This window comes from Bacteroides sp. NSJ-48 (assembly GCF_014287405.1).
GTDB lineage: Bacteria > Bacteroidota > Bacteroidia > Bacteroidales > Bacteroidaceae > Bacteroides > Bacteroides stercoris.
Window position 1 is genome coordinate 114,780 of the sequence record NZ_JACOOD010000006.1, and the last position, 45,712, is coordinate 160,491.

The 45,712-nt window shown below is 49.1% G+C and carries 33 protein-coding genes and 1 tRNA gene (1 of these 34 running past the window's edge); 13 read left to right on the forward strand and 21 right to left on the reverse strand.

The features are described 5' to 3' along the window. The 10 genes from murG to H8S52_RS04740 all read right to left on the reverse strand — a co-directional run. Positions 1-713, reverse strand: partial view of an undecaprenyldiphospho-muramoylpentapeptide beta-N-acetylglucosaminyltransferase gene (gene murG, locus H8S52_RS04695; protein WP_186909383.1) — the 5' portion only. It extends 436 nt beyond the left edge of the window; only the first 713 of its 1,149 coding nucleotides appear in the window; it begins with the start codon at positions 711-713; its stop codon lies off the left edge, out of view. A 38-nt stretch (positions 714-751) separates the two neighbouring features. Continuing rightward, positions 752-2,035 (reverse strand): FtsW/RodA/SpoVE family cell cycle protein, encoded by a 1,284-nt coding sequence (locus tag H8S52_RS04700; RefSeq protein ID WP_117940906.1) that lies wholly within the window; start codon positions 2,033-2,035, stop codon positions 752-754. Further along, complete coding sequence (murD, locus tag H8S52_RS04705; protein ID WP_005656096.1) at positions 2,036-3,370, reverse strand: UDP-N-acetylmuramoyl-L-alanine--D-glutamate ligase; 1,335 nt, start codon at positions 3,368-3,370, stop codon at positions 2,036-2,038. Between the two features lie 110 nt (positions 3,371-3,480). Further along, on the reverse strand, positions 3,481-4,749 hold the full coding sequence (gene mraY, locus H8S52_RS04710) for a phospho-N-acetylmuramoyl-pentapeptide-transferase (protein ID WP_016661086.1): 1,269 nt from the start codon (positions 4,747-4,749) through the stop codon (positions 3,481-3,483). Between the two features lie 19 nt (positions 4,750-4,768). Then, positions 4,769-6,217, reverse strand: a complete 1,449-nt coding sequence (locus H8S52_RS04715) for a UDP-N-acetylmuramoyl-L-alanyl-D-glutamate--2,6-diaminopimelate ligase (protein WP_186909384.1) — start codon at positions 6,215-6,217, stop codon at positions 4,769-4,771. Between the two features lie 31 nt (positions 6,218-6,248). Next, a complete protein-coding gene (locus H8S52_RS04720; protein WP_186909396.1) occupies positions 6,249-8,348 on the reverse strand; it encodes a penicillin-binding protein in 2,100 nt (699 codons plus the stop codon). Positions 8,349-8,443: 95 nt separating this feature from the next. After that, positions 8,444-8,803: an FtsL-like putative cell division protein gene (locus H8S52_RS04725; protein WP_117906482.1), complete on the reverse strand. Its 360-nt coding sequence runs from the start codon at positions 8,801-8,803 to the stop codon at positions 8,444-8,446. Between the two features lie 38 nt (positions 8,804-8,841). Beyond that, positions 8,842-9,753 (reverse strand): 16S rRNA (cytosine(1402)-N(4))-methyltransferase RsmH, encoded by a 912-nt coding sequence (rsmH, locus tag H8S52_RS04730; protein WP_016661088.1) that lies wholly within the window; start codon positions 9,751-9,753, stop codon positions 8,842-8,844. 24 nt (positions 9,754-9,777) lie between these two features. Then, on the reverse strand, positions 9,778-10,272 hold the full coding sequence (gene mraZ / locus H8S52_RS04735; RefSeq protein WP_022103981.1) for a division/cell wall cluster transcriptional repressor MraZ: 495 nt from the start codon (positions 10,270-10,272) through the stop codon (positions 9,778-9,780). 480 nt (positions 10,273-10,752) lie between these two features. After that, positions 10,753-11,256, reverse strand: a complete 504-nt coding sequence (locus H8S52_RS04740; RefSeq protein ID WP_005656120.1) for an RNA polymerase sigma factor — start codon at positions 11,254-11,256, stop codon at positions 10,753-10,755. A gap of 229 nt (positions 11,257-11,485) precedes the next feature. Here H8S52_RS04740 and H8S52_RS04745 point away from each other — a divergent pair, with 229 nt between their 5' ends. Both H8S52_RS04745 and H8S52_RS04750 read left to right on the forward strand, forming a co-directional pair. Beyond that, positions 11,486-12,304: a 1-acyl-sn-glycerol-3-phosphate acyltransferase gene (locus H8S52_RS04745; RefSeq protein ID WP_005656121.1), complete on the forward strand. Its 819-nt coding sequence runs from the start codon at positions 11,486-11,488 to the stop codon at positions 12,302-12,304. Between the two features lie 37 nt (positions 12,305-12,341). Next, positions 12,342-13,328 carry a GNAT family N-acetyltransferase gene (locus tag H8S52_RS04750; protein ID WP_016661098.1) on the forward strand — a complete coding sequence of 329 codons (987 nt, stop codon included), beginning with the start codon at positions 12,342-12,344 and terminating at the stop codon, positions 13,326-13,328. A gap of 1 nt (position 13,329) precedes the next feature. Here H8S52_RS04750 and H8S52_RS04755 read toward each other — a convergent pair whose 3' ends face one another. Then, complete coding sequence (locus H8S52_RS04755) at positions 13,330-14,676, reverse strand: deoxyguanosinetriphosphate triphosphohydrolase (RefSeq protein ID WP_117984541.1); 1,347 nt, start codon at positions 14,674-14,676, stop codon at positions 13,330-13,332. Between the two features lie 126 nt (positions 14,677-14,802). On the opposite strand from H8S52_RS04755, the gene dut reads away from it, so the two are divergent. From dut to H8S52_RS04775, 4 genes are all read left to right on the forward strand, one after another. Then, positions 14,803-15,234, forward strand: coding sequence for a dUTP diphosphatase (dut, locus tag H8S52_RS04760; protein WP_016661100.1), 432 nt, complete (start codon positions 14,803-14,805; stop codon positions 15,232-15,234). 89 nt (positions 15,235-15,323) lie between these two features. After that, positions 15,324-17,087, forward strand: a complete 1,764-nt coding sequence (locus H8S52_RS04765; RefSeq protein WP_117984539.1) for a tetratricopeptide repeat protein — start codon at positions 15,324-15,326, stop codon at positions 17,085-17,087. Positions 17,088-17,131: 44 nt separating this feature from the next. Further along, a complete protein-coding gene (locus H8S52_RS04770; RefSeq protein ID WP_005656127.1) occupies positions 17,132-17,710 on the forward strand; it encodes a DUF4292 domain-containing protein in 579 nt (192 codons plus the stop codon). Continuing rightward, positions 17,707-19,005 carry a murein hydrolase activator EnvC gene (locus tag H8S52_RS04775; RefSeq protein WP_117665776.1) on the forward strand — a complete coding sequence of 433 codons (1,299 nt, stop codon included), beginning with the start codon at positions 17,707-17,709 and terminating at the stop codon, positions 19,003-19,005. Before H8S52_RS04770 ends, H8S52_RS04775 begins: the two co-directional genes overlap by 4 nt. A gap of 3 nt (positions 19,006-19,008) precedes the next feature. Here H8S52_RS04775 and H8S52_RS04780 read toward each other — a convergent pair whose 3' ends face one another. Next, positions 19,009-20,076: a M20 family metallo-hydrolase gene (locus tag H8S52_RS04780; RefSeq protein WP_186909385.1), complete on the reverse strand. Its 1,068-nt coding sequence runs from the start codon at positions 20,074-20,076 to the stop codon at positions 19,009-19,011. 121 nt (positions 20,077-20,197) lie between these two features. On the opposite strand from H8S52_RS04780, the gene H8S52_RS04785 reads away from it, so the two are divergent. The 7 genes from H8S52_RS04785 (at position 20,198) to H8S52_RS04810 (ending at position 29,790) form a co-directional block, all read left to right on the forward strand. Beyond that, positions 20,198-22,003 (forward strand): long-chain fatty acid--CoA ligase, encoded by a 1,806-nt coding sequence (locus H8S52_RS04785; RefSeq protein ID WP_186909386.1) that lies wholly within the window; start codon positions 20,198-20,200, stop codon positions 22,001-22,003. Positions 22,004-22,347: 344 nt separating this feature from the next. Next, the gene (locus H8S52_RS04790; protein ID WP_186909387.1) at positions 22,348-23,724 is read left to right on the forward strand and encodes a hypothetical protein; all 1,377 of its coding nucleotides are present in this window, start codon (positions 22,348-22,350) and stop codon (positions 23,722-23,724) included. Positions 23,725-23,827: 103 nt separating this feature from the next. Next, complete coding sequence (gene prfB / locus H8S52_RS04795; RefSeq protein ID WP_016661105.1) at positions 23,828-24,946, forward strand: peptide chain release factor 2; 1,119 nt, start codon at positions 23,828-23,830, stop codon at positions 24,944-24,946. A gap of 225 nt (positions 24,947-25,171) precedes the next feature. Then, a complete protein-coding gene (locus H8S52_RS19905; RefSeq protein WP_016661106.1) occupies positions 25,172-25,306 on the forward strand; it encodes a hypothetical protein in 135 nt (44 codons plus the stop codon). Between the two features lie 14 nt (positions 25,307-25,320). After that, a complete protein-coding gene (locus H8S52_RS04800; protein WP_186909388.1) occupies positions 25,321-25,791 on the forward strand; it encodes a CYTH domain-containing protein in 471 nt (156 codons plus the stop codon). A gap of 32 nt (positions 25,792-25,823) precedes the next feature. Beyond that, a complete protein-coding gene (locus H8S52_RS04805) occupies positions 25,824-27,119 on the forward strand; it encodes a DUF4010 domain-containing protein (protein WP_117984525.1) in 1,296 nt (431 codons plus the stop codon). Positions 27,120-27,261: 142 nt separating this feature from the next. Continuing rightward, on the forward strand, positions 27,262-29,790 hold the full coding sequence (locus tag H8S52_RS04810) for a TonB-dependent receptor domain-containing protein (protein WP_186909389.1): 2,529 nt from the start codon (positions 27,262-27,264) through the stop codon (positions 29,788-29,790). Between the two features lie 14 nt (positions 29,791-29,804). Here H8S52_RS04810 and H8S52_RS04815 read toward each other — a convergent pair whose 3' ends face one another. From H8S52_RS04815 to H8S52_RS04855, 9 genes are all read right to left on the reverse strand, one after another. Next, positions 29,805-31,166, reverse strand: coding sequence for a glucoamylase family protein (locus tag H8S52_RS04815; RefSeq protein WP_186909390.1), 1,362 nt, complete (start codon positions 31,164-31,166; stop codon positions 29,805-29,807). Positions 31,167-31,343: 177 nt separating this feature from the next. Then, positions 31,344-33,677, reverse strand: a complete 2,334-nt coding sequence (gene bglX, locus H8S52_RS04820) for a beta-glucosidase BglX (RefSeq protein WP_186909391.1) — start codon at positions 33,675-33,677, stop codon at positions 31,344-31,346. A 438-nt stretch (positions 33,678-34,115) separates the two neighbouring features. Beyond that, on the reverse strand, positions 34,116-35,639 hold the full coding sequence (locus H8S52_RS04825) for a RagB/SusD family nutrient uptake outer membrane protein (protein ID WP_186909392.1): 1,524 nt from the start codon (positions 35,637-35,639) through the stop codon (positions 34,116-34,118). A 62-nt stretch (positions 35,640-35,701) separates the two neighbouring features. Beyond that, positions 35,702-38,740 carry a TonB-dependent receptor gene (locus tag H8S52_RS04830; RefSeq protein WP_186909393.1) on the reverse strand — a complete coding sequence of 1,013 codons (3,039 nt, stop codon included), beginning with the start codon at positions 38,738-38,740 and terminating at the stop codon, positions 35,702-35,704. A 379-nt stretch (positions 38,741-39,119) separates the two neighbouring features. Beyond that, positions 39,120-39,201 (reverse strand) — tRNA-Leu (locus H8S52_RS04835). 72 nt (positions 39,202-39,273) lie between these two features. Next, the gene (locus tag H8S52_RS04840; RefSeq protein ID WP_186909394.1) at positions 39,274-40,329 is read right to left on the reverse strand and encodes a S41 family peptidase; all 1,056 of its coding nucleotides are present in this window, start codon (positions 40,327-40,329) and stop codon (positions 39,274-39,276) included. A 16-nt stretch (positions 40,330-40,345) separates the two neighbouring features. Then, positions 40,346-41,191, reverse strand: coding sequence for a DUF3316 domain-containing protein (locus H8S52_RS04845; RefSeq protein WP_022103997.1), 846 nt, complete (start codon positions 41,189-41,191; stop codon positions 40,346-40,348). Beyond that, positions 41,178-43,892 (reverse strand): DNA gyrase/topoisomerase IV subunit A, encoded by a 2,715-nt coding sequence (locus tag H8S52_RS04850; RefSeq protein ID WP_005656178.1) that lies wholly within the window; start codon positions 43,890-43,892, stop codon positions 41,178-41,180. Before H8S52_RS04850 ends, H8S52_RS04845 begins: the two co-directional genes overlap by 14 nt. 246 nt (positions 43,893-44,138) lie before the next feature. After that, positions 44,139-45,590 carry a family 43 glycosylhydrolase gene (locus tag H8S52_RS04855; protein ID WP_186909395.1) on the reverse strand — a complete coding sequence of 484 codons (1,452 nt, stop codon included), beginning with the start codon at positions 45,588-45,590 and terminating at the stop codon, positions 44,139-44,141. Positions 45,591-45,712 lie beyond the last annotated feature (122 nt).

Below are 45,712 nucleotides of genomic sequence, written 5' to 3' on the forward strand. Positions count from 1 at the left end.
ATGTATATTTTGCCGGTCTGCCAGATGAACTGTATGTCGGAGTTCTGCCGGATGACGTCAAGGCCGGCGGTCAGGGTGCGGTTAATGGTGCGTGCCCCGAGGCTGCCGCCCAGTATCAGGATAGTCTTTTTGGACGGGTTCAGGCTGAAGTAGCTTACGGCTTCTTCGTGCGCAACGGCATGTCCGAGCAAGTTCTGGCGGACGGGGTTGCCGGTCATGATAATCTTCTCTGCAGGGAAGAACTTTTCCATGCCTTCGTAGGCAACGCATATCTTGCAGGCTTTCTTGGCAAGCAGCTTGTTGGTGACACCTGCATAGGAGTTCTGCTCTTGTATCAGGGTAGGCACTCCCATCATTCCCGCCGTTTTCAGGGTAGGGCCGCTGGCATAGCCGCCTACGCCTACTGCCACCTGCGGATGGAATTGCTTGATGATGCTGCGCGCTTTCCATTGGCTGCGTGCCAGTTTCACCAATACGGCAAAGTTCTTCCACAAGTGCTTGCGGTCGAAGCCCGCCACGGGCAGGCCGATAATCTTGTAGCCGGCATCGGGTACACGCTGCATTTCCATGCGGCCTTCTGCACCTACGAACAGGATTTCTGCATCAGGACGCAATTCCTTAATCGCGTTGGCAATGGATACGGCCGGGAAAATGTGTCCGCCCGTACCGCCACCGCTGATGATAATGCGCGGCTTGTTGTTCTTTGTTTCCATATCTGAGTTTATCTACTTGCTACTACTGATAATTAATCTTATTCAAATTCGGCATCGCTGTTCAGCATCTTGGCTGTCGGCTCGGCAGCGCTTTGCGCTTCGCTGTAGGTGCTTTCGTTCCCGTTGCCGGTTTCCACCTGCATGGTGATTTGGGCATCGTGCGCTCTCTGTTCTTCCAGCTTGGCGGTATATCGGCTCACACTCAGTATCATGCCGATATAGGCGCAGTTTATCAACGTCGAAGTACCTCCTTTGCTGATAAGCGGCAGCGGTTGCCCGGTTACGGGAGCCAGTCCCACGGCCACCATCATGTTGAAGATGGCTTGCGACACCAGCAGCAGGGCTATGCCGATGATGAGGAAGGCGGGGAAGGTGCGGTCGCATTTCTTTGCGATACGTCCTACACGTATCAACAGACAGATGTAGAGGAATACGACTATGACGCCTCCTACCAGTCCGAGTTCCTCGATGATAATGGCAAAGATGAAGTCGGAGAATGCCTGGCTCAGGAAGTCACGCTGTACGGAGTTGCCCGGTCCCTTGCCGATGACATTGCTGGTGGCGACGGCGATACGTGCGTGGGCTATCTGGGCGTCTTTGTCTATATCGAATTTTGCGGCAGGCACTACCTCGTCACTCGTAAACTTCTCGATACGGGCACGCCACGTGTCGAACCGGTGCAGGAAAGGTATGTCGCTGTTCTTTGTCATCAGCAGGAAAGTTACGGCAACAATACCTACCGATGCCAGGCTGCCAATCAGCATCAACAGGCGTTTTGCAGAGACACGCCCTATGAACATCATCAGAAAGACTACCCCGAACAGCAATGCCGCCGTGGACAAGTTCTCCGGAGCAATGAGCAGGCAGATAACTCCGGTTATTATCATAATCCGCTTGAAAGCCTTCGGATTGGCGCCGTCCTCATCCTGCCCTTTGGACAGGATGAAAGCCGTGACTATGATAACCGCCATTTTGGCTATCTCCGAGGGCTGGAACTGTATGCCCATGAACGTCATCCAGCGCGCCGCCCCGTTGATACGTTCCATCATCATGACCAGTATCAGCAGTATTGCGGAAGCCGGCAACAGGAAGACAGGGAATACCTGAAACCATTTATAGGGGATGTTGTGCATAAGGACCACAATCACAGCACCTACCATCAGGATAATGCTGTGTTGGGTGATGGGCCCCCAATGGTCGCCGCTCTTATAGGTAAGCGTACTGGCAGCACTGAACACCTCTGTAATGGAGATGAGGCAGAGGAAGAGGAAAATAATCCAGATTACTTTGTCTCCTTTGAATATGCTTTTTAATAAATCCATTTATAACTCTCTTACGTATTTCTTGAATTGGTCGCCCCGGTCTTCATAGCTCTTGAAGAGGTCGAAGGAAGCGCAACAGGGACTCAATAATACTGTTTCGCCTTTCCGGGCTAATTTGAAAGCGGCGTCTACCGCGTCTTTCATGCCGGTCTGCACATCGGCCACCGGCAGACCGAGGCGGTCGAAAAAGCCGTGCAGCTTTTCATTGTGCAGTCCCAGGTAGACCAGCGCGGAGCATTTGCTACGTACCAAATCCTCTATTTCGGTATAGTCATTCCCCTTGTCTTTGCCGCCGAGGATAAGCACGGTTTTGGTTGTCATGCTTTGCAGGGCGTACCAGCAGGAATTGACATTGGTTGCTTTGGAATCGTTTATGAATTGGACGCCACGTACGGTCGCTACCTTTTCCAGACGGTGTTCTACACCTTTGAAGTCGGACAAGGCTTTGCGGATATCTTCTTTGCGGATACCTGCAAGGTTGGCGGAAATGCCGGCAGCCAATGAGTTATACAGGTTGTGGGTTCCTCGCAGGGCAAGTTCTTCCTGCTCCATATTGAAAGCAATCGGTTCGTTGATTTCCACTTCACCGTCTTCCACATAAGCGATGGCGCCGTCTTCCTTTACGGCGGCGAAAGGATAGGGATGGGCTTTTAAGCCGTGCTTTTCCAGCTCTCTGCGGATGATGGGGTCGTCGTTCCAGTAGATGAAAGCATCTTCCGGAGTCTGGTTTTGCGTGATGCGGAATTTGGCATCCACATATTTCTGCATGCAGTGATCGTATCTGTCCAGATGGTCAGGGGTAATGTTCATCAGAACGGCGATATTGGCGCGGAACTTATACATATTGTCCAATTGGAAGGAGCTGAGTTCGATAACATAATAGTCGTGCTTCTCCATGGCCACCTGCAAGGCAAGGCTGTTGCCGATGTTGCCTGCCAGCCCTACATTCAGTCCCGCACTCTTGAAGATGTGGTAAATGAGCGAGGTGGTGGTAGTCTTGCCGTTAGAACCGGTGATGCAAATCATTTTGGCGTTTGTATAACGTCCGGCGAACTCTATCTCGGAGATGATGGAGATGCCTTTTTCTTTCAATTTCAGAATCAGCGGAGCGTCGTTGGGGATGCCGGGACTTTTTACCACTTCATCGGCATTCAGTATCAGCTCTTCCGTGTGCTGTCCTTCCTCCCAGGCAATGCCATGTTTGTTCAGCAGTTCCTTGTATTTGTCTTTAATGGCAGACATGTCGGATACGAACGTGTCGAAACCTTTCACCTTGGCAAGTACGGCAGCTCCCGCGCCGCTTTCGCCTGCTCCTAAAACTACAATTCTACTCATATACTATTATAATTAAGAATGGAGAATGATGAATGAAGAATCCGGCTGCATATTGTGATGTGCTGTATCGGTAACTCTTCATTTTTCATTCATGATTCTTCATTGGGTTGTTATCTTATCTTTAACGTTATAATTGTTATTGCTGCCAGTACTATGGTTACGATCCAGAAGCGGACGGTAATCTTTGATTCATGGAACAATTGTGCCGGTTGGGTAAATACCACTTTGCAACCGGGCTCTATCAGGTTCATGCCGGTGCGGAAGTGGTCGTGTATCGGCGTCCGTTTGAAGAGACGCTGTTTTACCCCTTTCCGTTTGCCGGCTTTGTAGTATACCCGTTGCAGAATTACCGACAGGTTCTCTACAAGGAATATGCCGCATAGGATAGGTATCAGCAGCTCTTTATGGATGATAATGGCGTATACGGCAATGATGCCGCCGATGGTCAGACTGCCTGTATCGCCCATGAATACCTGTGCCGGGTAGGCGTTGTACCAGAGGAAGCCGATAAGTGCACCGATGAAAGCGCAGATAAAGATTACCAGCTCTTCCGAACCCGGTATGTACATGATGTTCAGATAACCGGCATATTCGATATGGCTGGATACGTATGCCAGTATGCCCAGTGTCAGACCGATAATGGCGGAGTTGCCCGCTGCCATGCCGTCCATGCCGTCATTCAGGTTGGCGCCGTTGGAAACGGCGGTTACTACGAATATGGTGACGAGTACGAACAGTATCCAGCCCGCCGTTTGTGCGTGTTCTCCCATGAAAGACACGAGGTCGGCATAGTCAAGGTTGTTGCTCTTGAAGAAAGGGATGGTAGTCTGTGTAGCCTTGATTTCTTTGGCGGCATGTACTACCTCGATGCCTTGTCCCGGTTTCTCTACCTCGATGTTTTCACGGATAACGACCTGCGGACTGAGATACAGGGTAAGCCCTACAATGAGTCCCAAGCCTACCTGGCCGATAATCTTGAACTTACCGTGCAGGCCTTCCTTGTCTTTCTTGAATATCTTGATGTAATCGTCGGCAAACCCTAATGAACCTAACCACACAGTGGTGATAAGCATCAGAATCATATAGATATTATTCAGTTTGCCCAGCAACAGGCAGGGAATCAGAATGGCAAAGATAATGATTACTCCGCCCATGCTCGGTACGCCCACCTTGTTTACGCCGAACGGGTCGATGTTGGCATCCCGTTGCGTCTCGGTAATCTGTTTGCGTTTCAGCAGGTCGATGAACTTGTCACCCCAGATGCTCGAAATGAGCAATGCCAGGATGATAGCCATCAATGCCCTGAAAGATGTATAGCCGAACATACCCGCACCGGGGAAGTCGTATTTATCTAACCATTGGAATAAGTAGTATAACATAATTTCTTACTTTATCACTTTAAAACATTATCGCCTTTAGTTCCTCTTTGTCATCGAAATGATGCTTCACTCCTTTTATCTCCTGATAATTTTCATGTCCTTTACCGGCTACGAGAATGACATCTCCCGGTTGCGCCAGCATGCAGGCGGTCTTTATGGCTTCTTTTCTATCGGTGATACTGATTGTCTTCTGCAAATCGTCCTTATCCAACCCTGCCAGCATATCGTTGATGATATCTTGCGGCTCTTCAAAGCGGGGATTGTCGGAAGTGATGATAACACGGTCGCTCAAACGGGCGGACTCTTTAGCCATGATAGGACGTTTCCCTTTATCACGGTTGCCGCCTGCGCCGACTACGGTAATCACTTTGCCTTTGCCTTCCAGTACGCCGTGGATGGCATTCAGCACATTCACCAACGCATCCGGAGTATGGGCATAATCCACAATGGCGGTAATGCCCTTCGGAGAGCGGATAGAGTCGAATCTGCCTGCTACAGGGTGCAAAGTGCTGAGGGCAACGAGCACATCTTCTTCTTTCTTTCCCAACAGTACGGCTGCGCCGAATACGGCAAGAAGGTTGGAAGCATTGAACTTGCCGATAAAGCGTACGGCCAGCTCATGGTTGTTGAAGTCGAGCAGCATGCCTTCAAAATGAGACTCCAATACTTTTCCCTTGAAATCGCTGAGGCTTCTCAATGAATACGTATATACGCTCGAACGTGTGTTCTGGGTCATGACCAGCCCGTTCTTGTCGTCCAGATTGGTCAGGCTGAACGCGTTCTTAGGCATGTCGTCGAAGAACTTCTTTTTTGCTTTGAGGTAGTTTTCGACAGTCTTGTGATAATCCAGGTGGTCGCGCGTAAGATTGGTGAAGATGCCGCCGGCAAACTTCAAACCGCTGATACGCTGTTGTGCGATAGAGTGGGAGCTGACTTCCATGAATGCGTATTTGCATCCGGAGTCTGCCATCTCACCCAGCAGGCGGTTAAGGGTAATCGGGTCGGGGGTGGTATGCTCGGTCGGCACGGGGCGGTCGTCAATGTAGTTGCATACCGTGGAAATCAGTCCGACTTTATATCCGAAATAACGGAATGTATTATATAATAAGGTGGCAATGGTTGTTTTGCCATTAGTGCCGGTTACGCCCACCAGCTCCATTTTGGAAGTGGGATCACCGTAGAAAGTGGTGGCAACCTTACCCACCGCATTCTCGCTGTCTTTTACTTGGATATATGTAACATCAGGATTTGTTTCCTCCGGCATGTCTTCGCACAGTACGGCTATAGCGCCTTTTTCAATGGCGGTAGGGATATATGCGTGACCGTCGGTCTGCGTACCGCGCATTGCCATAAACAAATGTCCGGCCGCAACTAAACGGGAGTCGATATTCACTCCTGTTATATCTTTCTCCGTACTGCCGATAATTTGTACCGGTTGTATCGCTTTTAATAGTTCGCTTAATTTCATTCCTTATTATATAATAATGTATATTCTTATATTAACGTAATGTCAAGGCTATTGTCTGTCCTTTTATCAATCGGCTTCCGCCTGCGATGGACTGGTTTCTTACCTTGCCGATGCCGTTGAGGCGTACTCTAAGTCCTTTGCTTTCCAGCAGATAAACAGCATCCTTGGCCCCCATGCCCACTACGCTGGGAACTATGCCGTCAGAAACTTTCTGATTTTGCAGGATAACGGCGGACGGGGCAGCCTGGCTGTGTCCCCACAACTCTCTCTTGTTTTCTACCTCAAACTGTTTCTGCACCGGAACATCCAATGTGTTGAGCACGCATAATGCCTCGTTCATCTCCCCGGCTTTTACCGCAGGAATTACATTGGTGGTGCTGTCTATCGCACTGCGTATATCGAACCGCAGATTCTTGGCATATACCCTTTCTGCAATCTTGCTGAATACGCTACCCGCCATCAAACCGCCCGATGCCGGAAGTCCAGGCTTCTGTATGGAAACGATGCAACTGTATTTGGGAGCCTCTGCCGGGAAGTATCCGCAGAAACTGACGAGATAATTTACCCGTCCCGCCTTATAACCGGCGGCACCTTGCGAAATCTGCGCCGTACCCGTCTTGCCGGCTACGGCAAACTGTTTGCTTCCGGCGGGTTTGGCCAAACCTTCGGCAACTACTTTGCGCAGAATCTCCCGTATCTGTGTCAGCGTATTGTCCGAGCAAATCTTCGGATTGATAACTTCCGTAGGAAAGTCACGGACAACCTCACCGTCTTTCACTGCCGCTTTTACGAATTTAGGGCGCACCATTGTACCGTTGTTGGCAATGGCATTATAGAAAGTCAGTATGTTCAGTGGCGGTACCTGCGTTTCATATCCTATACTCATCCAGGGTAACGTGGTCTTGGCAAAATACCGTTCTTTCGGACCGCGGATGTTAGGTTTGCCCTCTCCGGCTATTTGCAGGTGGAGCGGGCGGTCTATACCGATACGCTTCAATCCGTCTACGAACTTCTGCGGATTGTCGCTGTAGTGCTTGTCGATAAGATATGAAACGCCGATATTGGATGATACTTCCAGAATACGTGTCACATCAATCTTGCCATATCCGCCCCGATGCCAGTTATGGTCTTTCATCGGGCGGCCGTGCATCATCATGACGCCGTTGCCTGTGTCGACTTCCGTATGAGGAGTAATCTTTCCGTCTTCAAGGGCTACCATGATAGAGGCTGTCTTGAATGTGGAACCCGGTTCCAGCATATCGCTGATGGCGTTATTACGCATTTCGTAATAGTTGCCGTCGCCCGCTTTCATCATGTTGACAATGGCTTTTACTTCTCCGGTCTGCACTTCCATCAATACGGCAACGCCCACACTGGCGTTTATCTCTTTCAGCTTGTCTATCAGTGCTTTCTCGCAAATATCCTGCATACCTACGTCGATGGTGGAAATGATGTCGCAGCCGTCTACGGGAGCAATGTCCACGATATTCAGGTATTTGTTCATCACCTTCTGGCGATGAGTGATACCGTCGCGTCCTTTCAGCAGCGTATCAAAGGCAAGCTCGATACCGTTTTTGGCTCCTTGCGCTGTATCGGCATAGAGGTCGCCGAGTGTACGTGCCGCCAGAGAACCGAAAGGTTTCTTACGTTGGTTGAAAGGCTGTTCATGGAAGCCTCCTTTATATTTGTTTAGTTTGAATACCGGCAGTCTTTTAACTTCTTTGTACTGGATATAGGAGATACGTTTCGGGTAAATCAGGTAATTGCGGCTACCCTTTTTGCGTCCTCTTAACAGATGTCTTTTAAATTCGGCGGCACTTTTATCGGGGAATATCCGGTGCAATCCTTCGCAGATTTCTCTCAGATGATTCATAAGCATGGTGTCTTTCTTCTCTCCACCCGCTTTGAAGTCCATGTAAATACGGTACTCCGGTAGGGAGCTCGCCATTAATTTACCATCCGATGAAAGGATATTGCCGCGGTTGGGCTTCACCCTAACATTCTCCTTTACAAAGCGGTCGGCAACATCTTGCCAGTACTGACGTTCGGCAAACATGATGACAGTACCTTTTACGATAATAGCTACTCCTATCAGTCCCATGACGAGGACTACGAAGAAGTAGCGGGTCATTATATTTTTCTTGTTTACTGCCAAGGTTGTTTCGATTTACTATTATACTATATTACAGTTTACTTGTTTATCGGTTTGCTTACCATTATCCGTACTTATTTGATTAAGTACGGCGGATTGGTCGAAGTCTGCAAATCGCTCTCTTTCGTTGCGATGTATTCCTCGATACGCGATTGACGGCTCCGTTCCATCAGTTCGGAACTGCGTGTCAGGGCATCGTATTTTATATCTATCAGTTCTTTCTTGAGCTTGTCTATCTCTATCATCTGCTGCTGGCAGGCGTAACGGTTATGGATATAGAACAGAATAAGAACCATGATGAGGACAAGCAGCCTCGTCTGACGGCGGAAAAAGTCCGTAGCCAGAATATCACCGCCTATAATGTTCTTTAGCGAAGTCCGTCTTTTCACCTTTTCGCCTTTTTGCTCCTCTTGTTTATTATTTGTTTCATTCATCGTTCTATCTCTTTACAGCCTTATCGCTTCCCTCATTCTTACAGTTTTTCCGCAATCCTCAGCTTGGCGCTTCGCGAGCGCGGGTTGCGTTCTATTTCATCGTTATCCGGAACAATCACTTTATTGTTTACCAGACGGAAAGGCGTCTGTACGTTTCCGAAGAAGTCTTTTTCCGCCTTGCCCTCTATGTTGCCGGTCTTCATGATGTTTTTCACCATGCGGTCTTCCAGCGAATGATAGGTGATTACCACTAGCCTTCCACCCGGCTTTAATGCTTCCGTGGCTGCATATAACATCTCTTTCAACGCTTCCATTTCCCGGTTGACTTCGATGCGCAACGCCTGAAACACTTTGGCAAGCTCTTTCTTTTCTCTTTCACGTCCGAAGAGGGGCTTGATAATTTCCAGAAATTCCCCGATGGTGCCAATCTTTTGAGCGGCACGTGCCTTGACAATAACGGATGCCAGCTTGCGACTGTTCTTCAATTCTCCATACAGATAGAAAATGTCGGCAAGGCGTTCTTCATCGTATGTATTTACGATGTCGGCGGCTGTGAGTCCGGCACGCTTGTTCATCCGCATATCGAGGGCGCCGTCAAAACGGAACGAGAACCCCCGTTCGCTATCGTCGAAATGATGTGACGACACACCGAGGTCGGCGAGTACGGCATCTACCTGCTCGATGCCATGATAACGCAGGAAGTTATGCAGATACCGGAAGTTGCTGCGTACAAAAGTGAAGTGCGGATCGTTTACGATGTTCCGTTCGGCATCTTCATCCTGGTCGAAACCAAGCAGTCTTCCACCGTCTCCCAGGCGGGAGAGTATCTCGCGGGAATGGCCGCCTCCTCCGAATGTCACGTCTACATACGTTCCGTCCGGACGGATATTCATTCCGTCAACGCTTGGCATCAACAGTACCGGAATATGATATGTCGTTTCTTCTTTCATTTTTCTTTCATTACAATCGTTCTATTACTCTACGCTCTTATCGCTTGTCTCTGCTTCTTCCTCTCCCAGGTTTTCCTCTCCTAAAATATCTTGCAGCGCTTCGCTGAATTCTTCCGGGTTCATAAAGGGCTGTTCAGCCTTTTCTTTCGCCCATATTTCGATGGTGTTGTCCACGCCGATAAAGCGTACCTCGCTTTGTATGCCTGCCATTTGCAAGTAGCGTTTAGGTAGCAGGATGCGTCCGTTCCCGTCGGGAATCATGATTTCCGCATCGCTTACAAACTGTCGGAAAATTTGTTGGTGTTTCGCATTCCATTTGTTCAGCCGCTGCCGGAGTTGGTTTTGCGTTTTGAACCAGACGCTTTCGGGGTAGAGTATCAGGCAGTCCTGAAATACATCTTTACGCAATACGAGTCTCTCCTCGGAAGCAGCCTGCAACTGTTTCCGAAAGCCGGCAGGGATAAATACACGTCCCTTTGTATCCGTCTTTGCTTCAATATTGCCTAAAAAGCGTATCATTTTCACCTTATTATAATAAGCGACGGTAAAAGTACACATTTCCCCACAATTCCCCACAATGTTTTAACTAAAATCTTATTTAGAAGTTTTCAACAGCTTGTTGATTACTTATTCTATTGAAAATGAACAATGTGTTATGTTGCTTGTTTGGTGGAGGTATTGTGTGCTTCCCGAGTAAACACATGGTCTGTTGGCAGGAAATGCATCATCTGTTTAATGGGAATATATGGTGTGTTTGCCCCGAACAGATAGTGCGTTTTTGAATAAAACGATGTTTGTCCGTATCCCCTTCACCTTTCATTATGCCCTGTTGACGGCGTTTGGCGGGTGAACCCTGTAATTTGCGGTTGGCTTATGATTTGTCTCCCTATGCAAATGATTTTGTCCCGTAAGGCACATGAAACATCTTACGGGACAAAAAGAATCATCCCATGAGGCAGATATATTTACCCCATGGGATGATTTTATATAGAATGTTGACTAAACAAAATCTTTCAGTTCTTGTTGTAATTTTTGGCGGGTAAAGAAGATACGGCTCTTTACAGTTCCCAGTGGGAGTCCCAGCTTCTCGGCTATTTCGCGGTATTTAAAACCGGAAACATGCATGGAGAACGGTACTTTGTATTCGCGTGGCAGTGAATTGACGATACGGTGCATCTCTTTCAGGTCATATGCGCTTTCTGTGTTCTCGAATGCTGTGTCGCGCGGCAGGTTCAGGTGGTAAAGATTGTCCGTCTGGTCCACAAATGTCTGGTCGCGCACTACTTTACGATAATTGTTAATAAAGATGTTGCGCATGATCGTATATATCCAACCTTTGAAATTAGTATCGGGCATGTATTTATCTTCATTATCCAAAGCCTTGAGTGATGTTTCTTGAAGAAGGTCGTTGGCTTCTTCGCGGTCGGAGGTGAGCTTGTACGCAAAGCGTAATAAATCGTTTTGAACTCCGATCAGATCTTTTTTAAATGTCATACTATTCATAAATGTGCTTTGTTAAATGGTTACTTGTTCGTTTTGCCTTTTAGCATTGCAAGTTTACGAAAGTTCCGGCTTTTCGACAGGCTGTTTTTAAGCAATCTTTGGGGTGAAAACTATCAATTGATAGATTTTGGGTGCTATTTGATAGATTTTAGGTGCAGTTTTCTATCGAATATTTGCATTTAATTAAAAAGATGCGTTAATTTTGCGCAATCATTTCATCACAAAAAGAATGGCTGACGACTCTTTATTTTTGATTGACATTGATAAGATTCTTCGGGAGAAAGCTCCGAAGCATGTGAAGTATATCCCTAAGTTTGTCGTATCTTATTTGAAGCGCATTGTTCATCAGGATGAATTGAATGTTTTTCTGAGAGAGTCGAAAGATAAAGTGGGGGTGGAATTCCTGCAGGCTTGTTTGGACTTTCTGGATGCCAAATTGATAGTGAAGGGCAAGGAGAATCTGCGAAAAGACGGTCTTTATACATTCGTTTCCAATCATCCCTTAGGCGGACAGGATGGAGTGGCGTTGGGCTATGTACTCGGGAGTTTTTACGATGGAAAGGTGAAATATATGGTAAATGACCTGCTTATGAACCTGCATGGACTGGCTCCTCTTTGTATTCCTATCAATAAGACCGGCAAGCAGGCCAAGGACTTTCCGAAAATGGTAGAGGCCGGGTTTGCATCGGACGATCAGCTCATTATGTTTCCTGCCGGGCTTTGCTCGCGTCGCCGGAATGGGGTTATCCGCGATTTGGACTGGAAAAAGACGTTTATAGTAAAGAGCGTTGAAGCGCACCGCGATGTAGTACCCATTCATTTTGACGGCCGTAACTCCGATTTTTTCTATAACCTGGCGAATCTTTGCAAAACGTTGGGTATCAAGTTTAATATAGCCATGTTGTATCTGGCAGATGAAATGTTGAAAAACCGTCATAAAACATTTACCATTACTATAGGTAAGCCTATTCCCTGGCAAACATTCGATAAGACGAAAACACCTGCCCAATGGGCGCAGTATGTGAAAGATATTGTGTATAAATTGTAAGTTGAACATTGAATATAAAAAAATAGAAGCTCGGAAGATGGAAGATATTATTGCACCGATAAGCAAAGAACTGCTGAAAGCGGAGTTGACCGAAGACAAACGCTTGCGCATGACGAATAAGAGTAATAATCAGATATATATTATTACTGCTCAGGATTCACCCAATACGATGAAGGAAATTGGACGTCTGCGTGAGATTGCATTTCGTGCTGCCGGTGGCGGAACAGGAATGTCCATGGATATTGATGAGTACGATATTATGGATAATCCTTATAAGCAGTTGATAGTCTGGAATCCGGAAGAGGAAGAGATATTGGGCGGTTACCGCTATATTCTCGGTACGGATGTACGCTTCGACGAGCACGGTGCGCCGATTTTGGCTACTGCGCACATGTTTAATTTTTCCGAGAAATTCTTGAATGAATATCTTCCTACTACCATTGAGCTTGGACGTTCATTCGTGACGCTCGAATACCAGTCTACCCGTCGCGACAGCAAAGGTTTGTTCGCATTGGATAATTTGTGGGACGGCTTGGGTGCGCTGACAGTGGTTATGCCCAACGTGAAGTATTTCTTCGGAAAGGTTACCATGTATCCCAGCTATATCCGTAAAGGACGCGACATGATTCTTTATTTCCTGAGAAAGCATTTTGCCGATAAAGACAGTCTGATTACTCCGATGAAACCGCTGCAATTGGAGTCGGACGAGGAAGAACTGGCTGCATTGTTCTGTAAGGATACATTTAAGGAAGACTATAAAATATTGAATGGCGAAATCCGTAAGTTGGGATACAATATTCCGCCGTTGGTAAATGCCTACATGAGTCTTAGTCCGACAATGCGTATGTTCGGTACGGCCATTAATTACGGTTTCGGTGATGTGGAAGAAACAGGTATCCTGATTGCCGTCGATGAAATCCTGGCGGAAAAGCGCATCCGCCATATCCAGTCATTCATCGAAAGCGAGCCGGAAGCATGCAAACTGACTTCCGGGGCGAATAAGATATTCTATCCGAGCAGATAAATCATACAGCCGGCAGGCTGTTTCCGTTGATTTTCCGGTAGAGGTCGAGGGCGAATACATCCGTCATGCCGGATATGTAGTCCAATACGGCCTGTATCCTTTCATACAGTGCAGTTGCTTTCATATTATATTGTCCGGATACCCGGTTAATGAGCAACTGCGAATATGCTTTTTCCGGTGAACGTACCGCATCGATCATCAGTTCGAGCAAGGTGCTGATGATACGGAAGCCGGCAAGTTCTATGTCCAATACATCGCGCGAACGGTATATCTTCTTGAAAGATACCTCTGCGCAATGTTGGTAGGCCGCGGCAGGCCGTTCGGTGATATGCTTGATGAGACTTCCCTCAAATTCCCCTTCCAGTATCTGTACTTCGTTATCGAGGAATGCCCGGGTGCATTCGCCGATAAGCAGCCCGATGACGGAAGAACGCAGATAGGCTATCTGCTCATTGGTGTCGCTCACAATCTTGAGCGTATCGAGGATGTGCGCCTTACGTTCGTCGGGAAAGTAGGCCAGCAGCAGGTCCTGCGTTTCCTGCGTAGTGAGAATCTTCAGTTTGTGGGCATCTTCGATATCCATCATCTGGTAGCAGATGTCATCTGCCGCTTCTACCAGGTAGACAAGCGGGTGACGTGCGTATTTCAAAGGTGAACCGTTAAGTTGTTTCATCCCCAGTTCTTCGGCTATTCGCCGGAAACTTTCTTCTTCGGTAGTAAAGAAGCCGAACTTGGATTTCTGTCCTGCCAGACTCGATGAAAAGGGGTATTTTACGATGCTGGCAAGTGTGGAATAGGTCAGGACGAAACCGCCTTTGCGGCGTCCTTCAAACTGATGGGTAAGCAGACGGAAAGCATTTGCATTTCCTTCAAAATGAGTCAGGTCTTCCCATTGTGCCGGGGTGAGTTGTTCTCCGTCTGGTTGTTTTTCTTTTAATGCCAGCCCTTTTCCTTCCGAAAAGAAAGTAGAGATGGCGCGTTCGCCGGAATGTCCGAATGGCGGATTACCCAAATCGTGCGCCAGGCATGCTGCGGAAACAATGGCACCGATTTCGGGCAGATAAGAGTCTTGCAGTTCGGGGCGGCGGGCAAGGATGGCTTTGGCTACGTCATTGCCCAGCGAACGGCCTACGCAGGAAACTTCCAGACTATGTGTCAGCCGGTTGTGTACGAATATGCTGCCGGGCAGAGGGAACACTTGTGTCTTGTTCTGCAATCTCCGGAAAGGTGCGGAGAAGATGAGGCGGTCGTAATCCCGCTGAAATTCAGAACGGTTCTCGTGACGCTCTTTATGAAACTCTTCCAAGCCGAATCGTTTGGCGGATATGAGGGTATTCCAGTCCATCATGTTCTTACTTTCTTATTATTTAACTGCAAATGTATGACTATTTGCTTCAAAATCCGTAATTTTGTCCGTTAAATAGTGAATTAAAGTAATCTCAATCGTAACTTCATTGAAATGGCAAATAATAGTATGACCGTCCGAATTATAAATAAGTCGAAACATCCGTTGCCTGCATACGCCACCGAATTGTCTGCCGGAATGGACATCCGTGCCAATCTTTCCGAGCCGATAGCTTTGGAACCGTTGCAGCGTTGCCTGGTTCCTACAGGTTTGTACATCGCTTTGCCGGCTGGGTTTGAGGCACAGATTCGTCCCCGTAGCGGTTTGGCTATCAAGAAAGGTATCTCGGTATTGAATTCTCCGGGTACTATCGATGCAGACTACCGCGGTGAAATCTGTATTATCCTCGTAAATCTTTCTTCGGAAACATTTATGATTGAGGACGGAGAACGAATCGCCCAAATGGTAATTGCCCGCCATGAGCAGGCCGTATGGCAGGAGGTGGATGTGTTGGATGAAACGGAACGCGGTGCCGGTGGCTTCGGACATACGGGCGTGTAGTTGGGATGGGGTATGAGTGATTAGCGATGAGTGATGAGTGATGAGTGATTGACGGAGGGTTGCTTATACCATTTGATTTTATATAGATAATGAGCATATTCAATAATAAGAAAATAGGGCTGTTTTTGTTGGTGGCGGGCTTCTTGCTTGTCTCCTGCGGGACGTCCCGTAAGCAGGCAAAGGCATTATCGGCGAAGCCTGTGGCGGAACTTACTCCGGAACAGCAGCGTAAGTACGATTACTTCTTTTTGGAAGCAGCCCGTCTGAAGATTCAGAAAGACTATGATGCGGCTTTTGATTTGCTGCAACATTGCCTGACTATCAATCCGAATGCTTCGTCGGCCTTATACGAACTGGCGCAATATTATTTGTTCCTGAAGCAAGTGCCTCAGGGGCAGGCTGCATTGGAGAAGGCCGTGGAAAACGATCCGGATAATTATTGGTACAGTCAGGGACTGGCAAATCTTTATCAGCAACAGGACGAAAAGGAGAAAGCGATGAAGCTGCTGGAAGATATGTCCATACGTTTCACCGACAAGCTGGATCCGCTTTATGCCTTGTTGGACATTTATAATCGGCAGGAGCAGTATGATAAGGTGATTGCCACTTTGAACCGGATTGAGGAGAAGATGGGCAAAAGCGAGCAGTTGAGTATGGAGAAGTTCCGTATTTATCTGCAAATGAAAGACAATAAGAATGCTTTCCATGAGATAGAGAGCCTGGTTGCGGAGTATCCGATGGATTCCCGTTATCAGGTTGTGCTGGGGGATGTATATATGCAGAACGGAAAGAAAGAGGAAGCATATAACATGTACCGCAAGGTGTTGGATGCCGAGCCGGATAATGCCATGGCGATGTATTCGCTGGCGTCCTATTATGAGGAGACCGGTCAGAAGGACCTTTATCAGCAGCAGTTGGACACTTTATTGCTCAACAAGAAAGTTCCTTCGGAAACGAAACTGAATGTAATGCGCCAGTTTGTCGTGCAGAATGAGCAGGACGGTAAGGACAGTACGCGGGTTATCAGCCTTTTCGACCGTATTCTGGAACAAGAGCCGGATGATGCCGGGATACCGATGCTTTACGCTCAGTATCTTTTATCTAAAGGAATGAACAAGGAAGCCTTTCCGGTACTGCGTCAGGTGTTGGCAATCGATCCTACCAATACGGCTGCGCGTATGATGTTGCTGGGTGAAGCGGTACGCAAGGAGGATTACAACGATGTGATTGATTTATGCGAAGCCGGCGTTGAAACCAATCCGGAGATGCTGGAGTTCTATTTCTATCTGGCTATCGCTTATAACCAGGCGGAACGGACGGATGATGTGATTTCCATTTGTCAGAAAGCATTGACGCAAATTACGGCGGATAGTAAGAAAGAGGTCGTTTCGGATTTCTATTCCATTTTGGGAGACGCCTATCATACGAAAGATTTGAATACGGAAGCCTATGCTGCCTATGATTCGGCGCTGGTGTACAATCCTTCCAATATCGGAGCTTTGAACAATTATGCTTATTACCTGTCTGTCGAGCGCCGTAATCTGGATAAAGCCGAGGAGATGAGTTATAAGACGGTGAAGGCGGAACCTGATAATGCCACCTATTTGGATACTTATGCCTGGATTCTATTTGAGAAAGGCAATTATGCCGAGGCCCGTTTGTATATAGACGATGCCATGAAAAGTGACGGAGGCAAAAGCGACGTCATCGTAGAGCATTGCGGCGACATCTACTATATGACGGGTGATGTGGACAAGGCTCTGGAGTATTGGAACCAGGCATTGAAGATAGGCAGTAAGTCCAAGACCCTACAGGAGAAGATTCGGAAGAAGAAGTATATCAGTGATAAGTAAGTCGGTAAAACGGTGAAGTGATACATAATAAAAGTAACAAGGTAATGGAACAAACAAAATTCAATGGCAGGACTCTGGTCTTTATGCTCTTTATCCTCTGCTGTCTGGCAGGCTGTAAAACCACCCGGAAGGCGGAGACGTCCAAATTTCCCGAAAGTACCCGCTACCTGTCTTCCAAGGTGCGGCTGACCGTTCCTACCAAAGACGCCGTTTTCACTGTAAACGGTACGATGAAGCTGATAAGCGGCGAACGGATGCAGCTTTCTTTCCTCATGCCTATCATACGTACAGAGGTGGCGCGCATGGAGGTGACACCCGAAGAAATATTGCTGGTAGACCGCATGGGCAAGCGTTACGTCCGTGCTACCCGTAAGGAATTGAAAGATGTGCTACCGAAGAAAGCCGACTTTGCTCATTTGGAAAAGATTCTATTCAATGCTTCCAAACCCAACGGAAAGAAAGAGTTGTCGGGAAAGGAATTGGGCATTCCTTCGCTGGAGAAAGGCAGAATCGAGTTATCCGGCTTTTCCAATAATTCGTTTTCGCTGACGCCTACCGAGCTGTCTTCAAAGTACACGCAAGTTGAGTTGAATGAAATATTAGAAATGCTGATGAGCTTATGAGACGTTTGCTTTGTATTTTTATAGGTTGTTTCTGTCTGGCTTTTCCGCTTCTTGCCCAGTCCAACAAACTGATAAAGGAATTGGAAAGCAAGCGCGGTGCTTTGCAAAAGCAGATTACCGAATCGGAAACACTTCTGAAAACTACAAAGAAAACCGTAAGCAGCCAGTTGAACGGACTTGCCGCTTTGACGGGGCAGATAGAGGAACGCAAACGCTATATTCTTACCATAAATAACGATGTAGAGTCGATAGACCGTGAGCTATCGTCATTGGAACGCCAGTTAGGAAAATTGCAACGCGACTTAAAGGACAAGAAGAAGAAATACGAGTCGTCTGTCCAGTACCTTTATAAGAACCGTTCCATTGAGGAGAAGCTGATGTTTATTTTCTCTGCACGGAGTCTAGCGCAGACCTATCGTCGTTTGCGTTATGTGCGTGAGTATGCCACTTACCAACGCCTGCAGGGCGAGGAAGTGCTGAAAAAGCAGGAACAGGTCAATAAGAAGAAAGCGGAACTCAGGCAGGTGCGGGCTGCCAAAGCCAATCTGCTGAAAGAGCGCGAGGCCGAGAAAGTAAAACTGGAAGCGCAGGAGAAAGAAAAGCGTATCCTTGTGGCCGATTTACGGAAGAAGCAACGCGGATTACAGAACGAGATTGCCAAGAAGCGGCGCGAGGCCAGCCAACTTAATGCGCGTATCGACCGCTTGATTGCCGAAGAAATAGAGAAAGCCCGCAAACGTGCCGCAGAGGAAGCACGCCGTGAAGCGGCTGCCCGCAAGAAAGAAGCGGCTAAAGCGGATAAGTCGGGAACGTCCGCTTCCGGAAAAAAGGTTGCTCCTCTGGAAACTTATACCATGAGTAAGGCCGACCGCGAGCTGTCCGGTGACTTTGCCAATAACCGCGGCAAGCTGCCTATGCCTATCAGCGGAGCCTATATCATAACCAGCCATTACGGGCAATATGCCGTGGAGGGATTGCGCAATGTCAAGTTGGACAATAAAGGTATCGACATCCAGGGAAAACCGGGGGCGCAGGCGCGTGCCATCTTCAACGGCAAGGTGGCAGCCGTATTCAAACTGAACGGGCTGTTTAATATCCTTATCCGTCATGGAGCCTATATTTCCGTATATTGCAACCTGGCTTCCGCTTCGGTGAAACAAGGTGATACGGTCACTACCAAGCAAGCTATCGGCCAGGTATTCTCGGATGGGGCGGACGGCGGACGTACGGTACTTCATTTCCAGCTACGCCGTGAAAAGGAGAAGCTGAATCCCGAACCCTGGCTGAACAGATAAGTTTTATATCATTGCTCCGTCCAGCAGGTCCAGATAAAGTGCAATAGCCTCTTCAATCTCTTTGACGAAGATAAACTCATCCGCAGTATGGGAGCGGCTGCTCTTGCCCGGTCCTATTTTCATGGACGGGAAAGACATCAGTGCCTGGTCTGAAAGGGTAGGCGAACCGAAAGGAGTCCGGCCCATCGCAACGGCCTTTTTTACCAGCGGGTGTTCGGGAGAAACATGCGAAGAACCCAAGCGGAAAGAACGCGCTTTGGCTTCACAGGCGATGTGTTTCCGTATCTCGTCGAAAAGTTCCTGGTTGGTGTAACATTCGTTACTGCGGATGTCGACTACGAATGTGCAGCGGTCGGGTATTACATTGTGCTGTGTCCCTGCATTCGCCATGGTTACACTCATTTTTACCGGTCCCAATAAAGCCGATTCTTTCGGGAAACGGTAATCGCGGAACCAGGCAATGTCGTTCAGCACCTTGTATATGGCGTTGTCGCCTTCGTTCCGGGCAGCATGTCCCGACCTGCCGTAGGCGGTGACATCCAGTACCATCAGCCCTTTTTCGGCAATGGCGGGTTGCATCTCCGTGGGTTCGCCCACAATGGCGAATTGTATGGGCGGCAGCTCCGGCAGTACGGACTCTACTCCTTCCTTGCCCGACACCTCTTCCTCGCAGGAAGCCAGGTAAATCAGGTTGTAAGCCTGTGTAGTTCGGCACAATTGCAGGAATACCTGCAGCAGGCTGACTACGCTTGCTCCGGCGTCATTGCTTCCCAAACCGTAAATCTTGCCGTTCTCTTCCGTTGGGGTGAACGGGGCTTTCCGCCATCCGTTTACGGGCTTCACCGTGTCGATGTGCGAGTTCAGCAGCAGCGTAGGCTTGTTCAGGTCGAACATCGGGCTGAGACACCATATATTGTTGCCTTTCCGTCCGGTTGCCATTCCCTGCATTTCGATGTAATTCTGAAGAAAGTCCGCGGCCTGCTCCTCTTCGCGGCTCAATGATGGTATGGCTATCAATGATTTAAGCAGTCCGATTGCCTCGGAAACCAGTGTTTCTATATCCGTTGTCATCGTTGGGTTCTGTTATATATTCGTTATTACTTTGCAAACTTACGGATAAATCCCGAAAAAGGGAGATAGTTTCAAATAAAACTAATACCTTTGTACCCATATTTACCAATTCATTAAAAATATGACTTATCATCATTTGTCTGTTCTGATACATCGTCAGGCAGAGAAGTATGGAGACAAAGTAGCCCTTAAATACAGGGACTATGAAACATCACAATGGATACCTATCACTTGGAATAAATTCTCTCGGACAGTACGTCAGGCAGCCAATGCGTTGGTGGCTTTAGGTGCAGAGGAACAGAGGAACATCGGTATCTTCTCACAAAACAAGCCGGAATGTTTATTTACCGATTTTGCAGCCTTTGCCAACCGTCTGGTTACCATACCGCTGTATGCTACCAGCTCTTCGGCTCAGGCCCAGTATATTATCAACGATGCTCAGATACGTTTCCTCTTTGTGGGCGAGCAATTCCAGTATGATGCCGTTTTCAGCGCATTCGGTTTTTGCCACTCTCTGGAGAAACTGATTATTTTCGACCGCAGCGTCGTGCGCGATCCCCGCGACAAGACCTCTATCTACTACGACGAGTTTCTGGCATTGGGCGAGGGACTACCTCACAATGCCGTTGTGGAAGAGCGTACCGCCCGTGCATCGGACAGCGACCTTGCCAATATTCTTTATACATCCGGCACCACCGGCGAGCCGAAAGGAGTGATGCTGCACCACTTCAACTACAGAGAGGCTATCCGCATCCACGATATCCGCCTGACTGCCATGACGGATAAGGATGTGTCCATGAACTTCCTTCCGTTGACGCATGTGTTTGAAAAAGCATGGACTTATTTCTGTCTTCACAGAGGTGTGCAGGTTTGCGTCAATCTTCGTCCGGCAGATATTCAGACCACTATCAAGGAGATACGTCCTACATTGATGTGCAGCGTTCCCCGCTTTTGGGAGAAGGTATATGCCGGTGTACAGGAGAAGATTGCCCAGGAGAGCGGCCTGCGGAAAGCAATGATGCTGGATGCTCTTAAAGTCGGGAAGATGCACAACATTGATTATCTGCGTGCAGGCAAAACGCCTCCCCTGATGCTTCATCTGAAGTATAAATTCTATGAAAAGACTATCTACGCCCTGCTGAAAAAGACAATCGGTATTGAGAACGGTAATTTCTTCCCGACTGCCGGCGCTGCCGTATCCGATGAAATTTGCGAATTCGTGCACTCGGTGGGTATCAATATGGTGGTGGGTTATGGATTGACGGAATCTACGGCTACCGTGTCCTGCTTCCTCGACAAGGGGTATGAGATAGGTTCGGTAGGTACTGTCATGCCCGACCTTGAAGTGAAGATTGGAGAAAACAATGAAATCCTGCTTCGCGGTAAGACTATTACTACCGGCTATTATAAGAAACCGGAAGCCACCGCTGCGGCTATCGACAAAGACGGCTGGTTCCATACGGGTGATGCCGGCTATCTGAAAGGAAATCATTTGTATCTGACCGAACGTATCAAGGATTTGTTCAAGACCTCGAACGGAAAGTATATCTCTCCGCAGGCTCTGGAAACCAAACTGTCGATAGACCGTTACATTGACCAGATTGCTGTCATTGCCGACCAGCGCAAGTTTGTGTCTGCCCTGATTGTTCCGGTTTATGGCTTGGTGAAGAACTACGCTAAGGAGAAAGGCCTTGAGTACAAGGATATGGCCGATTTATTGCAGCATCCTAAAGTGCAGGCTTTGTTCCGTGCCCGCATTGATACATTGCAACAGCAGTTTGCGCATTATGAGCAGGTGAAACGTTTCACTTTATTGTCCGAACCGTTCAGCATGGAACGGGGAGAGCTGACAAATACATTGAAGCTGAAACGCTCTGTGGTGGCAAAGAATTATAAGGAGCTGATTGATAAGATGTACGAAGAATAAAAGTCCGGATGACTTTAGAGTTTGCTTAAAATAGGAAAAAAGGAGGCGGTATGCCTCCTTTTTTATTGTCGGATATGCTGTCAACGGTTTAGGCTTAATGGAACGGTGTGATTCTTTCTTCGTTTCCGCTCCGTTGAATGAGCTCCATTGAGTCAGGGACTGAATGCCTTTCATTCAGGGACTCATTGTCCCCCTGTTCAGAAGTCTTTGTGAGCGGGTAGGGAGAGAAGGGGAAAAAGTTGGAAGTCGGGATAAAAAATGTGTATTTCTTCTTAGGGTTGCGCCAATGTGGTCTGTTTATATTCTACGGAATAGATATTTTTAATCTTAAAACTTAGTATGCTATGAGAAAGCTTTTATCGGCGCTGATATTGTCGTTTTCAATATGGAGCGTTTTTTCATGCCGACAGGAAAATAATGTAACCGTTAAGCAGTACCCCATGTTCTGGACATGGCTGGATTATCGTCCCGGCATGAATTTCGATTCGGTATGCCAGGTGATGAACGACATCGGCATGGATGGAATAATGCTGAATGCACCCACCCCCGACGACTATCGCATTGCCATTCCCATAGCCCGTAAACACGGCATTGAAGTATACGCATGGTTGTGGACCATGAATCTGGAGCACGACCGTGATAAGATTTTGGCAGAACATCCCGACTGGTTCAGCGTAAACCGCAACGGAAAGAGCCTCGCAGATACTACAGCATATGTGGATTATTATAAATTCCTCTGTCCCGCACTGCCTGAGGTGCGCGAATTCATCAGAGAGAAAATTAAGTCGTATTGCGAAGTCGAGGGATTGAACGGAATTGCCATCGACTACAACCGTTTGGTGGATGTAGTGCTTCCTACCACATTATGGCCGCATTACGGTATTGTGCAAGACCGGGAATATGCCGCATGGGATTACGGTTATCATCCCGCCATGCTCGAAAAGTTCAAGAGCAGGTATGGCTATGATCCGCGTGAGCAGCAGGACCCTTCGGCAGACATAAAGTGGCGGCAGTTCCGTTGCGACCAGATAACGGAAGTTGCGAATATGATTGCCGGAGTGGTGCATTCGTATGGCAAGACAATGGCGGCATCTCCGTTTCCTACGCCGAAGATGGCTTCACGAATGGTGCGGCAGGACTGGGGCAAATGGAACCTGGATATCGTTTTCCCGATGGTGTACCATACTTTCTATACGGAAGATGTCAGTTTTATTTCCGATTGTACCGTTGAGAATGTGCGCGACAAGAATGATAAAACCGTATTGTATTGCGGCATGACTGCTACCGATGGTCCGGAAATGTTCGAATGTATGGATGCCGCGCTGAATAGCGGCGCTCAGGGCATTGCCGTATTTACGGTGGCAGGCTTGCGCTCGTCCGAGGTAAAGAAGCGGTTCAAAGCTTATACGGACAGTGTACGGGCGGTGCGCGCGGCTAATGGCGGTATCATTGAAGCGGTACATCCTCACGTGGCGGATACCAATCCTTTTACTCATAAAGGCATCATGGCGTTGGTGGAAAAGCGTATGCGACGGATTGTGGCCGAAGCATCCGGTAAAGAGGAGTTATCCCCGTTGGCTTTGGGTGAGTATAAGCAAACGGAATCTTACGATGCCACCCGTTGCTATCGGGTGGCGGATGAGAACAGCAGGACGGTCTTTAAGGTTACTTTCTACTTCTACGGTGATGTACTTTCGGGTTGGGACGTAGTGGCGGAATAGCCCGCCCTCTTTCTTATTCCGTTGATTGCAGCGGATTTATGCGATTTTTTCAGACTTTTGCACTATCTTTGCGGTTCGAAAAGATAGAATTTGAAGAAAGTATATGATTACCATTGAACAACTGAAAGATATCAAGGAACGTACCGAAGCGTTGAACCGCTATCTGGACATCGAAGGAAAAAAAATACAAGTGGAAGAGGAGCAATTGCGCACGCAGGCTCCGGGGTTCTGGGATGACCAGAAAGCCGCCGAAGCTCAGATGAAGAAAGTGAAAGGCTTGCAGCAATGGATTTCCGGCTACAATGAAGTCAAGGTTATGGCGGATGAGCTGCAGCTTGCATTCGATTTCTACAAGGATGAACTGGTAACGGAAGAGGAAGTGGATGAGGCCTATGCAAAGGCATCCGCTGCCGTAGAGGCCCTTGAGCTCAAGAATATGCTTCGTGAGGAAGCCGACCAGATGGATTGTGTACTGAAAATAAATTCGGGAGCCGGCGGCACGGAGAGCCAGGACTGGGCGAGCATGCTGATGCGTATGTATCTGCGATATGCCGAAACACACGGATATAAGGCAACTATTTCCAACTTGCAGGAAGGTGATGAGGCCGGAATCAAGACCTGTACCATTGAAATATCGGGCGATTATGCCTACGGCTATCTGAAAGGCGAGAACGGTGTCCACCGTTTGGTGCGCGTATCTCCCTATAATGCTCAGGGCAAGCGTATGACTTCTTTCGCATCCGTTTTCGTCACTCCGCTGGTGGACGATACGATTGAGGTGAACATCGAACAGGCGCGTATCTCGTGGGATACTTTCCGTTCCAGCGGCGCGGGCGGACAGAACGTAAATAAGGTGGAGTCCGGCGTGCGTTTGCGCTATCAGTTCAAAGACCCTTACACTGGCGAGGAAGAGGAAATCCTGATTGAGAATACCGAAACGCGCGACCAGCCCAAGAACCGGGAGAATGCAATGCGTCAGTTGCGTTCCATTCTGTACGACAAGGAACTCCAACATCGTATGGCGGAACAGGCAAAGGTGGAAGCCGGCAAGAAGAAGATTGAGTGGGGTTCGCAAATCCGCAGTTACGTGTTCGACGACCGCCGCGTGAAAGACCACCGTACCAATTTCCAGACTTCGGATGTAAACGGGGTAATGGACGGTAAGATAGACGGTTTCGTCAAGGCCTACCTGATGGAATTTGCAGGCGGAGATAACATTTAGTCCTTTCTGTTTTCCTTTCTATAGGCACGGGATTGCACGGATTTCGCAGATTTGCTTTATTCTTTTTCGGTGAACTCCGTGTAATCCCGTGTCTGATAAAGAAACAAATAACAAACGTTTTTTTGTTTTGACACATTCCTTTCTTTTTTCTTTTATAAATGCTTGCAAACTTCCCGAATTTCCTTTTACTTTGTTTATCGTTGAACTTTAAACTATAGAAACACCATGGGAAAGAGTAAAAAGAAAGTAATGCACAGCCGGAAAGAAGAACAACAAGCCAGGAAAGTATTGCTGATTATCGGAGTTGCCGCTTTGGTATTGGTAGTTGCCATGCTGGTGGGCTATTCCTTCTTAGGCTGATTCAGAAGATAAATATGCCGCAAGAGATAGAACGGAAATTTCTCGTAAAAGGAGAATACAAGTCGCAAGCATACTCACAGAGCCGTATCATTCAGGGATATATCAGCAGTGCGCGCGGACGGACGGTGCGGGTACGCATACGTGGCGGGCAGGGGTATCTCACCATTAAGGGAGCATCCGATGCATCCGGTATCAGCCGTTACGAATGGGAAAAAGAAATTCCTCTGAATGAAGCCGAGGACTTGATGAAGCTGTGCGAGCCGGGTGTTATTGATAAAACCCGTTACCTGATACGCAGTGGAAACCATGTTTTTGAGGTAGATGAGTTCTACGGTGAGAATGAGGGACTGGTAGTTGCCGAAGTGGAGCTTGCCTCGGAGAACGAGCCTTTTGAGAAGCCGGACTTTATCGGGCAGGAAGTGACGGGAGATATCCGTTATTACAATTCGCAACTGATGAAGCATCCGTTCAAGGAATGGAAGTAAACTAATTACGCCCCGTAATTGTTGATTCGTATATGGAGAAACTGTACCAATACCTGCCGGAAGAACTCGTCACTTTTATCCTGGTGACGGTGTTTTCTTTGCTTATAGGTCTTTCCCTGAGGCGTATCAGTCTGAAGCGCGAAGGAGAGACGACCTTGTTCGGTACGGACCGTACTTTCACCTTTATCGGCATTCTGGGCTATCTCCTCTATATTCTCGACCCGATGGACTATCGCCTGTTTATGGGTGGCGGGGCTGTCCTGGGGTTGCTGCTTGCCTTGAACTATTACGTCAAGCAGGCGCAGTTTCATGTGTTCGGGGTCACTACCATTGTCATTGCGCTCATTACGTATTGCATTGCACCTATCGTTGCTACGCAGCCCTCCTGGTTCTATGTAATGGTAATTGTGACCGTATTGCTCTTTACGGAGCTGAAACATACGTTTACCGAACTGGCACAGCGGATGAAGAACGACGAAATGATTACGCTTGCCAAGTTCCTTGCCATCAGCGGTATCATCCTCCCGATGTTGCCTGACGACAATCTGATACCGGGCATCAACCTCACGCCTTACAGTATATGGCTGGCTACGGTGGTGGTTTCGGGCATCTCCTATCTTTCTTATCTGCTGAAAAGATACGTATTCCGTGAGTCCGGTATTCTGGTATCCGGCATTGTAGGCGGGTTGTACAGCAGCACTGCCACCATATCCGTACTGGCGCGCAAAAGTCGGAAAGTATCCGCCCAGGAAGCACCCGAATATGTGGCGGCGATGCTGTTGGCGGTCAGCATGATGTTCTTGCGGTTTCTTATCCTGATAGGAATATTCAGTGTAGGGGCTTTGACAGCCATTTATCCGTATTTGCTGATAATGTCTGCCGTTGCTGCCGGGACGGCATGGTTCCTGCATTCCCGGTGGAAGCGTCCTGCCATGTCGGAAACGGTCGATGAAGACGAGGATGGCAGCAATCCGCTAGAGTTTAAGGTGGCGCTTATTTTTGCCGTGCTTTTTGTGGTGTTTACAATCGCTACCCATTATACGTTGATATACGCCGGCGAGGGCGGGTTGACTCTGCTCTCCTTTGTTTCCGGCTTCAGCGACATCACTCCGTTCATCTTGAATCTTCTGCAGGGTACGGGCAATGTGCCTGTTTCATTGATAACGGCTTGCAGCATGCAGGCGATAGTAAGCAACATTGCCGTGAATATGTGTTATGCATTGTTCTTCTCCGGCAAGAAGAGTCCGTTGCGTTCGTGGGTGTTGAGGGGCTTCGGTTGTGTCATTGCCGCCAATGTGTTCCTGCTGTTGTTTTTTTACTTTCTGTAAATCAATGTGCTTTTCGCTTTTTTTAACTCCGGTGTTCCGATAAATGCCGAAGAATGCCCTATTTTTGCCTAATTCGTTGTGACAGTAGATACTATCTGCTACGAAAAAACAGACAAGGTATAGATTTAAACAGGGAAACACCATGAAAAACAGATGGGCCATGTTGCTGGCGGTATTGTTAATACCCGTTTGGGCAACTGCACAGAATGCGGCAAACTCCTCCTTTCAGATTAAGGGTATCTTACTCGATTCTCTTACTAAAGAAGGCGAGCCGTACGCTACAATCAAAATAGTTAAGAAAGAAGCGCCGGAACATGCGTTGAAAATGCTGGTGACGGATATGAAGGGACACTTCCAGGAGAAAGTACCCGGTAATAAAGGCAACTTCATTATGACAATTTCTTCGGTGGGACGGAACAGCATTGTGAAGAACTTCTCCGTAAAACCGGGAGAAAAGTCGGTGGACTTCGGTACCATGTATATTACAGATGCTTCCAATGAGTTGGGACAGGTGGAGATTGTAGCCCAGAAGCCGTTGGTAAAGGCAGATATCGACAAGATAGAATATAACGTGCAGGACGACCCCGATTCCAAGTCGAACTCTGTTCTTGAGATGCTGCGCAAAGTACCCCTTGTAACGGTGGACGGCGAAGACAACATCAAAGTGAACGGCAGCAGCAGTTTCAAGGTGTATGTCAACGGCAAGCCCAACAACATGATGAGTAATAATCCTACGGAAGTCCTGAAAAGTATGCCTGCCAACTCCATCAAACACATAGAGGTAATTACCAATCCCAGTGCAAAGTACGATGCGGAAGGTGTCGGGGGTATCCTGAACATTGTTACCGTAGGCGGCGGACTGGAAGGGTATACGGCTACGTTCAGCGGCAATGTCAGTAACCGTGGCGCCGGTGGGGGTGTATTCGGTACGATAAAAAGCGGCAAACTGACTTTCAGCGCCCGTTATAATTATAACTATAACAACCAGCCCCGCAGCTACTCCGGTGGCAATCGGCGTACCGTCGGCGAAACGGACAGCAGTTCGTCCGACCTGGATTACAGCGGGACAAGCAAGGGAGACGGTTCTTTCCAGTCAGGTAGTATGGAAGCCAGCTATGAAATCGACACATTGCGGCTGGTAACCATGTCCTTCGGGCTTTGGGGCGGCAAGAACAAGAGCGACGGAGCGACCAATACGCTGGCCACCTTCCCCGGTACTGCCAACGAACTGTACAGCTATGTCTCCAATAGTCACAGTAAAAGTTCCTGGTATTCCATTGACGGCGGTATCGACTACCAGCGTCTGTTTCCCGTAAAGGAACGCATGCTCACGTTCTCGTATAAGATTAATACCCGCCCGCAGACCTCGGATTCCTATTCCGGTTATGAGTATGATATGGACAATGTGGCCCCGGACTGGCAGGATTTTATGAAGCGCATGCTCGACCAGCATAATGACGGTTCGCAAAGCACTACGGAGCACACCTTACAGGCAGATTATACGACTCCCATCGGCAAGATGCACACAGTAGAAACCGGAGTTAAATACATCCTTCGCAACAATACTGCCGAGGACGACCGTTTTCAGCGCGCCGCAGGGCAGCAGACCGATTATGAATTCGATGAAGACCATAGTTCCCACTACAAACACCTGAATGATATTCTGGCTGCCTATGCCGGTTATTCCTTGAAAGTGAAGAAGCTCTCCGGCAGGCTGGGCGTACGCTACGAGCATACCATACAGAATGTGAAGTATCTTTTAGGCAAAGGCGATAACTTCAAGAAGGATTTCGACGATGTAGTTCCTTCCGCCAGCATCGGCTGGAAGCTGACGGATATGTCCAACTTGCGTTTGGGTTATAACATGCGTATCTACCGTCCGGGCATCTGGTATCTGAATCCCTACCTGAATGATAGTAATCCTACCAATATTACGCAAGGAAACCCCAATCTGGATAGTGAGAAAAGCCATGCCTTCAATCTGAGTTACAGCAATTTTACGCAGAAGTTCAACGTCAACCTATCGCTCCGCTATTCGTTTACCAACAACAGCATCGAGCAAATCTCCGAAATGGTTCCCGATACCGAGATTGAGGGTTTGAAAGAGACTACCGGCAAAGAGGTGCTTTACTCCACTTATCAGAACATAGGAAAAACCAAGAATGCGAGTCTTAGCGGTTATATCAACTGGAATGCTACATCCAATACCCGTATCTATGCCAATATCTACGGTAACTATTCATATATGGAAGGAGCCAACGGCCTTAAAAACGACGGTTGGAATCTTTTTGCCTACGGGGGTGCGCAACAAACCCTGCCCCATGACTGGCGCATCAGTCTGAACGTGTTCGGCCAGACTCCCTGGGTAATGTTACAGGGTAAAGGGAGCAGTTACTTCGATTACGGCTTGAGCGTAAACAAGTCTTTCTTCGACAAACGTCTGACCCTCTCTGCTTTTGCCAGCAACTTCTTTAAGAAGTATATGGACAATACCAATACGCTCGAAGGCGTTGGTTTTACGCAGGAGAGCTGGAGCAAGTACAGCCGCCAGCGCTTCGGCATCAGTGTCAGTTACCGTATCGGTGAGCTGAAAGCCAGCGTTAAGAAAGCCGCCCGTTCCATCAGCAATGATGATGTAAAGGGCGGTGGAGGCGGCAATAGCGTTCAGTAGGATCGCAATCCCGGCTATGAAGCGGAAATGGGGGTGTCAGAACTCAATTGGAATCCTAACTTCCGCAATCCCTGCTGTACGTCCGGATGGCTCATGAAGAGTTTCCAGAGCAGTCCGCTGCGGTAATTCTCAATCATGACGGCTATCGGCCCCTGGTCGATGGCAAGATAACGTTGCGGATACCAGTTGTCCGTTTCGCTGAAAGCATCGTAGAATCCGTAAGGGCCGAACACCTTGTCGCCCATGTCGTAAAGGTGGCGCATCACTTGCAGCGAATACTCCGGTGTATATACGATGGACGAAAGGGCGGCGGTGGGAGCGATGACTCCCCGGTCGTCGCGCTCGTTGGGCGAGTGGGCGGCATACCCGTCTGTGGAGTAGCTGGCGGTCAGTCCCCAGCAGTCCGGTCCGAAGCCTTTGTAATGTTTGGGGTTACGGATGCAGTAGGCGCGGTTCACAAGCGTGAGGTTACACATTTCGCCGAAGTAACCGGGGCAATACTCGTCTTTCAGCCCGTTGGGGTCGAGTCCCAGGAACGAGTATTGCGCCCAGAACAGAGGACCGGCTTCCGTGCCCTGATACCGCAGATGCAGTTCGATGCCCTCTACCTTATGCGGACTGACGATGGCGCCGTTCTGCGCCCAGCCTTCGTGGTATACGGCGGTAGGCACGCCATGCGTAGGCGAGGCGGCGGCAAGGATGTACATGATGAGGCATTCGTTGTAGCCGTGCACGGGGAAGTCCATCTCCCAACCGTATTCGGGGCTCCAATGCCAGTAGAGCACGTTTTGGTCGCCCTGGCGGTAGAAGTTCCAGTCTACCTCCCGCCATAGCTTGTCGATGCGGGCGGCGAGGGCTTTCTCTTGCGGATTGCCGCCTGCATAGTATTGGTGTACCGCAAGGAGAGCCTGCATGATGAAAGCGGTTTCTACGAGGTCGCCGCCATTGTCTTTTTGTCCGAAAGGCTTTACCCGCCCCGTATCGCCATACCACCAATGAGGGTAGGCACCGTGAAAGCGGTCGGCGGTTTCGAGGAAAGAAACGATGCGTTCCATACGTGCCAGGCCTTCTTCACGGGTGACGTAGCCCCGGTGGATACCGGCAAGCACTGCCATGATGCCGAAACCGCTGCCGCCGGATGTCACTACGTTTTGGTCGTTTTCGGGATATACGCCATCCATGTGGATGCGTTCGCGTGCCAGTCCGCTGTTGGGTTCGGCTCCGTCCCAGAAGTAATTGAAGGTCCGGCGTTGTACGGTGTCCAGCAGGGCGTCGTCGCTCAATGCTCCGGATGCACCGTCGGATTTCTTTGTACCGCAGGCTCCTGCAAGGAACAATAGCAGGAGAAGCGGGATATATAGGTTTACTGATTTCATACTGTTTTACGTGCAATGATTTATATACTGTTGGGAGAATTCTGTTTCCCTGTAAGGAAACGCCCGTTCCCTTAGGGAGAAACTTCCGTTTCCTTAGTGGGAAATTTCAGTTTCCCCTGAGGGAACTGCGCGTTTCCTTTGGCGAAACTGTCAGTATCCTCAGGCGAAACCGCGGGTTTACTTCAAGGTAATACGAGCCGTCCTGGCGGCCTGACTGCTTCCACCGATGAAGAGGTCGAAATCTCCAGGTTCGGCTACGTGGTTCAGGTCGTAATCATAGAAGCGTAGCAGCTCCGGAGTAATCTTGAAGGAAACGGTCTTGCTTTCGCCGGCGTGCAGGAAGATTTTTTCGAAGCCCTTCAATTCACGCACGGGGCGGGTGATGCTTCCTACAAGGTCGCGGATGTATAGCTGTACGACTTCGGCTCCGTCCCGTTTGCCGGTGTTGGTAACGGTGACTGCGGCGGTTATGGAACCGTCCTGTCCCATCGACGGGGTACTCAGAGCAATGTCACTGTACCGGAAAGTGGTGTAGGACAAGCCGTATCCAAAGGGATAGAGCGGCTCGTTGTCCACATCCAGGTAGTTGCTGCGGAACTTCTCGAACCATTTGCCTGCCTGCAGCGGGCGTCCGGTATTCTTGTGGTTGTAGAACAGAGGTATTTGCCCTACATTCTTCGGGAAAGTCATCGTCAGCTTTCCGCTGGGGTTGACATCTCCGAACAATACGTCGCCAATGGCATAGGCGGCTTCGCTTCCGCCAAACCATACGTTCAGTATGGCGGGTACGTTCGCCTGCTCCCAGGTCAGCGTCAGCGGACGTCCGGTGAAGAGGGTGAGCACTACGGGCTTGCCCGTCTTCAGCAGGGCTTCCAGCAGCGAGCGCTGCACATCGGGCAGGTCGAGGTTGGTACGGCTGGAGCTTTCGCCGCTCATTTCGGAAGATTCGCCGAGTGCGGCTATGATAACGTCTGCACCGGCGGCTGTTTTCAGGGCTTCGTCCAGCAGTTCCTTGTCCGTATGGTTGTCCCGGTTCAGGGAGCGGCCGAACATGGTGGCGCGTTCTTCGTAGGCGGCGTCGCCGATGAGGTTGCTGCCTTTGGCGTATGTGACGTTCACTTTGCCGGACATCATCTCTTTCAGTCCCTCATACAAGGACGGATAGTCGTTGAGGCGTGCGGCTACGCTCCATGTGCCGGGCATATTGCTGCGTGTGTTGCCCAAGGGACCGATAACGGCTACGGTTCCTTCTTTTTTCAGCGGGAGAAGCGGTTGGGGCAGAGAGCCGGGATGTAGCCCGATGCTGTCGTTCTTCAGCAATACGAAGCTCTCGGCGGAAATGCGGCGTGCGGCGGCGCGGTGCTCTCTGGTGAAGATGTCGCGTGCGGGACGCTTCGGGTCGCAGTATTTGTAGGGATTGTCAAAGAGGCCCAGCTTGTACTTGGTTTCGAGGATGCGGCGGCAGGCCGTGTCGAGGGTCTTCATACTTACCTTGCCCGACATGACAGACTTTTTGAGCGTGCCCACAAATCCTTCGCTCACCATATCCATATCTACCCCGGCATTGAGGGCACGTGCGGAAACTGCTTGCAGGTCGCCGATGCCATGTTCTGTCATCTCGGATATGCCGGTAAAGTCGGTCACTACAAAGCCGTTGAAGCCCCATTGCTTGCGAAGCACATCGGTCATCAGCCATTTGTTGGCTGTGGCAGGTACGCCGTCTATCTCGTTGAAGGACGCCATTACACTGCCCACACCTGCCTCTACGGCGGCCTCATAGGGGTACATATATTCGTTGAACATGCGGTTGCGGCTCATGTCTACCGTGTTGTAGTCACGGCCCGCTTCGCCTGCCCCGTAGAGGGCGAAGTGCTTGACGCAGGCAAGGATTTCATCGTTGCGCTTGAGCTGGTCGGAGAGGTTGGCTCCCTGATAACCGTATACCATCGCTTTGGCAATTGCTCCGCCAAGGAAAGGGTCTTCGCCACTGCCTTCGCTGACACGTCCCCAACGCGGGTCGCGGCTGATGTCCACCATCGGACTGAATGTCCAGGAGATGCCGTCGGCACTGGCTTCGATGGCGGCAATACGTGCGGATTCCCGAATGGCTGCCATATTCCAGGTGCAGGAAAGCCCCAGAGGGATGGGGAAGATGGTTTCGTAACCGTGTATCACATCCATGCCGAAGAGCAGGGGAATGCCCAGACGGGAGTTTTCCACTGCCAGCTTTTGCACGTCGCGTATCTTGTCCACTCCTTTCAGGTTGAAAAGTCCGCCGACGAGTCCTTGCTCGATTTTCTTGGCTACGTCACTGCTTTTGGCTTGCCCGGTAGTGATTTCACCGGTAACGGGCAGGTTCAATTGCCCTATTTTCTCCTCTACGGTCATTCGCTTCATCAGGGCATCGATAAAGCGGTCCATGTCTTGAGGAGATTTTTGCGCCTGCATGGCGGCGGTGCCTATAAAGGCGGCTGCAAGTAGCAGACCGGTTCTTTTGAAAAGTTTCTTCATAATATGTTTCTTTTAATCTGTATTTTCTAATACGGTTCTTTACACACGTTTTTGCATATGCTTTTATAGATACTTTTTAAGCATGGATAATGCATATAGGTCTTTCTAAGTGAAAGCCGGAAAGGCTTTTATCTTCGAGAGAGATGTGTCAAAATACACTTGACGATTTCTTTTAGGCACGGATTACACGGATTTCACGGAAAAAGAATAAAGAAAATCTGTGTTTTCTGTTTAATCTGTACCTAAAAAGAAACCAATAGTAAGCGAATATTAGTTTTGACACACTTTCATATTACAGATGATTAACATACACCCTATAAAGGAAAAATTATTGTGTATAAATCATTTGTCCTAACCTTGTAGATAAAAAGCTTTCAGCCTTAGGTGCATTATCATGTCGTATGGTATTAATCACTAACCACTAATCACTAATTATCGTTAATAATCAGGATTCTGTTTCAGCACCCCGTTCGATTTGTCAATTTCTTCTTGCGGCAATGGCAGCAAGGCATTCTTGTCCTGATAGTTCTTTCCGGCGGCTTGAAGCACCTCTTTGGCAATGCCCCAGCGCACGAGGTCGTAGAAACGGTCGGGTTCCAATGCCAACTCAACGCGGCGTTCGTGGCGAATGGCATCGCGCAGTGTGCTTTGGTCAGTAGACGTGACTTTGGACAGTATGCTGCTGTCCGCACCGCGTGCATGGGCGCGGACCTGCTCCAGATAATCGATAGCCTCTCCCGGAATACCTTTCTCGTTGGCGGCTTCGGCAGCCATCAGCAATACGTCCGGGTAGCGGATAATGCGGATGTTTACCCAAAAACCGTCTTTGGTATATTTCTTACGCAGTTCGGGTTCGGTATACGCCTTTTTGTTGAAGTAAGCCCCCATAGCGGTGGATACGGGAGATTCACCGTAAGGCTTGTTGGTATTTTCCGGAGTGACAGGGTCGTTGATGCTCCGGCGGAAATAAAGCAGGGTGGCATCTTTGCGGGGGTCACCGGGCTCAAATGCCCCGCCTAACAGCGCAGTACCCATATGCCAGCCCCAACCGAGGTCCCAATCGCCTGCGCCGCGCACGCCTTGTACCTGGCAGAACTGACTTCCGATGACATCACTGTTTTTCAGGGCATCGGTCGATTCGCATTGCAGTTCGAACACGCTTTCGCCGCAGTTCTCGCCCTCAACGGTGAAGACTTTATCTACGGGCGTGTTCAGGTTGTAGAGGCCGGATTTGATGACTTCGGTGGAAGCGTCGTACATATTGTCCCAGTCGTTGCGCATCATGTAGGTACGGGCATGCAGTGAGCGGACGGCTCCCCAGGTGATGCGTCCGGTATACTCGGAAGTCCATGTCAGCGGCAGGCATTTCTCGGCTTCGGTCAGGTCCTTGTCTATCTGTTCGTATATCTCGTTCACAGCTGCTTTGGGCACGTTGGCGTCGGATGCTTCTTTCACTTTGAATGTTACCAGCGGCACTTCTCCCCAGGCACGTACAAGGTTGAAGTAGCAGTAGGCGCGGAAGAACAGGGCTTCGCCTTTGGTACGTACGTTCTCCAAATCATCCTTGTTTCCGCTGTTTTCCAGGTCGTCGAGGATTTCGTTGCACTGGTAGATGATTTTATAGTTCTGTCCCCAATAGGCACTGAGCGTACCGTTGGAGGCTGTATACTGGAAATCGTCCCACATGGCTGCCTGGTCGGCGCCGTCGCCGGCATCGCTGCCTTTTTCGGAGTCCTCGCTGCGTACCATGTGTATCATGAAGGCGGGTATTCCGGCAGTGATGTTATAGCTGCGCATCAGGTAATATACGTTGTACATCTTTCCGCCGATAAGGGCGTTGGGAGCATCGTCTTCGGTGAACTGCCCCAGCGGGTCGCGGTCGAGGAAGTCGTTGCAGGATGTCAGGGCAAAGGTGGTGAGTGTACCTGCTATCAGAGTTAGAATCTTATGTTTCAGTTTCATGATTATTATTTTTTGGTTCATCGCAGCAGACACCGGGTTGTGTACTCTGCGGTGAATTGTTTTTAGAATGTCAGATTAAAGCCGAATGTATAAATGGCAGGCATCGGATAGCTGCCGTCGTCTACGCCGAAAGCAATGGCCGTGCCGCCCAGTTCGGGAGTGTAACCGGTATTGTGTTTCCAGGTTTTCAGGTTTTGGATGTTGACGTAGAGCTTCAGGGCCTGCATGCCGATTCTGGATATCAGGGTCTTGTCGAAGTTATACGCCAACTGTACGTTGCGGATGCGGAAGAAGCTGCCGTCTTCGATGTAGTACTCGGAATTCATATTGTTGATGGTATGCTTCGTGTTGAGCAAGGGTTGGGTATTGCTTGTGCCCGGTCCGTGCCAGCGGTCCATGCGTTGTTCCATGAAGTTGAACTGGCTCCAGTTGTAGTTGTCCCAGGTACGGAATATCTGGTTACCGCCTTGTCCCATCATGTCGATGCCGAGCTCCCAGTTCTTATAGCTTACGCCGAGGGCGATGCCGTAAGTGACATTCGGGGTAGGGTCGCCTATCAGGGTACGGTCGGCAGTGGTGATTTCACCGTCACCGTTCACGTCCTTGAATTTCAGGTCGCCCGGAGTCACGGTGGCCAGGGTATTCTTGGGCGACCGGGCTATTTCTTCGTCCGTCTGGTACACGCCCTCTACCTTGTAACCGTAGAAGTAGCCGATAGGATAGCCGGCCATTGTGTAACTCTGGCTCTTGTCGCCTGCGATAATCGAGTAACCCTCCTGTACAAGGCTCAATACCTTGTTCTTGATGGTAGTGAGGTTGAAGCCTGCGCTATAGCCCCAGTCGCCAATCCGGTCGCGCCAGTCGATGGCGAGTTCCACGCCTTTGTTCTCTATGGAACCGAGGTTGCCGATGCCCGGCACCGTGCCGGAGATGCCCGGAACTTCCGCCAGCAGGTCTTTGGTGGTTTTCTTGTAATATACACCCTCGAAGTGCAGGCGGTTGCGGAAGAAGTTGGCTTCTGCGCCCGCTTCCCAGGCTTCCACCTTTTCCCAGCGGAGATGGGGATTGGGCAGGTAGGACAACTGGTAGCCCGGATAGATGGCGGACGGCTTGCCGAATACGGCGGAATAGGCATTGGTGAGCAACGGTTCGGCAGGATAGGCCTTGTCCAGATTCTGATTGCCGAGCGTACCCCACGAGCCTTTCAGCTTCAACATGTCCAGCCAGGTGATGTCTTTCATGAACTCCTCTTCGGACATCAGCCAGCCTGCGCCGACGGAGTAGAAATTCTGCCACTGGTTTCCGGTGTAGGAGAATGCGGAAGAACCGTCGCGGCGGAACGAACCGTTGAACAGGTATCTGCCTTTGTAGTTATAGAGCACACGTCCCAGCATGGATACGGTACTGCGCTCCCATTGCTTGCTTTCGTTGGTGGCTGTTGCCGCATCGCCGATGCTGATGTACCACTTGTCGGGATTATCGGGGATAATCAGGCCTACGCCCTGCGTACGTTCTCCGCCCAGCATCTCCAGCTTGTTGTAATAGGTGGTGAAGCCGGCGGTGGCGGTCAGGCTGTGGTCGCCCCAGGTATTGGTGTAGGTCAGCAGGTAGTCGCTTTGTACTTTGGCTTCGGTTTCCTTGGACTGTTTCACGCCGGTCTTACCGTTGCCGAGGGTCACAACATTGCCTTCCACGCTGCTGTCGAATACGTTGATAACAGGCGTGTAGGTGCGGCTGCTGTTGGAAGCATAGTCCATGGAGTACATTACTTTGAACTGGAAGTTTTTCAGGAAGTCCCATTGGCCGTATACATTGCCCGATGCGCGGTAGTTTTCCGCACGGGTGGTATTTGCTTTCAAGTCCACATCGACCATAGGGTTGTTCATCTGCGCTTTCTGGAAGCCGGGCAGGGTGGTGTACAAGCCGTATTCGGCATTGTATACGGGGGCTACCGGGGCTGCGCGGAGAGCTGTTGCCACACTTTTTGTATCGGCGGGCAGTATGCGTGCGCCGTTGAACTGGAAGCCTACTTTGAAGTTATCCGTAACTTTATAGTCGTTGCTTATGTTCAGTGTGACTTTGCTATACTTCTCGTGCTTGATATTGCCTTGTTCGTAGGCATAACCGGCGCCGAGGTAGAAGCTGTGTCTGGCGGAAGCGCCCGTGATGCTGACATTGTTGTTGGTGATGAATCCGGTCTGGAAGATTTCATCCTGCCAGTCGGTATTTCCCGTCCACGGGGTGAAATCAAATTCGGGATTGCCTTCATTTCTCAACTGTTCGTTGTAGAGTTCCTTGAACCCGGCGGCGTCGACCATTGCAATCTTGTCCGTTACACGCTTGAAGCCGAACGAGCCGTTGATATTGACGCGCGTCTGTCCTTCTTTGGCTTTCTTGGTGGTGATGATGATGACACCGTTGGCGCCGCGCACGCCGAAGATGGCGAGGGACGACGGGTCTTTCAGGATTTCCATGGACTCGATGTCCTGCGGATTGAGGAAGTTTATGTTGTCATTGAACAGGCCGTCTACTACATACAGCGGTTTGTAGCCGTTAATGGAGTTTGTACCGCGCACGCGTATTTCAGGATCTGCTCCTGCCTTGCCGGAATTGATAACCTGTACGCCGGCTATCTTTCCCTGCAGGGCGGCTACCGGGTTGACTACGGGCTTGTTGGCAATCTCATCGCCTTTGATGTTGGTGATAGACCCGGTGAGGTCGCGTTTCTTGGCGCTGCCGTAACCGATGACGACCGTTTCGGCAAGCATCTGCGAATCGTCGTTCATCTGCACGTCGATAACACTCCGGTTACCTACTTTGACGGCTTGCTTTACCATGCCTACGTAGGAAAACTCCAAAGTGGCTTCGGGCGGTACTTGGATGGAATACTTTCCGTCAATGTCCGTAATGACACCGTTGGAAGTGCCTTGTTGCAGCACGGATGCTCCGATGAGCGGTTCGCCCGTAGCGTCGGTCACCGTACCGGTCACTGTCTTGTTTTGAGAGAAACCGGAAGTTGCCGTAAAGAGCAAACATGCTATCAGAAATAGATTTTTCAGCCAGAAGGCTTTCTCCATAGAATGTTTAGGTTTTTTCTTCATTGCATAAATTTTTAGTGGATAACTAACTTGATTGTCTCCTCTGAAACAATCGGAATGCAAAAAAGATTTGGGCGTTTTGTATATCTCCGGTTTTTAACATAATCCGGAAGGTTTCTTCGGGCGCTTCGCAGTCCGTTCGATGATGAGGTTTGTCTCTTTGTCCTGTAATCGTAATCCGGCAATACAGTGGTGCCATGTTTTCAGTGCCTCTTCCCTTTCTCAACCAAAAGAGAACACTGAAGGGAAGAAGTAAGCCATGTCACCGAAAAGGTCACCGAAACGGTGTCTGTTTTTTTCGTAGTGCCTTGGTATAAGCAATAAAAAACCCACTAAAATTGCAGTTTTAGTGGGTTTTTGTCTATAAAAGACTGTATGTGTGTGCGGGTGATAGGACTCGAACCTACACGCCTCACGGCACCAGATCCTAAGTCTGGCGCGGCTGCCAATTACGCCACACCCGCAAGGGATTTTCCCGTTAAGCGGTGCAAAGATAAGAAGTTTTCTTGGTTTTACAAGTAAAAGTGCAAAGAAAGTTATTTGCTGACTGCCGGAGCCCATTCCCCTTTAAGGAAAGCCCGGGCTTTTTCGATGATAGTGTCTATATGCTTTGCTTCATCCGTTTCGTCCATATTGATTTTGATGTCGGGCTCTATTCCCCATTCTATCTGCTCCATGTCGGCGTTGAAATGTGGGCTGGCGGAGAAGCGTACTGTCCATCCGTTAGGCAGTTCGGAAGTGAAAGGCATGCCGGAGCCGCCACCGGTTTTGTCACCCATGATAGTGACATTGGGCAGACAGCTCATCTGATTGACGAAATCGTTGGTTGCGCTGTAGGAGCGGCGGTTGGTCAGCACTACTGTTTTCTTTTGCCAACGTATGCTGTTGCTGGGTTCCAGTTCTATGGGGTAAGGTTCGGAGAAATCATTATGTCCCTTGCCGGTTTTGTGGCGGATATACCCGGTCAGCACTTTCTCGTTGGTGAAACGGGCGGCGATGCGTTCGGAGTTGGTTACGTTGCCGCCGCCATTGTTGCGTACGTCAATGATAAGTCCGCTGCATGGAGCAAGATAGGAGAGTATCTCATCCAGGTTTCCGTTGCCTATGCCCGAAGAAAAACTCTCGTAACGCATATAGCCGATGTTGTCTTTGAATATCTTGTACTTGATACCTGCGGCAGTGCGGTAGTCGGTACTCGCCTTGCCCAGATAGAAGTCTTCCACAATGTCTTCGCGGAAGTTGCGCGGATAGTCCTGATACCAGGCATCGTAATACGAAACATTGTGGGCGGAAGCTAAGTTTACATGTCCGTCCTGCAGTTCGTTTAACATATTTCCCAACACTTCAAACAGGCCTTCGCTACTCATGCTGCCGGTAATCAGCCTGCTGTATTCGTCGTGTATGGCATCCCAGTCTATCTGTTTGTATTCCAGGAAGCAGTACTGCTCGTCGATAATTTTCCAGAGGGCCTCAAAGTTTCCCTGCGGAGAATTGGCAACTTCGTCTTCGCGGATGCAACTGCCCAGCAAAGGAAGCACGGCAATCAGAACCATTATATTTTTCAGAAACCTTACCATCTTGTCATTCTTCATTTATCACTCCGCTTCTTTATTTCTTTCTCTTGTTTTTCAATAAATACAGTTCCTTCACGAATCCCACCATGAATACGTGCGAGTAGGTGTGTGTCTTTATATCGTTCACGTGTGACTGCTGCGCGTCCCATATATAGGCGAAACGCATTTTGGCACGTCCCACCGGAAAGTCTGCCGTAAGCATTTGCCGCAGTGACGGCTGGTTGTGCAATGAGGTGAATTTCACCACTCCGCTGCTGTTGCCCAACGAGAAGATTTCGTAATAGGATTGCCCGTAGTGCGGTGAGAACATAACGCCCATTAACGGCAGATTGACCTGGTAGCGCAGTGTCAGCGGATAGTTCTTTATGCGTAAGTTCCAGATGGCCATGCCCGATACGTCCAGATTGATATAGGCGCGTGCCGATGCCGGATTGTTGGTATTGCGCAGGTTGTAGACAAAACCGCCGTTCAGGTCGGCAAGACCGCCGGCGAGCAACTTGAAATTGCCTGTAATGGGGAAGTTGTAGTGCAGGCCGTAGTTCCAGTTTGCCAGTGCGGAGAATGTATTGTTGTTATCCGCTTTGTTGCGGGTATATCCCAAATCGGCCTGAAAGAAACTCTGCAGGGAGAGCCTGCCATCCATCCATCTGGTCATGCGCATGCTTTCGCGCGAGACGCGGAAATCAATTCCGGTGTATTCCTGGGGAGACAGATAAGTGTCGAATACATTCGTAAGACCTACGCCGTACATGGTGGCGCGAGTTACGAGGCGGCTCTGTTCCAAACCTTCCGCTGTGGCGGGAAGCTGTGCCTGCATGGCACTGCTGCATAACAGCAGTACCGTACAGATAACCGGTATTATCGGTTTAGGTAGTTTCATGTTCCTTACTGTCATCATTATCGGAGAACAATTTCATTTGTCCGGTCAGCTCGTCCAGTATGTCGCTTTCACTCTTTCCGTGGTCCGGGTCCAGAATTTCGGGTTCTTCCTCATTCTTGCTTTCCGGGATTTGCGGGGTTTCCGGCTGGCGGGTAGGTTCTAACTCGTTGATAGTATCCAGCGTATAGGTAGTCAGTCGCTTGCCTTTCGCCTTGAAACCTTTTACGGCAATAAATTCGTCCGCATCGACCACCAGCGGTTCGCGGAATTTGTCATGCCCGCCGAATACGACTTCCAGTCGGGGATAGTATTCATCGGTCAGCAGGATGAGGCGGTTATTCTTGTTTTCGCCCAGGTAGTTCTGCTTGCGGCTGCTTGCTTCAAAGCAGAATCGCTTGATGTACGGATACCCCTGCTGGTCGGCATCATAAAGGACTGCCGTCCACACCTTGTTCGGGTCATATTTCTCCAATACCCGTATATTGTCTTCGTAGTGGTTGTTCACATCGAAATTGCTGGTGTAGAACTCTCCGTTGTTCAGCACTATCAGGATTTGCTCGTCGCTTTGGAACTCACCGAGGTATTCTCCGCGGCTGTCGTAGTTGAGGCGCAGGACATCTTGGTCGAACCATACTTTGCGTCCGCCCAATGTGGAACCGCCGCGCTGCTTCAGGGCTATCTTATGAACCGGGTTACGGGTAAGTATATTACCCATGGCCTGACGTCCTTTGATGTTTATCTGGCTGAAATCTTCTTCGAAGATAATGCGGCGTATGCGCGGATTGGGCTTGAGCGTCACCTTGATGATTTCGGCCTCACCGTTGGGATTGGCTGTGAAATACACGATGCGTGAGTCGGGTGTGCCCTGTGTCACGTCGTATTCGCGGTCGCGCACTACGGAAGTCACGGCGAAACGCTTGATATAATGCGTGCCTTCTTTCCCGTCGCGGTAAACAACGTTGTAGATGGTACGTTTGTCGTTCTTCTTGAAGACATTGGCATAGAGTATGTTCTTGCCTACGAATTTCTTGTCTGCTACCGGAGTGATGATGTAACGTCCGTCGCGGAAGAAGATGATAACATCATCGAGGTCGGAGCAGTTGGCTATGAATTCATCTTTCTTCAGGCCGGTACCGATGAAACCCTCTTCGCGGTTGATGTACAGTTTTTCATTGGCTTCCACCACTTTGGTAGAGTCGATGGTGTCGAAGTTGCGTAATTCGGTACGGCGCGGGAAGGCTTTGCCGTATTTCTCTTTCAGCATGCGGAACCAGTCCACCGTATATTCCACGATATTTGCCAGGTGGCGGTCTATCTCCTCGATGTCCGCTTTCATGCGGGCAATCAGCTCTTCTGCCTTGTCGGAGTTGAACTTGAGGATACGCGCCATTTTTATCTCCATCAGCTTGAGGATATCCTCTTTGGACACCTCGCGGATAAACGTGGGATAATAAGGTGTCAGACGCTCGTCGATGTGTTCGCAGGCGGCATCCATGTTCTTGGCCTGTTCAAATTCCTTATCCTTGTAGATACGTTCTTCGATGAATATTTTCTCCAGCGATGAGAAGTGCAGGCTTTCCAGTATCTCGTTCCTGCGTATTTCCAGTTCCCGGCGCAATAAGGCCAAAGTGTTGTCCACCGACTTTTTCAGTACATCGCTTACGGTGAGGAAGTGCGGTTTCTGCTCGTCGATGACGCAGCAGTTGGGCGAGATGCTGACTTCACAATCCGTAAAGGCGTAAAGTGCATCAATCGTCTTGTCCGATGATACGCCGGGTGCGAGATGGACTAATATCTCCACGCTTCCGGAAGTAAGGTCTTCTACTTTCTTTATCTTGATTTTTCCCTTTTCGCTTGCTTTAACGATGGAATCACAGACACTGGCCACTGTTTTCCCGTAAGGTATCTCGCGGATGACGAGTGTTTTGTTATCCACCTTTTCAATCTTGGCACGTACCCGTACGGCTCCACCGCGTTCACCGTCATTGTACTTCGATACATCAATATTGCCGCCTGTCTGGAAATCGGGATAGAGCTTGAATTCTTCCTTATGCAGGTATTTTACGGATGCGTCGCAAAGTTCGTTGAAGTTATGCGGTAATATTTTGGAAGAAAGCCCCACGGCAATACCTTCCACACCCTGTGCCAGCAGCAAGGGGAATTTGACGGGCAGCGTCACCGGTTCCTTGTTTCGTCCGTCGTACGACAGTTTCCATTCGGTTGTTTTGGGGTTGAACACCACATCGAGTGCAAATTTGGAAAGGCGCGCTTCGATGTAACGGGGGGCGGCTGCGCTGTCTCCCGTAAGAATATTCCCCCAGTTTCCCTGGCAGTCGATGAGCAAATCCTTCTGGCCGAGTTGCACCAGTGCGTCACCGATGCTGGCATCACCGTGCGGGTGAAACTGCATGGTGTGTCCCACGATGTTTGCCACCTTGTTATAGCGTCCGTCTTCCATACGCCGCATGGAGTGCAGGATACGCCGTTGCACGGGTTTCAGTCCGTCCATGATGTGGGGTACGGCACGTTCCAGGATTACGTACGAGGCATAATCCAGGAACCAGTTCTGATACATGCCGCTCAATTGGTGCTTGACGTTTGCATCATTGGTATCCGCAGGTTTATAATCCGAATGCCCTTCGCTCCCCTTCGGGAGTTCTTTATCCAAATCATCTTTTGTTCCTTCAAAGTCTTCGCTCATATTTGTTCGGGAGTTGTCTATTCATGAATAACCGCCGGTTGGGCAGTTGCAGGCAAAAATACGAAATATATTCCATTAAAAGAAAGACTGTATGTGAGTTTTTAAATAGCTTTTATTATATAGAGAGTCTCAGTTATATGGATTTATAAAAAACAATTTGTTTCAAATACGAATCCATATAACTGAGACTCTTTTTTTATGTTATAGTTTTTGTGTATTTAGGCTTGTAGTGTTAATCAATTTATTTTAATGGTTACGGAAATTCCATTTGGAGTTATCGCTGTTCATATCGAATTTACCAAGTGATGGAGTGCTATCTCCTATGGACACTAATACTAGTTCTTCATTTGTCCCAGGAACTTTTTTAGGCATGATACGGTAGGTACCATCAGTGAGTTGTTCTATCTTCCATAGTTGTTCGGGAGCACCGGTAAACTCAGTTACAGTTGTAACTTCAGCATCTGCTGTGGCAGCCAATGCACGGTTGGTTCCTTCAATCACTATTTTGTAGTAAGGTCCTCCTAAATATCCGCCGGCATCGGGTACGGCAGTAATTGTCCACTTCTGGTGGGGGCGGAACATATAATCACCGATTCTTACATCAATGTTACCTTGTGGCCATGTGTCGATTACATCTTCTAAAGTTTGCGACTTCAAAGGCAGAATAGGTTCGTCACTTTTTTCCCAAAAACGGTGTCTGCCTCCTTCCATACGTACGAAATCAACACTAAGTTCAAGAGCGTATCCTCTACGTTCGGATTCAATTTCGTATGTACCTTCCTTGAATACTTCACCTGCTACCGGCCATTCGTTTTTCCATAGAAGCGGGCGTATGGCAAGTACACTACGGCCACCACGGTCGAAATCGGCTTCAAAATGACATGACATCTTTTCTACTCCGTCAGTTTCGATGAAACGCCCGAAGTGTCCTGGGCCGGTCTGGCGGTTTCCTGCAGCGAGTACCATCTTTCCGCCTCCTTCCAGCATATCTCTGCCCATATTGTCGATGTAGGGGCCTGTGACTTTGCGTGAGCGACCTACTACGATGTTATATGTAGAGTTAGGACCATCGCAGCAAGTGCCGTGTGTACCAAGCAAATAGTACCAGCCGTTACGGTATATCAGGTCGGTTGCCTCGCAGTCGATAGCGATGTTGATAGGTTCATTGCCTTCCATTCGTTTGCCGGTGGTAGGGTCGAGTTCGACCAGCCGGATAAAACCGAAGTAGGTACCGTAAGATAGCCACAGACGTCCGTCAGTAGGGTCAAGCAACAGTCCGGCATCGATAGCATCACAGTCTTCATTGTCTTCGGACGAAGCGACAGCAATAGCTTCTGTATATTTGAAATCGGGCGAATTAGGGTCTAATGTCTTGTTCCACATGGTAAGTACCGTACCGCGATGACTGCCCCCAAGACCTCCTCCGGTGGCGCTGTAAGCAATCAGGTAACGGTCACCTATTTTCACGGCATCGGGAGCTGCACCTCTTCCGGGTCTTACTCCACCGCTATTCCACGTCCATCCGTCCTCGGAGATCAGGCCGCCTCCACCTGTACCGAAGGTGTAATATTTGCCTTCGCATTCCATAATGGTGGAAGGATCGTGTATATAAGGTTCTCCGATTTGTGCGGTTGCTTTTTCAGATATCAGCAAGGATAACAGGGTTGCAACACTCAAGAATATAGTTTTTGTTTTCATGATTAGACATTATATAGATTAATTTGTTATATGACTCATTTTGTGACTGATTCTAAAGTTGTGTAATCCACAAGCAATAAGAATCACCATATCTTCGAAACCGAATTTATGGCATCTGAATC

Excerpts from the sequence above, each read along its gene's own strand:
- H8S52_RS04700 (WP_117940906.1), bottom strand. The coding sequence starts at position 2,035 with ATGGATTTATTAAAAAGCATATTCAAAGGAGACAAAGTAATCTGGATT.
- murD (WP_005656096.1), bottom strand. The coding sequence starts at position 3,370 with ATGAGTAGAATTGTAGTTTTAGGAGCAGGCGAAAGCGGCGCGGGAGCT.
- mraY (WP_016661086.1), bottom strand. The coding sequence starts at position 4,749 with ATGTTATACTACTTATTCCAATGGTTAGATAAATACGACTTCCCCGGT.
- H8S52_RS04715 (WP_186909384.1), bottom strand. The coding sequence starts at position 6,217 with ATGAAATTAAGCGAACTATTAAAAGCGATACAACCGGTACAAATTATC.
- H8S52_RS04720 (WP_186909396.1), bottom strand. The coding sequence starts at position 8,348 with ATGACCCGCTACTTCTTCGTAGTCCTCGTCATGGGACTGATAGGAGTA.
- H8S52_RS04725 (WP_117906482.1), bottom strand. The coding sequence starts at position 8,803 with ATGAATGAAACAAATAATAAACAAGAGGAGCAAAAAGGCGAAAAGGTG.
- rsmH (WP_016661088.1), bottom strand. The coding sequence starts at position 9,753 with ATGAAAGAAGAAACGACATATCATATTCCGGTACTGTTGATGCCAAGC.
- mraZ (WP_022103981.1), bottom strand. The coding sequence starts at position 10,272 with ATGATACGCTTTTTAGGCAATATTGAAGCAAAGACGGATACAAAGGGA.
- H8S52_RS04740 (WP_005656120.1), bottom strand. The coding sequence starts at position 11,256 with ATGAATAGTATGACATTTAAAAAAGATCTGATCGGAGTTCAAAACGAT.
- H8S52_RS04745 (WP_005656121.1), top strand. The coding sequence starts at position 11,486 with ATGGCTGACGACTCTTTATTTTTGATTGACATTGATAAGATTCTTCGG.
- H8S52_RS04750 (WP_016661098.1), top strand. The coding sequence starts at position 12,342 with ATGGAAGATATTATTGCACCGATAAGCAAAGAACTGCTGAAAGCGGAG.
- H8S52_RS04755 (WP_117984541.1), bottom strand. The coding sequence starts at position 14,676 with ATGATGGACTGGAATACCCTCATATCCGCCAAACGATTCGGCTTGGAA.
- dut (WP_016661100.1), top strand. The coding sequence starts at position 14,803 with ATGACCGTCCGAATTATAAATAAGTCGAAACATCCGTTGCCTGCATAC.
- H8S52_RS04765 (WP_117984539.1), top strand. The coding sequence starts at position 15,324 with ATGAGCATATTCAATAATAAGAAAATAGGGCTGTTTTTGTTGGTGGCG.
- H8S52_RS04770 (WP_005656127.1), top strand. The coding sequence starts at position 17,132 with ATGGAACAAACAAAATTCAATGGCAGGACTCTGGTCTTTATGCTCTTT.
- H8S52_RS04775 (WP_117665776.1), top strand. The coding sequence starts at position 17,707 with ATGAGACGTTTGCTTTGTATTTTTATAGGTTGTTTCTGTCTGGCTTTT.
- H8S52_RS04780 (WP_186909385.1), bottom strand. The coding sequence starts at position 20,076 with ATGACAACGGATATAGAAACACTGGTTTCCGAGGCAATCGGACTGCTT.
- H8S52_RS04785 (WP_186909386.1), top strand. The coding sequence starts at position 20,198 with ATGACTTATCATCATTTGTCTGTTCTGATACATCGTCAGGCAGAGAAG.
- H8S52_RS04790 (WP_186909387.1), top strand. The coding sequence starts at position 22,348 with ATGAGAAAGCTTTTATCGGCGCTGATATTGTCGTTTTCAATATGGAGC.
- prfB (WP_016661105.1), top strand. The coding sequence starts at position 23,828 with ATGATTACCATTGAACAACTGAAAGATATCAAGGAACGTACCGAAGCG.
- H8S52_RS19905 (WP_016661106.1), top strand. The coding sequence starts at position 25,172 with ATGGGAAAGAGTAAAAAGAAAGTAATGCACAGCCGGAAAGAAGAACAA.
- H8S52_RS04800 (WP_186909388.1), top strand. The coding sequence starts at position 25,321 with ATGCCGCAAGAGATAGAACGGAAATTTCTCGTAAAAGGAGAATACAAG.
- H8S52_RS04805 (WP_117984525.1), top strand. The coding sequence starts at position 25,824 with ATGGAGAAACTGTACCAATACCTGCCGGAAGAACTCGTCACTTTTATC.
- H8S52_RS04810 (WP_186909389.1), top strand. The coding sequence starts at position 27,262 with ATGAAAAACAGATGGGCCATGTTGCTGGCGGTATTGTTAATACCCGTT.
- H8S52_RS04815 (WP_186909390.1), bottom strand. The coding sequence starts at position 31,166 with ATGAAATCAGTAAACCTATATATCCCGCTTCTCCTGCTATTGTTCCTT.
- bglX (WP_186909391.1), bottom strand. The coding sequence starts at position 33,677 with ATGAAGAAACTTTTCAAAAGAACCGGTCTGCTACTTGCAGCCGCCTTT.
- H8S52_RS04825 (WP_186909392.1), bottom strand. The coding sequence starts at position 35,639 with ATGAAACTGAAACATAAGATTCTAACTCTGATAGCAGGTACACTCACC.
- H8S52_RS04830 (WP_186909393.1), bottom strand. The coding sequence starts at position 38,740 with ATGAAGAAAAAACCTAAACATTCTATGGAGAAAGCCTTCTGGCTGAAA.
- H8S52_RS04840 (WP_186909394.1), bottom strand. The coding sequence starts at position 40,329 with ATGAAGAATGACAAGATGGTAAGGTTTCTGAAAAATATAATGGTTCTG.
- H8S52_RS04845 (WP_022103997.1), bottom strand. The coding sequence starts at position 41,191 with ATGAAACTACCTAAACCGATAATACCGGTTATCTGTACGGTACTGCTG.
- H8S52_RS04850 (WP_005656178.1), bottom strand. The coding sequence starts at position 43,892 with ATGAGCGAAGACTTTGAAGGAACAAAAGATGATTTGGATAAAGAACTC.
- H8S52_RS04855 (WP_186909395.1), bottom strand. The coding sequence starts at position 45,590 with ATGAAAACAAAAACTATATTCTTGAGTGTTGCAACCCTGTTATCCTTG.